This is a genomic window from Actinomyces respiraculi (assembly GCF_014595995.2).
GTDB lineage: Bacteria > Actinomycetota > Actinomycetes > Actinomycetales > Actinomycetaceae > Actinomyces > Actinomyces respiraculi.
In genome coordinates this window covers 286,844-344,514 of record NZ_CP063989.1, presented here as the reverse complement: position 1 = coordinate 344,514, position 57,671 = coordinate 286,844, and the positions used below count along the sequence as shown (strand labels likewise).

Below are 57,671 nucleotides of genomic sequence, written 5' to 3'. Positions count from 1 at the left end.
TGGCCTTTCCCGGGCAACCAGACGCGCTCCCACGGGTTGCCCAGCTCCGCCCACCGCCCTGCGACGTCATCCGCCAGGAACGCAGGGCAGGTCCCATCCTCGACGCCATGAACCTCGAGTACCTTCAGCCTGCCGTCGAAACCGCTCACGCCGTCGACGAGCACGCCGTCGTCTCCGGCCAGGTCGAACCGTGCGCAGAACCAGTCGATGCCCCTGATCGAGGGCGACCGCACGCTCGACGTGCCTGCGAAGGCCGCCCGGAACCCCGCCCAGCAGCAGCCCTCTGACTCGCCCGCTCACTCCACCGAGCGCGAGGGCGATGGCCGCGCCAAAACTCCACCCGGCCAGGATGACCGGACCACGAGCACGCGCAAGCGCCCCCTCCAGGTCCTCCTGCAACGTCGCTCGCCAGCCCCTCCACGCGCTGCGCGTGTCACGCGGGTCGGGCATCAGAGACCCGCGGTAGTTGACGCCAACCCAGTCCACACCGCGCGCGTTGCACCACTGCGGGAGCCCGAACAGACGCGGTTCCGGTACCTCGTATCCCTCCGGGCCGCCGTGAAGATGAACCACTGTCCCTCTCGGCTCGATACCGGTGCGCGATGTCACGTATCTTGCCGAGCCTGCCCGCTCTTGCCGAGCCTGCCCGCCCGAACACGCCCGGGCGGGCTCCGCACCTCATGTCTGCGCGCGGAACCGTGGCAACCGTCAGCGCCTCCTCGAAACCACGCACCGTATACGTGCCGCCGTCCGGAGACAGCGCCTTATACCCTTCAGGCGCGGCAATGCAGTGAACCTCCAGGCGGCCATCGGCGTTCTCGCTCACCTCACGCAGCCCGGCGTCGTCGCCGGTGAACACCGACAGCACGATGCGAGCAGAGCAGCCCCCGGCCTCAAGCACGGGTCCGTCCGTCTCCAGAAACGACTTCCGCACCCCGTCGAAGACGTGCAGGCCGTGCCTGACGGGAGTCCGATGGGGGTCACCGACCGCCACCGCGAGCACCCGTTCCCCGGCAGCAAACACATGTCGCGCCCGAACACGCCATGACCGTTGGCTAGCAAGGTCAGCAACAGTAATGAACTGGCCGCTCACACCGCGATCATCCTTGAACCCCAGCATGTCCCCCGAGCTGAACACGAGATCGCCCGCGGGCCGAGGCGCCAGCGCTGCCAGGGCGGGCACCGTGCGACCGCCGACCATTCTAGCGACCCTCTCAACACGATCGGCGTCGTCCCGCCAGATCTCCACACCTCCCCGCACGCCGAGGACCACGAGGTCCTCGGCGCTGAGGTCGCCGACCTCTATATCGCGAGGCTCCCGCCAGACCGGGCGGAAGCGGCCGCCCTCGAACCGGAACAGCCGCACCCGCAGCCGGCGGCTCTCGAACGTGCACGCATAAAGTGCCCCGTCAAGGTCCACCACGATCTCATCCGCCTCGGGAAGAGCTGTCGGCGCCAGGTACCCACCGCGTTCGCACAGCGTAACGCCGTACTCGTTGAGAAGAACCACCGAGTCCGAAGTCCGCAGAAGCGGTACCGCTCTGATCAGGCGCGCCTCGTCGTCAGCCGTTCGAGGGGTCACACGCAGCACCCCGCTGATCTCAGCCGTCAAGGTCCACGACCCCGGTGAAGCAGTCCATATTCGCTCTTGAGTGAAGCACGACCACGGCCCGCCTGCCCGTTGCCTCGAGTGCGCGCGCAAGCGCCAGTATCTCAGCGCGCTCCTGTAGCGGGCTGAGTGTCTTCAGGGTCTCGTCCAAGAGAATCAGCCGGACTCTTTCGTCCGCAAGTGCGGCACGTGCCAGTGCGAGCCCGCTGCGTCCCTCACCGTCCCTGGCGCTGTCCACGTCCGCGTCCGCGTCCGCGAAAGGGTCGGTGTCCGGTACGAGCGCGACCGTCCCCGGGGGCTGCCGCCGGTAGAGGGCGTCAAGCATGACTGACTTGCCGGCACCGGTCGCCCCGATGAGGGCGACTACTGATCCGGCGGGAGCCAGGGCGGCTTCGAGTCGGTCCATGTCAGCGGAGCGGACCGGCGGGTCGTCGGGCTGCTCAACGTGCTCGTCGAGCAGGCGGACGCGCTCGGCCGTCAGGCTGACGACACCAGTGGTCTGCAGCGTCTCGATGGTCGATTGAATACCTGATGACAGCGTCACGGCGAAGTAGATGACACCGGCGGCGCTGACCAGCGACGTCGACCCGCCCAGGACGGCCACCATGACGGTAGCGGACACGTTCAGCGCCAGCACGAGCGCCTGGATCAGGCCGGAGCGCAGCGCGTAGGCATTGGCGAGCCTGACCTCGCCACTGACGTACGCCCCCTCCGCGCTGGAGTATGCCAGGTCACCGGCCTCCTGCAGACCCGGGCCCACCGGAGCGGCGTGAAGACCGGCCTGAACGCCGACCGCACCGACGAAGGCGGCCCGCAAGTTCGCGGCGGCGGTTGAGGCCGGCAGGATCCACACGGACCCGCGGCGCATGACGAGGACCGCCAGCGGGACCGCTACCAGAACCACGATGATGAACGTGGGAGCACCCGCGACCGCGCCGCCGACGAGCATGACGGACTGGGTGGTGATGAGGAGCACCGAGCCGACCGCGCCGGGCACCGACATCTGCAGGTCGGAGAAGTCCTCGCCCAGCCGGGCCACGACGCCACCGCTCGTTGCCGGGCCGGCGAAACGATCGAGCTTGTAGGCGAGCCGGTCGTGCAGCTCGCCGAGCCGACGGATCGGTGCACGGTAGAGGACTGAGTAGAACCCCAGCGAGCCGATCAACGCAGCCCCCGCGCAAGCGGCCGAGACCCAGGCGATGCGCCCGGAGAGCGTCTCCGCCTCGGCAAGCGTCAGTGCGAAGGCGACATCGGCCCCGCTCAGAAGCACGGCGCCAACGGCGATCAACACGATGTACGGGCCGAACAACAGGTCGACAGTGCGTCGCCAGGTCGCCCGTTCGGGTCGCGGGTCCGGCAGGCCTCGTTGTTCGGATCCGGCCGGGAGGGCAGCGGCCGCCTCGTCCGCGGCCCCACCCGCCGTCTCGCTCTCGGCTCGCCCGGAGTCTGTGGCCGAAGGTCCTGCTGCCGTCTCTTCCCCCTTCGTGAACGCGGAGGGCACGTACTCCTGGGAGCCCGCCAGCAGCGTGCAGGTTGGCACGCGGGACACGACGACGTTGGCGACGACCTCCCGCGTGAGTGGATCGAGCGCCGAGAACGTGTCGTCCAGGATGATCCATGTGGGCTCGTCGGCGAGCACCAGGGAGACGGCCGCGCGGTGCCTCTCCCCCGCGGACAGCGTCTCCGCGTCTCTCCAGAGACGTTCCACCACCTCACCACCCAGACCCAGGGCGCCGGCTATCTCGGTGAAACGCTCGAGACGTTGCGGCGTCGCCGAGGCAAGCCATGCCGACAGGACGGCCTGGGGGAGCTGCGGGTTGTACGGGACGTAGGCGGAACCAGGGGCTGTGGCACCGTCACGCAGAGCGCGGGCGCGCTGACTGTCCGCCGGGAGGACCTCGATGGACCCGGTCGGCCACGCCGCGCCGTCGTCGGCACGCACCGGCTGCGTCTGCGTCTCCAGCTCGTCAAGGCGTCTGAGCATCGGGACCGCGAGCCGGATCACGCGGTAGTTCACGGTGTTGTTCTGCGCGGCCGAGTAGAGGTAGCGCGCTGCCAGGATGGTGCCTACGCCGAAGGCGGTGCCCGGCCAGAGGCGGGCGCCCACGACGACCAGCAGCGCGAGCGTCGTCGTCAATGCGCCGCGTTCGAGGAATCCGTTGAGCGTCTGCAGACGCACTCGTGCGCGCAGGAGGCACTCCTCCTCGCGGCGTACACCTACGATTGCCTTCAGGGCGCGGTTCCAGCTGGGAATGTGCGATGCACGGGGCAACGCGTCCGCGACACGCTGTATCCAGCGTCTGCGATCGCCCTCAAGTCCGATGTACTGCTCCCAGAGTGCGCCGACGAGGTGAATGAGGCGCACGCTGACAGCCACCATCCCGGCGATGATGACGGTGGCGGCAGCACCACCGGCCCCGTACAGCCGTAATGCCACGAACGCGAAGGCGACCATCTGAACCAGCGACACCGCGGAGTCGACGACGTAGGCGAACTGGCTGATCTGCGCCGGGTAGGTCAGGACGTTCTCGCGAGCGCGCGGCGAGGACGCACCTGAACGGAAGATGTCGCGGAATCGCCGGTACGTCAGCTGCCGCACCATCGCGACGAGAAGCGTCTCGTGACGCTCCTTCACGACGCCAGCGATGCCTTCGGCGAGAAATCCGGTGACGAGCAGCCGGAGCGCGGCCGTGCCTCCCGCCCCGTCTGTCGCCACCCGGTAGAGGCCCACGGTGATCAGCAGCGATCCGGCAATTCCCAGCAGGCCTGCGACGAGCACGACGGCGCTGGTTTCTGCCGGCGCCAGAACCAAGGCGAGCCAGCGGGTGCGCCGCGGAACAACCCGTACGATCCGCCGGTAGCGCTCGTGCAGGGCGTCAATGTCGATGCTGTGCCGTCCGTTCTGCATATCTAGCAGGCCTACCGTCAGCGCATCAGCGAACCGGGGCCCGTAAGAAAGATAACAGGCCCCCTGTCCGGGCACTCGCCTCCCGCGCCGGGCCACCACGATCGCCGGCAGTGCCTCATGCGCGGGCTATGAGGCTCTGGCGGCAAGGAGGCGGCGCCGCGCAGCGGGCGCAGTCGGCCCACCGTCTCATACGCGGAGCAACTCGAGGGCGGCCCTCACCAGCTCGATGGGCATCTGACCGGGGGCTGAGGCTCCTCCCGACGCGGTGGCAAAGGTGAGGGCGGAGCCGAAGACCCCGCCGAGCAGCCGCGTGGGCACGCCCCCCTCCCCCATGGACATCGTGATGACGGGGACCTCGAGCTCGGCGCGAGCCTGGGCGGTGGCCCGCAGGAGGGTGACGACATCGTCGTGCCCGACCTGCCCGTCGCGGGGCACGACGGCGATCTTGGCGACGTCCGCGCCTTCCTTCTCCATCCGCCTGAGGATCGCCACGATCTCCTCCTGGCTGGGCGTGGAGGTGAAGAAGTGTGCCGAGCCGACGACGGCGAGCCCGACCTCGTGAGCCACCTCGACCGCCTCTCCCAGGCAGCCGCGGGCGATCTCGACGTCGATGGCGCGCACCGCCTCGAAGCGGCCGGTGGCGCGGGCCTGTCCTAGGTAGCGGAGCGTCGTCAGCAGGGCGCGGCGGTAGGTGGCGTCGTCGACGTCGGCGCCGCCTCCCTCGGCGCTCGTGCGCACGGTGAGGAGCACGGGGGTGGTGTGTCCTTCGGCGGCGATGAGGCGGGCGGTGGCCAGTGCTGGTGAGGCCCAGGCCGCGGCTTGTCCGCCGGTCGTGACCGTGCTGTCGGGCTCGATGAGGTCGGCGCGCACCTCCACGAGGTCGGCGCCCAGGGCGGAGGCGACGAAGGCCTGGCGCATGGCCTCGGCCTCGCTGCTGGCGGTCGTGGCGACGGCGATGAGCGGGACCGGCCCACCGAGTACAGGCCCAGCGGCCCCGGCACCCCCGGCCTCGCCGTCTTCCTCCCCCAGCGGCACGGGTCCAGCCGACCCGTCCCGTCCGAGGGTGACGGGCCGGGGCGCGCGCGGACTACCGGGAACACTGATCCCGGCAGCCTCAACCTCGGGGCGCAGGGCGGCCAGTGTCTCCGCGAGCCCCGTGAGCACGGCGTCGGGCTGGGCGGGGGCGCCGCTCACGAGCGGTCCGCCAGGGACAGGGCGATGCCGTCGAGGATGTCGTGCAGGCTGGTGGTCGTCGTCGTCAGCGCGGCCCCGGCCTCGGCGGTGCGCTCGACCGCACGGGTGACCACCTCGGACCACACGAGGGCGCCGGCGGCGATGACGTCGCGGCGGCCCGGGCGCAGGTAGCCCCATGACTCGCGCTCGGACGCGGTGGAGTGCAGCACCGCCTCGCAGGAGGCGAGGGTGTCCTCGATGCTCAGGCGCGCGCCGTCAATGGCCTCAGCGTCGAACTCGCGCAGGCCGAGGGCGTGGGCGGTGACGGTCGTGATGGTGCCGGCGAGACCCACGAGCTCGTCGGCACGCTCGACGGGCACGCTGCGCCCGGCGAGGTCGAGCAGGGCGCGCACGTGCGCGCGGGCGGCGGCCTCGGTGGCGGGGGTGACGCCGTCGGCGAGGTAGCGCTCGGTGACACGCACGCTGCCGGTGTCCATCGAGACGGCAGCCTCGGGGGCGGCAGTGCCCAGGACGAGCTCGGTGGAGCCGCCGCCGAGGTCGACGACGAGCCGTGCGACCCCGGGGTCGGCGCCGGCCCCGGACAGCGCGCCGGTAAAGGACAGCCGGGCCTCTTCGTCACCGGAGACGACCTCCGGCTCGATGCCGAGGCGCTCGCGCACGCCGTCGATGAAGACGGCCCGGTTCTCGGCGTCGCGGGTGGCGGAGGTGGCGACGAATCGGACGCGGTCGGCGGCGAGCTCGCGCACGCGCGCGGCGTAGTCCTCGACGACGGCGAGGGTGCGTGCGAGGGCGGCGTCATCAAGGCGGCCGGTGCGGTCGACGTCCTGGCCGAGGCGGACGATCTCGTTCTCACGGGCCAGGGGTGCCAGGGTTGGGCCGCCCTGGCCGGGGACGAGGTCGGCGACGAGCAGGCGGATGGTGTTGGTCCCGCAGTCGATGGCGGCGACGCGTGTCATGGTGCTCCTCAGGACGGGCCGGGGCGGGGCGGGCCGGGGTCAGCAGCTGCAGCGGGCGGGGTCCCACAGGCCGCGCTCGCGCAGCACGTCAAGGGTCCGGTCCCCGATGGGGTTGGTGCCGGGGCCTGCGGCGAGGGTGTGGCCGAGCAGGGCGTGCAGGCACTTGACGCGGGTGGGCATGCCGCCGGCGGACACGCCGTCGATCTCCTCGGGGGTGCCCAGCTCGGCGCGGCGGGCGAGGTAGTCCTCGTGGGCGGCGGCGTAGGCGGCGGCGACGTCGGGGTCCTCGGCCAGGAGGGTGTTGTAGTCCTCCATGAGGTGCTCGGCCTCGAGGGTGGAGCAGCCCTTCACGGCGGCGGGGTGGGTGAGGTAGTAGCTCGTGGGGAAGGGGGAGCCGTCGGGCAGGCGGGGGGAGGTGCGCACGACGGTGGGACGCCCGCACACGCAGCGGGAGGCGATGGCGACGACGCCGCGCGGCACCCGGCCGAGCTGTTGGCGCAGGGCCTCGACGTCGGCGTCGGTGACGGCCTGGGGGTCGGTGATGGTGTGCGCGCCGGTGCTGTCCTGGATCATGGGGTCCTCTCGGTCACGGCTCGTCGGTGGCATCGGCGGACGGGGCGCTCGGCGTCGGCACGGTGGGCACGGCGGTGGACCAGCCCTGCTGGGCGGGTTCGGTGGGCGCGGCCTGCCCGGTCTGCCCGGCAACGCGCGCGGACTCGCGCACGATCTCGTACCACGGGGGCGTGGTGTCGGCAGAGGCGGTGGAGGTGGAGGCCGATGCGGTCTGCTCCTGCTCGACGTCGTCGGCGCCGACGACGATGTAGGTGGTCTCGCCCGGCATGACGTAGGAGAGGCGCTCGCGAGCCTGGGAGCGGACGTAGTCGTCGTCCTGCCACTTGGCGAGCTCGGCCTCCAGGGCGGTGGAGACGGCTTCGGCCTCGTCGATCTGGTGAAGGACCGCGTCGTACTGGGCGCGTTGGGACAGGTAGCCGCGCAGGGACGGGAAGGTCACAATGAAGGCGCCCAGGAGGACGAGGGCGATGATGAGGACGCGGGCGGGCACGGCCACGCCGTCGGCGCCTCCCACACGCAGGACGACGTGCTCGAGCCCGGGTGAGACGGCGGCCTCGGGGCGCGTGGTGCGCGCCCGGGGCGTGGCGCGGGGCGTGGCGGGCTTATCGCCGGAGCGGCCGGGGGCGGGGGCGGCCGCGCGTGAGGCCGGGCGTCCCGAGGGGCGCGCGCCGGGGCGGCTGCCCGGGCGGGCGGGGGTGGGGCGTCGTGGGCTCATGGGGGCATCCTGCCCCAGCCACCTGGGAACGCGCTCCACACCCCGCGCGCGTCGCGCCCGCCCACCTCCTCGTTTTGCTCTCGACAGTACGGCGTTGTGCCGCATGTTATGTCTCAGGACATTGGTGGCAGTTCTGTGTCAGGGCATCGGTGACGCTTGGGGGGTTGGGGGTGTGGTTGGACATGTATGTGGTGACGGGTTCGGGCTGGGTGTGTGTTCGGTCAGGGCCTTGGCCGTCTGAGCGGAGTCTCGACGCTTCTGGGGTGCCGGTGGCCGCGAGGAGGTGGGGCTCTGGACCCAGGCGTGTCCACGGCGCGGACATGACCAGCCTGGGCGCTCGACCCGCCGGGAGGAGTACGGCGTGATCGCGCGCCTCCGGGCCGGGGCGTCGACGGCGGCCTCGGTTGATGTCCGCCGCGTGGACACCAGCGCCGCGCGCCCGCCGAGGGGCCACGAGCACGCGCCAGGATGGGCGCGTCTGGTCGCGGCGCCCGGAGGACCCGACGAGGACCGGCGTCGATCTCGTTGCCCAGGTCTTGATCTCGTCCCTCGCACGTCGATCTCGTTCCGCACACGTCCATCTCGTTCCGTGAACGAACGAGATGGAAGGTGGAGGAACGAGGTGGACGGGCTCGGCGTGCGCCGTCCAGGCCCCTGCCCTGAAGACCATGACGTCGGGCCATGAGCCGGGGTGCCGCCGGGGAGCTGACGCCCGTGTGTGCAGTGTGGTCACCAGCGGCGCGTGCCACCGGAGGCCGGGCCCGTCCACACCCGTGGGACGACGAGCTGGCGGGAGCACCAGGGCCTCCAGGCCGACGACTGCCACGGGCCCGGCGGGCGGGCACCGGGACGAACCACCTCGGCACCATGCAGACGTGTCACCCCCACAAACACCCGAACTGTCACCGATACCCTGACACAGAACTGTCACCAATGTCCTGAGACATCACAACGGCACAACACCGTAGGTTCGAGCACAACCCGAGGAGCTCGAGGGGGGGGCGGGGGCGGCAGGCGCAGCGATGCCCGGGCACCGTCGAGGTCCGACGGCGTCCGGGCACCGGTGCGTTCAGCTCAGGTCTCAGGCCTTGAAGCGGGGGAAGGCGGAAGCGCCGGCGTAGACGGCGTCCTCACCCAGGGCCTCCTCGATGCGCAGGAGCTGGTTGTACTTGTTGATGCGCTCACCGCGGGCCGGGGCACCGGTCTTGATCTGGCCGGAGTTGGTGGCGACGGCGAGGTCGGCGATGGTGACGTCCTCGGTCTCACCGGAGCGGTGGGAGGTCATCGACTTGTAGCCGGCGCGGTGGGCCATCTCGACGGCCTCGAGGGTCTCGGTGAGGGAGCCGATCTGGTTGACCTTGACCAGCAGGGCGTTGGCGGCACCCAGCTCGATGCCCTTGGCCAGGCGCTCGGGGTTGGTGACGAAGAAGTCGTCGCCGACGAGCTGGACGCGGTCACCGATCTTGTCGGTCAGGGCCTTCCAGTCCTCCCACTCGTCCTCGCTCAGCGGGTCCTCAATGGAGACGATCGGGAAGTCGGTGATGAGCTTCTCGTAGTACTCGACCATGTAGGCGTTGTCTCGGGCCTCGCCCTCGAACTGGTAGGTCTTGGTCTTCTCGTCGAAGAACTCGGTGGAGGCGACGTCCATGGCGAGGGCGACGTCGGCGCCGGGCTTGTAGCCGGCCTTCTCGATGGCCTCGACGATGAGCTCAAGGGCCTCACGGTTGGAGTCGAGGTTGGGGGCGAAGCCTCCCTCGTCACCCAGGCCGGTGGACAGGCCGCGGCCCTTCACGACGGCCTTGAGGGCGTGGTAGACCTCGGCACCCATGCGCAGGGCCTCACGGAAGGTCTTGGCGCCGATAGGGGCAACCATGAACTCCTGGATGTCGACGTTGGAGTCAGCGTGGGAGCCACCGTTGAGGATGTTCATCATCGGGACGGGCAGGACATGGGCGTTCGGGCCGCCGACGTACTGGAAGAGGTCGAGGCCAGCGGACTCGGCGGAGGCCTGGGCGGCGGCGAGGGAGACGCCGAGGATGGCGTTGGCGCCGAGCTTGCCCTTGTTGGGGGTGCCGTCGAGCTCGATCATGAGGCGGTCGAGGCCGCGCTGGTCAGCGGCGTCGTAGCCGATGATCTCGGGGGCGATGATGTCGTTGACGTTGGCCACGGCCTTCTCAACGCCCTTGCCCAGGTAGCGGGACGTGTCACCGTCACGCAGCTCAACAGCCTCGAAGGCGCCGGTGGAGGCGCCGGAGGGGACGGCGGCGCGAGCGGAGGCACCGTCCTCCAGCAGGATCTCGACCTCAAGGGTCGGGTTACCGCGGGAGTCAAGGATCTCGCGGGCATGAACGTTCTCGATGAGGGCCACTGTGGGTGCTCCTTGCTGGATTGGATCAGGATGCAGGGCAAGACTACCGGCCTGCTGGCATGATCACGAGGGCCATGGTCCTTCGGGGCGTTCACCTGCGGCGTGACACGACCCTCACACCCGGGCGATAAGGCCGGGCTCAGCCAGACGCCCGGCCGTGGAGCGCCGCCGCCGGTCACGACGGCGCAGGCCAGTCAGACGTGAGGTAGGCGCCGATCGCCCGGTGACGGAACGAGTACGGCTTGCCACGCTGGACGATCCGGCGGTTGAGGTCGAGGCGCCGCGCGGTCGTTCCCGCCTCAGTTGCCTTGCTCAGCCCCATCGCCTGGGTGATCGCCGTGAGCGTGCGCTCCTGTGCCTCAAGCCCCGCCATCGCGTCGAGGAAGTGACGTTCGCGCTCCGGCAGGCGCTCGAGCAGACGCTGCACGTGCGCTTCAGCCTCCGGCGCGACGTCGCTCCATCCGCGCACGACGTCGTCGGCCGTGATGAGGTCAGAGGTACCTGCGTACCAGGCGCGTTCTCCGGCAAGCTGGAACAGGAAGGGCTCACCGCAGGCGCGCTCGACGATGAGGTCACGAGCCTCAGCGCTCATGTGGACACGTCGCGCGTCACCGTCGGCGGAGAGGATCGGCCACCCCTCGGTGACAAGAGGTTGAAGGGCTGCCCCGAGGTCGTCGTCGCCAATCGAGTCGAGGATCGTCGTACGGAACCGGCGAGCGAAGGTCGCACCAGACCGCGCGCCGGCCATGTCCGCGAACTCCGGCAACCCGGTGAGGTAGACGACGACGGGCAGCGCGCGCGAGGCCACCACTCCCCCGGGCAGAGTGATCTCCTCCTCGTGGCTCAGAGCGTCCCCGAGCGCGATGAGCGTGTGGGAGAGGACCTCTGGCCGGGTGATGTTCTGAACCTCGTCCAGGTGGATGAGCACGACGACCCCACGGCGCAGCGCCGCCCGCCCGATCTCCAGGAGGAGACTGGTGAGGTCCGTGTAGGGCTCCGCCCCTGGGGCCTGCCGCAAGGAGAGCGAGACACCTGAGACGGCGACGGCCTCGACCCTGGCGAGGAGCGCGCCCACACGGGCGTCGGCAGCCGTGGACAGACCTGCGGATGCCGCCAGAGCGAGCAGGGCAGAGGCGAGACGCTTGAGCGGGTCCGCGCCGAGCGGCATCCGCAGCTGATCGGTCACCCAGTCCCCCGAGGCCGCCGCATGAGCGGCGATACGTCTGACAAGGGCGGACTTGCCAGTGCCGGCCTCGCCGAGGATCGTGCGCCCGCGCTCGGGGAGGCCTGCGAGCCGGCGCGGACGCAGGACGTCCCGCCAGTCGCTGAGCTGCGCACTCCTCCCCGCCCAGATCTGAGGCACGGCGTCGGATCCGGGGCTGAAGGGGGAGTCAAGCGGCGTACGCATGGCGATAACTTTACCAACCTCGTCCGAGATTGATAACTTTACCAACTGTGTCGGGCCCCTCCGGCCCCCCAGCCTCACCGCCGCCGTCGGTACTTCGTGGCCTCGACGGCGTAGTCCTCGTCGCCCTCGACCACCGCGTGCAGCAGCACCTCGGCCCAGCGCAGCAGCGCCTCGCCTTCGATGGCGCCGCCACCCATGCGGGCCTGGCCGGGGGCGGGCACGACGATGGTGCGGGTGGCGGGCTTCATGGTGGTGCCCGGGTAGAGGCGGGTAAGCCTCATGCGGCCGGACTCGGGCAGGTCCACGGGGGCGAAGCGGATGGAGCGGCCCTGGGCGACGATCTCGCGTACGCCCAGGCGGGCGGCGAGGGCGCGCAGGCGCGCGAGGGCTGCCAGGCGCTGGGTGGGCTCGGGCACGGGTCCATAACGGTCGGTGAGCTCGTCGAGGACGTCGCGGATGCCGTCCTCGCTGCGGGCGGCGGCGAACTTGGTGTAGGCCTCCAGGCGCAGGCGCTCGTGGGGCACATAGTCCTCGGGGATGGTGGCGTCCACGGGCAGCTCGACGCGCAGGTCCTCGTCGATCTCCGCGCCGTCCTCGCCGGCCCGGGCGGCGGCATCGGAGGCGGTGGCCGGGTCGATGGCCAGGGCCTTCTTGTAGGCGGCCACGGCCTCGGAGACCATGCGCACGTACAGGTCGAAGCCGACCCCGGCGATGTGCCCGGACTGCTCACCGCCCAGGAGGTTGCCGGCACCGCGGATCTCAAGGTCCTTCATGGCGACCTGCATGCCGGCGCCGAGGTCGGTGTTGGTGGCGATGGTGCGCAGGCGCTCGAGGGCGGTCTCGGTCAGGGGCTTGTCCGCCGGGTAGAGGAAGTAGGCGTAAGCGCGCTCGCGTGCGCGCCCCACGCGCCCGCGCAGCTGGTGGAGCTGGGACAGGCCGAAGCGGTCGGCGCGGTCGACGATGAGGGTGTTGGCGTTGGACACGTCGAGGCCGGTCTCGACGATGGTGGTGCACACCAGGACGTCGATCTCCTTGTGCCAGAAGCGGTCGATGACCTCTTCGAGGCGGTTCTCGCTCATCTGCCCGTGGGCGGTGGCGACGCGGGCCTCGGGGACGGTGTCCTGGAGGCGGGCGGCGACGCGGTCGATGTCCTCGACGCGGTTGTGGACGTAGAAGACCTGGCCGTCGCGCAGGAGCTCGCGGCGGATGGCGGCGCTGACCTGCTTGGTCTCGTAGGCGCCGACGTAAGTGAGGATGGGGTGGCGGTCCTCGGGCGGGGTGGCGAGGGTGGACATCTCGCGCAGGCCGGTGACGGCCATCTCCAGGGTGCGGGGGATGGGGGTGGCGGACATGGACAGGACGTCGACGTCGGTACGCAGGGCCTTGAGAGTCTCCTTGTGCTCGACGCCGAAGCGCTGCTCCTCGTCGATGATGACGAGCCCGAGGTCCTTGAATCGGACCTGCCCCGTAATGAGACGGTGAGTTCCGACGACGACGTCGATGCTTCCAGCGGCCAGGCCCTCAAGGACCGTGTGGGACTCGGCGTCGGATTGGAAGCGGGAGAGCTGGGCGACGGTGACGGGGAAGCCGGCGTAGCGCTCGGTGAAGGTCTCGGCGTGCTGGGAGACGAGCAGGGTGGTGGGCACGAGGACGGCGACCTGCTTGCCGTCCTGGACGGCTTTGAAGGCGGCGCGCACGGCGATCTCGGTCTTGCCGTAGCCGACGTCGCCGCAGATGAGGCGGTCCATGGGCTGGGGCTTCTCCATGTCGGCCTTGACGTCGTCGATGGTGGCGAGCTGGTCGGGGGTCTCGGTGTAGGGGAATGCCTCTTCGAGCTCGGTCTGCCAGGGGGTGTCAGGACTGAAGGCGTGGCCGGTGGTGGCGGTGCGGGCGGCGTAGAGGCGCACGAGCTCCCCGGCGATCTCGCGCACGGCCTTGCGGGCGCGGGACTTGGTCTTCTGCCAGTCGGCGCCGCCCATCTTGTTGAGGGTGGGGCTGTCGCCGCCGACGTACTTGCTCACCTGGTCCAGGGCGTCGGTGGGCACGAGGAGGCGGTCGGCGGGCTGGCCCCGCTTGGAGGGGGCGTACTCGATGACGACGTACTCGCGGGTGGCGGCGCTCTTGCCGGAGCCGATGGGCCGGCGCATGAGCTCGACGAAGCGGCCGACGCCGTGCTGGGCGTGGACGACGAGGTCCCCGGGGTGCAGGGAGAGGGGGTCGACGCTCTTGCGGGGGCGGCGTGAGGGCAGGATCTTGCGCTCGCGGGGGCTGGTGGGGGCGCGGCCGGTGAGGTCGGACTCGGCGACGAGGGCCAGGCGCAGCGTGTCGGCGACGAAACCGTGCCCGGCGCTGGCCTGGGTGACGCGCACGACGCCGTCGGCGGTGATGTCGGCGGGTTCGTCGAGCTGGGTGACGATGCGTGACGGGACGCCGCCGTCGGAGAGCAGCTCGGCCATGCGGCGGGCGGGCCCGGGGCCGGGGGTGGTGACGATGACGCTCCAGCCGCCGGTGGCGAGGGCACCGAGGTCGGTGACGGCCTCGGTGAGCTTGCCGTTGTAGCCGCGGGGGTCGCGAAGCGGCAGCTCGGTGGTGTCGGGGCTGGCCTTCAGCGAGGTCAGTGACCACCAGCCGCGGTTGGTGGCGAGGGCAAGGGCGCGGGCCTCGGCCAGGTGGGCGAAGGCGGCGGCGGACAGGTCCACGGGGGCTTGCTCGCCGCTGGCGGCACTGGTCCAGGCGGCGGCGAGGAACTCCTGGGTGGTGGCGGTCAGGTCCTCGGCGCGTTTGCGCAGGCGCTCGGGTTCGAGGCCGACGACGAGGCGGTCTCCGACGAGGTCGAGCAGGGGGACCATGCGGGGCACGAGGACGGGGGCGAGGGACTCCATTCCCTCAACCGGGATGCCTGCGGCGATCTTCTCGAGCATGTCGGCGGCGCCGGGGATGGCGTCTTGGAGCTGGCGGGCGCGGTCGCGCACGGTGTCGGTCAGGAGGAGCTCGCGGCAGGGGTTGGCGGTGACGGTACCGAGCTCGTCGACGGTGCGCTGGTCGCTGACGGAGAAGGAGGAGACGGATTCGATCTCGTCGCCGAAGAAGTCGACGCGCACGGGGCGCGGCTGGGCGGGTGGGAAGACGTCGAGGATGCCGCCGCGCACGGCGAACTCACCACGGTTCTCGACCATGTCGACGCGGGTGTAGGCGGCGTCGGCCAGGCGTTGGGCGGTGGCGTCAAGGCCGACGTCGAGCCCGGGGGCGAGGGTGACGGGCTCGAGCTCGCCGAGTCCGTCGATGACGGGGGCGAGGAGGGCGCGCACGGGTGCGATGAGGACGCGGATCGGGCCGCGGGCGGGGTCGGTGTGTCCGTCCTCGGGGTGGGCGAGGCGGCGCAGGACAGCGAGGCGGGTGGCGACGGTGTCGGCGCGTGGGGAGAGGCGTTCGTGGGGAAGGGTCTCCCAGGCGGGGAAGACGGCGACGTCGTGCTCGGGCAGGTAGCAGGTGAGGGCGGCGGCGGTGTGTTCGGCCTCGCGAGTGGTGGCGGTCAGGACGAGGAGGGGGGTGCCGGTGGCCGGGGTGGTGGGGGTTCCGGGGGCGCCGACGGCGTGGGCGACGCCCTGCTCACCGAGGGAGAGGGCGGCGATGATGGCGGGGCGGGCTCCTGGGGCGACGACGGCGGTGCGGTCGGTGCGCGTGGAGGCTCCGGCGGCGGCCACGAGCTGGGCGGTGGTCGGGTCGGTGAGGAGTGGAGGCAGGACGGCGGTGAGTCGCATCAGCGGGGATTGTACGGGTGGGACGTCTGAGCGCCCTCACCCCGGGTGGGGTGAGGGCGCTCAGGTCGACGGGGTGCTCAGCCTCTGCTCAACAGGGACCGGGCCGCCTCATCTCAGGCGTCGTCGCGACGACGCTTGGCCAGGAACGCAAGGCCTCCGCCCGCGACGAGCACGGTCCCGATGACGCCCAGCAGGACGACGTTGGACGCACCAGTCTTGGCCAGCGGCGGCTTGCCCGGCGTCGTGACCGACGGCGACGGCGTCGGCACCGGCGAGTAGGTGTTCGTCGCGGTCAACGGCGCCACGGTGTCCTTGGCGATCGTGACCTTGCCACCGCCGGGGATCTCCGACTCGACGGTGTAACCGACACGATCAGCGGACTCAGCCCGCTCACTGACCGTGCACTCGGTGCCCGCCGGGATCATCGGCGAGGTCACAGCCGTGCCGTCACCCGGGACGTCAAGATGTCCCATGGTGCCATCGGTGCACGTGTAGTCGAAGACGAAGGTGTCCTGCTGGAAGGACTCCTGACCACCGACAACCGTCTTGGCCACGGAGAACGAGCCGCGGTCACGCGTGTAGGTGTTGGTCGCAGCAACACTGACCGTGGTGCCGTCGGTGACCGAGAACATCGCCTCATTGCCGCCAACAGGCGTGCCGTCAACGGAGAGCGCGGTGCTCACGCTGGTGCCAGCAACCGTCGCGTCGCGCTCGGTGACCACACAGTCGCCCACGGGCACGCCCTCAACCGCCACAGACTTACCACCCTTGACGGTCACCGAGTCGGTAACCGCCGCGGCGCCAGTGGCAGGCTTGCAGGTGTAGTCGAAGGTGAACTCGGTCTCGGCCGCCAGCTCGGCACCATCACCATCAACCGTCTTGGCAATCATGAAACTGCCCTTGAGAGCGGTGTAGGTGTTGGTCACGGTCACCGCCGGAGTAGCCCCCTGGGCGATCGTCACGGACGTGGCCGAGTAAGTGGTGGCCAGGGAGTAGCCCGGGCGACCAGCGGCGGCGGTGTCCTCCTTGAGGGTGCACGACGTGCCCACCGGAACGGTCGGCCCACTCACCGCGGTGCCGTCAGCAGGGACGGTGAGCTCGCCCTTCGTGGCCGCCGGGTCGTTGCACTCGTAGCCGACCGTGAAGGTGTCGGTGGCCGTCGCCGTGTAGTCACCGGCGACAACCTTGGCAACCGTGAAGGAGCCAGTGTTACGGGTGTAGGTGTTCGTCACGGTGACCGTGGGGGTGGTGTCCGCAGCGACCGTCACGGACGTGGCCGAGTAGGTCGTAACGCGGGAGTAGCCGTCGCGCTCGGCCTGATCGGTGTCCTCGGTGATCGTGCACGTCGTGCCGGCGGGCACCGTGGGCCCGTTCTCCGGAGTGCCGTCAGCACGGACGGTGACCTGACCGGTCGTCGTGTTGGCGTCGTCGCAGCGGTAGCCGACCGTGAAGGTCTCGTCGGACGCCGCCGTGTAGTCACCGTCGACCACCTTGACAACCTGGAAGGTGCCGGTCTTCGGGGGGACGTAGTTCGCGGTGTTGGTGATCTGAACCGAGGTCACACGCTGATCACCGATCTCGAAGGTCGGCTGGCTGATGACGGGCGTGCCCCACTCGACGGTGGGGGGAGCGATCGGCCGTGCGCCATCCGGGTCCTCCGACAGGGTCACCTTGGTGCCTGCGGGCAGCGTGACCTGGGAGTCGAAGTAGGTCGTCTTACCCGGCGCGATCATGATCGTGCCGTGACCGGTGAGACCGTCAGCGTCCATGGTGAAGCCGTCCGGCGGCTGCCACACGGGGTTGTAGGTGTTGTAGTGAGCCGGCAGCGTGAAGTCCACCTTCAGCGGGAACTGCACGCTGCTGTCAAGCAGAGCGGCACCAGAGCCGTCGACGAGCTTGCTCACCTTGAAGGTGCCGTAGCCCGGCTCCATGGTCACGGTGATCTCGACGGAGTCGACGTAGTAGGCGCTCACCGTGGTGCTGGAGTCGAGGCCCTCAGCAGAGACGGTGTTGCTGTACTTCACACCGGGCTTGGCAGGCTCGGTGAACTTCACGGGAAGGTCGAGGTTCATGTTGGTGGACGCCGGGAACGGACCCGTGATCTTGAAGGTCACGTCGTTCGGGGCGTTCTTGATGACCTCGACCTTCCAGTCAGGGTTCGAAGTGGCGCCATCCATGGTCCACAGCACCTGGAAGAGCTGGCTGTTCGCCGCGCTCCGGTTCAGGGCGAGGCGGACATCGCCCGCGCGAGACCAGTCGAACTCCTGGCCGGGAGTCAGCACCTCGTGGAGGACGAGAGTCGACACGGACCCGTCGGTCTTGATGGTCCCGGCAGGCTTGACGTTGTCACGCATGTAGTCCGTGCCGTAGTAGACCACCCACGTGTTGCTGGTCTGGCCGACCGCGATGGTATCCCGGGTCCACTTGCTCAGCTGGGCGGGGTTGTACTGCTCAGGGGTAATACCGCCGGTTCCCGGCAGGTCGATGGGACGCAGCTCACCGTTGAGGTTGAAGATCGCCGTCTCCTCGGAGGTGGACTGCACCGCCGTCATCAGGAGCGAGTAACTGCCCTTGAAGTTCTTGAAGCCTGCCTCGGAAAGCCTCTGAGCCTCATCGTTGAACGTACAGGTCATCGAACGTTCCTGCGTCACGCACTCACCGATGGTGCGCTCAACGCCGCCGTCGTCCCGCACCGTCATGGCATCGGTGCGCGGGTACTGGCGGAACTTGAACACGTCGGGCAGGCCCACAGTGAAGGACGTGCCCGCTGTGATGGCAGACAGGGCGGAGGCGTCCCAGGTGCCGGTCATCTTCGCCGTGTTCCACTGCGTGAGCTGGGTGTCGTTCTCGGCGACGCCGTCATAGTCGGTCATCACCAGTTTGGTGACCCCGACCTTGATCGCAGGGTCGTCAGCGGCCGCTGCCGGCACAGCGAGCCCCTGGATCACCAGGGCCAGGGCCGACAGGAGCGTCAGGAGAGAGAGAGAGAGTGGAACCGCTCTCGCTCTAGCGCCTCTGGCGGCGAGGCTGCCTCTGTTTGGCTGCATATTCTCGTCTTTCATCAGGTGAGGTTGGGAATAATGCGGGAAGAGGAATGGGGGTCCACGACCCCGCATACATCGACGTCGGCAGGCTACCACCGCCCTCAGCACAACGCGGGCCGAGGCCCAGCACCGCCACTGTGAGCCCAGCCGCAGACACGCCGCAGCGAGGGAGGCTTCACGCCTTGCAGATCCCCGACCCGACAACCCGCCCGCTCGCCACAGATAACTGAGCGCCAGGCGCGACGCCAGCCCCCGCTGGGCATTCTGGCTCCCATCCCCACGTGTCGCCCGGCCCAGCCGTGACCCGCGTCAGCATGTCCCTTTGGTGGCGGGGGTAGGTGCGCCAGGAACCTAGGCGGCCCAGCAGTGGCTGACATCACAGCGAGGCGGATGCGGGTTCACGACCGCCTCCTTGAGCTGTGGCCGACGCTCAATTGTGACCAGAGGATCGTACACGTGCGGGAGGGCGGTTTCCGGAGCTGCGCGAGGGCACCCCAATCGGACTGCACGCACGTATAGAAGGCGAGGTCGCACGCCGACGCGCGGTCGAGGAGGGAAGACGCGGCATCGCAATTGTACGGGTGGGACGTCTGAGCGCCCTCACCCCGGGTGGGGTGAGGGCGCTCAGGTCGACGGGGGTGCTCAGCCTCTGCTCAACAGGGACCGGGCCGCCTCATCTCAGGCGTCGTCGCGACGACGCTTGGCCAGGAACGCAAGGCCTCCGCCCGCGACGAGCACGGTCCCGATGACGCCCAGCAGGACGACGTTGGACGCACCAGTCTTGGCCAGCGGCGGCTTGCCCGGCGTCGTGACCGACGGCGACGGCGTCGGCACCGGCGAGTAGGCGTTGGTGAAGGATGCGGTCACCGTCTCGGCGCTGGTCAGGCCGATGGTGACGGTCTGCTCGCCCGAGGCGTCGAGGGTGTAGCCTCAATGCCGGCCTTCGCGGTGTCCTCGGTGACCGTGCAGGTGGTCCCCACGGGGAAGGACGTGTCGCTCTTGACAGCGACCCCGTCACCCTTGGCCGTGATCGTGCCCATCTGACCGTCGGAGCAGGTGTAGGTGAAGGTGTAGTCCTTGCCCGCAGCCCCGTCGGCACCCTCGGCCTTCTTCACGACCTGGAAGTAGTTGGACTGCGCTTGCGTCGTGTTGCGCAGCTCAACGGGGATGACATGGCCATCAGCGATCGTCAGGGTCACGGTCTCGCCCGTGCTCGCCCCCGCCGTGAAGCTGGGGGTGTCCCACGCGTAGCCGGCCGGCGCGCCCGTGGAGGAGTCAAGCACCTCGCTGACCGTCACCACGGTCCCCACGGGGAGGGGAGCGTCAGGGTTGGGATCCGCACCGGGGAGGGGCTTCGCCACTCCCCTGACCACCTCGAAGGTGACCGTGCCGGACTTGTTGTCGCCGCTGAGGGCCCCGGGAGGCGTCCAGCCCGGGTACTTGTCCGCGGTCAACGGCAGCGTGTAGTCCGCCTTCACGGTAAAGCTCGCGTCCGCCGGAACCTGGTCCTGGCCGGTGCCCTGGACGTACTTGGTGACGTTGAAGGTGCCGAAGCCGACTGCCAGCGTCAGGTCGATGGTGAAGGACTCCTTGAAGTACTGCTCGCTGGTCCTCACAAGATCCGTCCCGCAGACCGAGGCGGTGTTCTTGTAGACGGTGCCGGGAATCGCCTTGCCCTCCGGCGTGGTGAGGTCGGCCTTGGCGCGGTACTGCAACTGGTAGTTCGTGTCCGGCGCGAAGGGACCACGCAGGGTGATGGTGGCCATCGTGCCCTCCGCCGTCGTGCCGTCGATGACGACGCGGGCAACAGAGAACCCGGGAAACGTCGTGCTCGCGCTGGAGGACCCCAGGGCGATGGTCTGGTGCCTGAGGTCCGAGTGCTTCGAGTCGCGCATGATCAGCCTGAACTGGTCAAGCGCCGGGAAGGTCTGCCCGGGGCCAAGCACGTCCTTGATGACGATCTCCCGGACGTCCGTTCCGTTGAAGTAGTCGGCATTATAGAAACTGGCGAGGAAGCGGTCCGTGGACCCGCTGGCCGGCAGGCCAGTGGAGAACAGAATGTTCCACATCGGCCCGGTGTCGCTCTCGGTCATGCCCCACGCCCACTTGTCGAAGGGGATCGGCGAGTACGGTGCGGCCGGGGCCGGCGGGAGAATCGGCTCGCCATTGGGCAGGAGGACATCGACCTCCTTCTCAGCGTTGATGGAGACCGTGATCTCTGAGGCCGTGGTCACCTTGACGGCCGAGACCTGCACACTGCCGGTGCCGTGGACGTCCTTGTAACCGCCCTTGATGCGCTCGGGCAGCTCGCCGTTGAAGGTGCAGGTCAGCAGCTGCGCCTCGATCGTGCACTCGCCGACCTTGGTCTCAGCCACGCCGTCGCCGTCGAAGTCGTGGAGGAAGTCCTTGGTCGTCGGGACCTTGAACGCCACCTCCTGAGGGAGCTTGATGGAGAACTGGTCGCCGTCCTTGAGGTTCGCGTTGCTGGCGTCCCAGGTGAAGCGCAGCAGAGCGAGGTCGCTCACGACGAGCGGGCTACCGGGCTGCTCCGTTCCCTAGTAGTTGATCTTGGTCAGCGTGAGGTTGTCGACCGTGATGGCGTTGTTGACAGCGGCCGCTGCCGGCACGGCAAGGCTCTGGACTGCTAGAGCCAGCGCAGCCAGGACCGTCACAACAGCGGCGACCACCCCCGTTCGGATGTCTCGAGAGGTCAAGCCGTTCATCTGCATGCTGTGTCTTTCGCGCTCGGGTACAGGGAATCTACAACTCCGTATGGCACTCATAGACACATGGCAGCCGAAGCACCCTAGCACGATCTCGAGATGACGTATCGTCCTTTGTCAGCGTCAACTACGCTAGGCCCTTCAGGGCCCGGCGCGCCTCACACGCCTGCGGACTCGAAGAGCGAGGTCACGGAGCCGTCGTCGAAGACAGCCCGGATCGCCTGCGCCAGCAGCGGGGCGATCGGCAGGATCGTCAGTTGGCCGAAGCGCTTGCTGGGAGGAATCGGCAGCGTGTCCGTCACCACCACCTCGCGAGCACCGCAGGAGGACAGCCGCTCCACCGCCGGGCCGGACAGCACACCGTGCGTCGCCGCCACGATGACGTCCTTGGCCCCCTGGTCCAGGAGCACCTGGACTGCCTTGGCGATCGTGCCGCCGGTGTCGATCATGTCATCCACCAGCACGCAGGAGCGGCCCGCGACGTCACCGACCACGCGGTTGGCGACGGACTCGTTGGGGCGCGTGACGTCACGGGTCTTGTGCACGAAGGCCAGCGGGGTGTCACCCAGGGCGTGCGCCCAGCGCTCGGCCACACGGATACGCCCGGCGTCTGGGGACACGACCGTCGTCATGGAGGGGTCCACCCGGCTCTTGATGTACTCCACGAGGACCGGCTGGGCCCACAGGTGGTCCCAGGGCCCGTCGAAGAAGCCCTGCTCCTGGCTCGTGTGCAGGTCCACGCTCATGATGCGGTCCGCACCGGCCGTCTGGTACAGGTCCGCGACCAGGCGCGCGGAGATGGGCTCACGTCCCAGGTGCTTCTTGTCCTGGCGGGCGTAGGGGAAGAAGGGGGCGACCACGCTGATGCGCTTGGCGGAGGCGCGCTTGAGAGCGTCCACCATGATGAGCTGCTCCATGAGCCAGTCGTTGACCCGGTCGCCGTGGGACTGCATGACGAACACGTCGCAGCCGCGCACGGACTCGTTGAAGCGCACGTAGGTCTCACCGTTGGCGAAGTCGTAGGCGGTGGAGGACAGGACCTCCGTGCCGAGCTCACTGGCGACGGCTGCCGCGAGCTCGGGGTGCGCGCGCCCCGAGACGATGACCAGTCGCTTCTCACCGCTCGTGATGATGCCCGTCATGAACTGTGTCCCCTCTTGAGGCCCTAGTGCCCCGGTTTGGTTGGCTGTGGGTGGGTGGTCTTAGTGGCAGCCCCGGGACCTACCGGCCCTCGTGGGGGTTCCCATCGAGCTGGGGCAAGCGCACGACGACGGCTGTGGGGTCGTGGGAACCACTGGTCCTCTTCTCACTGAGATTGCGGGCCGACCGGGCCGTGACCCAGCTGTGCGGTGCGAAGCAGCGTCATCCTACGTCCTGGGCGGGCCTGCTGCGGACATACCCGCGCCGTTCCGCCCCCAGGGTTCGAACCCGGGCCTCAAGGCTCCAAAGGCCTGCGTGCTGCCACTACACCAGGGCGGACCGCGCGCCCGCGGGCAGCGCGATGACATCCTCTCACAGCCGCGAGCGCCCCGACCGCCCAGGCGGCATGATGGGCCGCATGGCAGCCAAGGTGAGCAAGCGGACCCGGATGAGCGCGGGCGAGAGACGTGAGCAACTCATCGACGTCGCCCGCGCCCTCTTCGCGGAGAAGGGCTTCGAGGCCACAGCGATCGAGGAGATCGCGGCCCGGGCAAAGGTCTCCAAGCCGGTGGTCTACGAGCACTTCGGCGGCAAGGAGGGTCTGTACGCGGTCATCGTGGACCGTGAGCTCAGTGCCATCTCCACGACGGTGACCCAGGCGCTGAGCTCCTCGCCGTCGCCCTCCCTGGTGGTGGAGCGGGCGGCACTGGCCCTGCTGACCTATATCGAGGACTCCCCCGACGGCTTCCAGATCCTGTCCTCCTCCGGGGACCGCACGGCGGGCACGTACTCGACCCTGCTGGCCGACGTCGCCATCCAGGTCTCGGGAATCCTCGCCTCCCAGTTCCAGGAGCATGGCCTGGACCCGCGCACGGCGCCGCTGTACGCACAGATGCTCGTGGGGATCGTGTCCTCACCGGCATGGTGGTGGCTGGAGAACCGGACGATGAGCAAGGAGGAGGTGGCCGCCCACATGGTCAACCTCGCCTGGAACGGCCTGCGGGCCTTGGAGGCGCACCCCCAGCTGCGCGAGACCACCCACCCCGCCCCATAACCCCGCCCAGCTCCTCCCATCCTCGGTTTGTTCTCGAGAGTCACGGTGTTGTGCCGTTGTGGTGTCTCAGGACGTCGGTGGTCGGCGCCGGCCGTGGTTGGTGCCCGCCGCACGCACACCAGCGCGGTGCAGGCGGGCGACGCGGTCAGAGCGCCCTGGAGGAGAATCCCGGTGATCACACCAGCACGGTGCAGGTGGGCGCCCGCGGGGCCCGGGGCTTGCACGCTCACGCTTTTCGACACTCGTCGACAACGGCGCCATTGCTAGGGTTTGTCGACCGGTGTTCTCCAATGCGCCGGCTCCCATGTGCACGAAGGCCGCCCACGCACATGGGAGCGTGGGCCACCACCGCAAACCCCAGTGCAACCGTTAACACCTGTCACATGAGCGTGCGAGCCCCCCCTGCCGCCACCCCGCGGGGCACGCCCCAAGCCCCGCCAGCAGCCGGCCGACAACGGATGCCGGCACCAGGCTCAAGCCGTCACGGGCGCGGCAGGGTGCCGGAGCACACCGCCACGACCAGCCAGAAACCCCACCCCCACAAACACCCGAAGTGTCACCGATGTCCTGAGACATAACAAGTGGTGTTTGGCCGCACTCTCGAGCGCAAACCGAGGAGTTCGAGGTCGGCCGGGGCGGCTACTGCTCTAGCAGCTCCGCGGCCTCGAGCCACTCGAGCTCGAGCGCGTCGTGCTCGGCCTGCGCGGCCGACAGCTCGCGACCGAGCTCGGCGAGCTCACCCACGCGCGCGGGGTCCGCGGAGACCGTCTCCATGCGGGCGTGCAGCCGCTCGACCGCCTGAGCGGCCTTGTCCATGCGCCGCTCGACGCGGGCCAGGTTCTTCGTGGCCTCGCGCCGCTCGGCACCGCTGAGGGCACCCGCTTCCGCTCCCGCCGGCGCACTCGCCTCCGCACCAGCCCGCACGGACGAGGCAACGGGGGCTCCGGCCTGCGCCGCCAGGGCCTCGCGGCGCATCTGGAGGTACTGCTCGACCCCGCCGGGCAGGTCGCGCAGGCTCCCGTCCCCCATGAGGGCGACCTGGTGGTCGGTGATCCGCTCGAGGAGGTAGCGGTCGTGGGAGACAACGACGAGTGTGCCCGGGAAGGAGTCGAGGATGTCCTCGACGGCCGCAAGCGTGTCCGTGTCGAGGTCGTTGGTGGGCTCGTCCAGCAGGAGCACGTTCGGCTCGGTCATGAGCAGGCGCAGGAGCTGCAGGCGGCGGCGCTCACCGCCGGAGACCTCCCCCACCCTGGTCCAGGCGCGCTGGCGGGTGAAGCCCAGGCGCTCGACCAGCTGGGCGGCGGTGAGCTCCTTGCCACCGACCGTGACGCGCTCACCCACGGCGGCCACCGCCTCAACCACACGCAGGTCCGCCAGGGCGTCGAGCTCATGCGTGGACTGCGACAGCGTCGCCACCTGAACGGTGGTGCCGCGCACGACCCGTCCCTCGGTGGGTGCCTGGACGCCCTCGAGCAGGCGCAGGAGGGTGGTCTTGCCCGCGCCGTTGACGCCGACGACGCCGACGCGCTCGCCGGGCGCGAGCCGCCAGGTGACCTTGCGCAGGACCTCCCGCTCGCCGACCGCCCGACCATCAGGGCCCTGCGGGCGGGGGTAGCGGACGGTGACGTCCTCGAGGTCAATGACCTTCTTGCCCAGACGGGCGGTGGCCATCGCCATGAGCTCGACCGTGTCACGCGGCGGCGGCACGTCCGCGATCAGCGCCTCGGCGGCGTCGATGCGGAAGCGGGGCTTGGAGGTGCGGGCAGGGGCTCCGCGGCGCAGCCAGGCCAGCTCCTTGCGCAGCAGGTTCTCCCGCTTCTCGGCGGCGACGGCGGCCTGGCGGGCACGCTCGGCCCGGGCCAGGACGTAGGCGGCGTACCCGCCGTCGTAGGTCTCGACGCCGCCGGGCACCTGGGGGCGGCCGCCACCGGGGTCGACGCCCGGGACGACCTCCCACACATTGGTGCAGATGGCGTCGAGGAACCAGCGGTCGTGGGTGACGGTGACGAGCGCGCCCGTGGAGGCGCGTCGGCCGGAGAACCGGGCACTCAGGTGCCGGGCGAGCCAGTCCACCCCCTCGACGTCGAGGTGGTTGGTGGGCTCGTCCAGGACGACGACGTCGGCGTCGGCGGTCAGGACCGCGGCGAGGGCGACGCGACGGCGCTGACCACCGGAGAGGGTGGCGACGTCGGCCCCCAGGTCGAGGTCCCCCAGCAGGCCCGCGTGGACGTCGCGCACGGCCGGGTCGGAGGCCCACTCGTGCTCGGGGGCGTGGCCGTGGACCGCCTGGCGCACCGTGGTGCCCGGGGGGAGGTCGTCGGCCTGGGTGAGCATGGCGACACGGGTGCCCCCGGCGCGGGTGACACGCCCACCATCGACCTCGCGGGTACCGGCCAGGGCGGCCAGCAGCGTGGACTTTCCCGCCCCGTTGGGACCGAGGACGCCGACCCTCGTGCCGTCCTCGATACCGAGGGTGACGTCGTCCAGGAGCAGGCGTGAGCCGACGACGATACGGATGGACTCCAGTCCGATGAGGTGCGCCATCAGCCCACCACCCGGGCGCCGGCCACGGGGGCGTCGGCGCGCAGGACGTGGGCAACAAGCCCGCTGGCGCTCAGGGCGCGGGTGACGCGCGCGGCAGCGACCGTGTCCGCCACGAGGGCGGCAACGACCGGGCCGGTGCCGGTGACGAGGGCGCGCAGCGCCCCGGCCTGCTCGGCGGCCGCGATGACGTCGGTGAGCTCGGGCCTCAGTGACAGGACGGCCTCCTCGAGGTCGTTGTGCAGGGCGGGGGCCAGGGCGGGGGCGTCACCCGCGCGCAGGGCGGCGGTGAGCGCGTCCGGGACCTCCTGGCCGGGGTCCGGACGGGACCCGCCAGGGTCGGTTCCGACGGCGTCGGCGGGGACAGCAGCAAGCCCATCAGGGAGGGTCACGTGCCCGGCCTGGTCCGGTGCCTCGTGGCCGACGGCGTCAAGCGCGTCATGGCGGGCCAGCACCTCAGCCGGGTCCAGGCCCTCAGCGGGCACGGCAAGCACCCACTGGTAGGCGCCCCGGGACATGACGGGACTCAGCTCGCGTCCACGTCCGACGGCGCAGGCGCCCGTGAGGGGGAAGACGGCGTCCCCGCCGAGCCCGGCCGCAATGGCGCGCAGCTCCGGCTGGCTCAGCCCGGTCCCCCACAGGTGGTTGCAGGCGACGAGGGTCGCGGCCTCCTCGGCAGCACCGGCCCCGAGCCCGCTGTGCACGGGCACGCGCCGACGCAGCAGGAGGTCAACGCCCTCGGTGATGCCAGCGGCCTGAGCCAAGGCCCGGGCGGCCCGGGCGGCGGGCCCCTCCAGATCCAGCTGTCCCCCGGCCGGGTCCTCGGGGGTGAGGGTGACCGTGCCGTGGTCGTCGCAGGACTGGCGACGGGCCGTGACGGTCGTGATGAGCCGGACCGCCTGGTAGACGCTGGTGGCCGGGGCCTCGTCGTCGGCATCAGTGGCCGCCCGGCTGTGGAAGAGGGTGACGCGGCACGGGGCCTCAACGCGCACGCTCGTGGCGGAGCCGGAGCGGGTGCGCGGCTGCTCGTCCGGGCTGGGAACGGCCCTGAGGTGGTTCACTGCACCTCCTGGCGGGGTCTGTTCCCGCTGCTGGCGGCCGACAGCCGCTCGGCAACGGCCGCGAAGTCGGCCACGTCCAGGGTCTCCCCGCGCCGGGCCGGATCGATGCCCGCGGCCCGCAGGGCCAGCTCGGCGGCCTGTGCGCTCCCGGCCAGCGGGGCCAGGGCCTTGCGCAGCGTCTTGCGTCGCTGGGCGAAGGCCGCGTTAATGACGGCGAAGACCTCCTCGCGGCTGGCACCCGTGGCCGGAGGCTCGCGGCGGGTGAGCTCGACGAGGGCCGAGTCCACGTTGGGCACCGGCCAGAAGACCGTGCGACCGATGGTGATGGTGCGCCGGGCCGCCGCGTACCAGGCGGCCTTGACGCTCGGCACCCCGTAGGTGCGTGAGCCGGGCGGGGCGGCGAGCCGGTCCGCGACCTCCGCCTGGACCATAACCGTGATGCTCTCCAGGGAGGGCAGGCACCCCAGGAGCGTCAAAAGCACGGGAACGGCAACGTTGTACGGCAGATTGGCCACAAGACGGGTGGGCGGGGCCTCGCCGTCTAACGGCCCCAGCGCCTGCGGGCCGTCGATGGTCAGGGCGTCGGCGGTGACAACGCGCAGGCGCTCGGCCGCAGCGGGCGCACGGTCGGCGACGGTGACGGGCAGCGCGCGTGCCAGCAGCGGGTCGATCTCGACGGCGACCACGCGCGCACCGGCCTCAAGGAGCGCCAGAGTGAGGGAGCCCAGGCCCGGCCCGACCTCGAGGACCGTCTCCCCCTCACGCACACCTGCCGAGCGCACGATGCGCCGCACAGTGCCGGCGTCGTGGACGAAGTTCTGCCCCAGGGCCTTGGTGGGACGCACCCCCAGGGCTTCGGCGAGGCCGCGCACGTCCTGAAGCCCGAGCAGGCCGGAGGGCTGGGCGTCAGCGTCCGGTTGCGCACTCAGGGGACGGCTCTCAGCGGGGTGCGGCATGGGCCCAGCGTAACGGGAGCCTCCGGCACGATCACGCCCGCGAGGACCCGGCCGGGGTGCGCGCCCCGCACACCCCCGCGCAGCCGGCACCGCACACCCTCACGGGGAGGGCGGCCGCAACTCGGGCTCAGCGCAGCCCGAGCGAGGCGGCGCAGGCGGGCCACTGGCCCCAGCCCGAACGCGCCTGCAGGGCCTGAGCCAGGGCCAGCTGGGTCTCGTAGCTGTTCTCGTGCGGGTAGCCCGTGCCGCCCAGGGACTGCCAGGTGGGAAGGGAGAACTGGAAGGCGCCGTAGAGGCCGTTGCCCGTGTTGATCCCGGCGTTGCCGCCGGACTCGCACAGGGCAAGGCTCCACCACACCGAGCCGTCGTTGACCGCGGTGGTGGTCGCCGTCGTCTCGGCGGAGCCACTGGCGGACCTGGACGTGCCGACGAGAACCACCTCGTCCGTGCGCGGGGTGACGACGACGCTGAGGACCGCCTCGCGCGAGACCTCCACACCGCCCTCGGTCACCACCCGGTACGTGGTGCGCACGACGCCATCCACACCGGCCGTCTGTACCTCGGTGACGCCCTCGGCCAAGGAACCGGACTCCTGCTCCACCGTGCCGTGAGGGTCGGTGACATCCTGCGTGACCGTCTCGATGACAACCTGCGCCGTCGAGACGTCGAGCGCCGCAGCGGTGGCGACGTCCTCCCCCGTATCAGTGGGGGCACCGAGGCGGGCCTGTGCCTCGGTCAGCAGCACCGCGTCCGTCCCCCGGACAGCCGCGTAGGCACCACCGCACACGGCGAGCGCAAGGGCAGTGGACACGGCCCCCGCACGCAGCAGGGCGCCCGACCTCGCCACGCGGTGCTGCGCGGCGCTGTGCGCGCTGTCCCCACCGGGCAGGTGGCCCGGCGTGCTGGGAGTGTCGTTCGGGTTCTGGTGCCGCGTCACGCGAGCGATCCTTCCGTCGGCTGCGCTCAACGTAACGGAGCTCCGACGGGGCAGGCAATGGGACGTGTCACGTCCGGGGGTGGCTCAGTACCAGCCGACCGAGTTGGAGTGGGCCCAAGCGTTGCACGGGGAGCCGTAACGACCCTCGATGTACTGCAGGCCCCAGGTGATCTGCGTGACCGGGTTCGTCGCCCAGTCGGCCGCCACCGTGCCCATCTTCGAGCCCGGCAGGGCCTGCGGGATCCCGTAGGCGCCCGAGGAGGGGTTCTGAGCCTGGTAGTTCCAGCCCGACTCGCGCTGCCACAGGCTCACCAGGCACTGGAACTGGGAGTCGTCCCACCCGCGGGAGGCCAGTATGTCCCGGGCCGCCGCCTGCGCGGAGGCTGCCGATCCGTCCACGGCGACCGCAGCGGTCCCCGAGCCCGCGGACGCGGCCTGCGGGTCCGGCCCCGTGCCCACCAGGACGACCTCCTCAACCGGGGCAGTGACGACGACGCTGAGGGCCTCCTCGCGCGACACCTCCACACCGTCCTCGGTCACCACCTGGTAGGTGACGCGGGTCAGGCCGTCCACGCCCTCGGTCTCGACCTTGCGCTGCCCGGAGGCCAGCGCGTCAGTCTCCCTCTCGACCGTCGTGTGCGCCTGCACCTGGTCCTCGGTGACGGTCGTGACGACGACGGCGCCACCGGCAACGCTCAAGGCCGAGGTCTCGCCGTCCACGTCCCTGGCGCCACTGGCCTGCATCCGGGCCTGAGCCTCACTCAGGGGCCGCACGTCGGAGGCGCTGACCTGGACGGCGGCGTAGGCGCCGCCGGAGACCGCCAGGGCGAGCGCAGCCGCGGCACTGGAGGCGCGCAGCACGGCCGGGGAGGTGCGAGGGCGGAAGGAGGAGCCACGGTGAGAGGAGGAGCTGCGGTGAGCGGGGGTGTTCGTGGCACCGCGCGTCAGGCTGCGGCGCGCCAGGGCTCCGACGTTGGCCAACGTTGTGTTGGCGGAGCCGGCGTCCGAGTGTCGTCCCACGTCCGATGTCCTCACTGTTGACAGGCTGGCGTTGACGTTAGCCGACCCCGCCATGGCGTCGCAATGCGACTGGTCACACCGCCGTCGGCCTCCCGGACTCGCCCACCCGGGCCGACGCCGTCGGACAAGTCCGTCCCCGCAGCCAAGATACCGAACCCACTCACCCGGGCCGACGCCGTCGGACAGGCACTCACCAGGTGCCGTAGACCTCCCGGGTGTTGTGCTCCAGGCGCTCGCACATGGCGGCCTCGTCCACACCCCGCAGGGCGGCGAGGAAACGCACGGTCTCCCCCATGAGGTAGCCGCCATTGGGTCTGCCCCGCCATGGTGTGGGTGGCAGGTAGGGCGCGTCCGTCTCCACCAGCAGCAGCTCCAGCGGCACGGCGCCCAAGGCTGCCCGGAGCTCATCGTTGGCGGGATAGGTGACCGGCCCCGCGACGGAGGCATACCAGCCCTGCTCCGCACACACGGCTGCCAGCTCGGGGCCACCGGAGAAGCAGTGCAGGACGGTGCGCTCTGGGGCGCCGTCGGCCAGCAGGACCTCGACGCACTCGGCGTGGGCGTCACGGTCATGAATCTGCAGGGGCAGGCCCGTCTCCTTCGCCAGCGCGATGTGTGCCCGGAAGGCCTCACGCTGGACGGCGCGCCCTCGCTCACCCGTGCGGAAGAAGTCAAGACCGGTCTCCCCGACGGCGACCACCGCGTCAGGGTTGGTACGCACCAGGCCCTCGAGGCGGGACATGGCCTCGTCCAGCGGCTCGGCGTGGTGCTCGCACACATGCGGCTCCAGCCCGTCCGGGCCGATCTCACGCACACCGGCGTGCAGCACCACCTCGTTGGGGTGGACGGCCAGGGCGACGCGCACCCCCTCCAGGGTGCGGGCCAGGGCGATGCTGCCCTCCCAGGCCGGGGTCTCGCAGGCCGAGGTGATCGTGCGCGCGACGCCGACGGCGATGGCCCGCTCCACCAACTCGGCCGCCGTCAGGGGTGCGTCGGAGCCGGGCCCGTTCTCCTCAAGGCCCGGTACCGGCAGGTGCGTGTGGTTGTCAGTGACCGCCAGCGCGAGCGGGGCGACGGCGTCGGCGCTCGGCCACGAGCGGTCGCGGTGCTTACGACTCACTCAGGCCCCGGTGACGTCGTCGGGACGTGCCTGCGAGTAGCGGGCCAGCTCCTCCTCGACGATCGCCTCGTCGAGCTTGACGAAGACCGGGGAGGGTTTGCCCACCGGTGTGCCGACGGCGACCTCGTGACGGCCCCAGGTGGGGGCCTGCGCGTAGTCGCCGGTGATGATCGGGTAGCCGGTGCGGCCGACGAAGTCGTTGGGCAGGACCTCGGGGTCGAGCTCGTCCACCTCCTCGATGCGCGGCATCGGGGCGATCTGGCCGGCACCACCGAGGATGCGGTCGACGTCGTTGGCGGCGTGGGGCAGGAAGGGCGAGAGCATGAGGTTGAGGTCCGCGACCACCTGCGCGAGCGTGTGCAGGATCGTGGCCAGGCGGGGCAGCTGCTCCTCGGCCTTGAGCTTGAAGGGCTCGGTGTCCGCCACGTACTTGTTGGCCTCGCCCACCAGGCGCATGGCCTCGGTCAGGGCGGCCTTCTGGCGGTGGTGGCGGATGAGGTCGCCGACCGTGGCGAAGCCCGCCGCGACCGAGTCCAGCAGGGCGCGGTCGATCTCCTCCAACTGCGCCGGGGCGGGGATCTCACCGAAGCGCTTGTGGATCATCGAGGCCGTGCGGTTGACGAGGTTGCCCCAGCCGGCGACGAGCTCGCCGTTGGTGCGGCGCACGAACTCCGCCCACGTGAAGTCGGCGTCGGCCGTCTCCGGGCCCGCGGCACTGATGAAGTAGCGCAGGGCGTCCGCCTGGTAGCGGGAGAGGAAGTCGCGCACGTAGATGACGATGCCGTGGCTGGAGGAGAACTTGCGGCCCTCCATCGTGAGGAACTCGCTCGAGACGACCTCCGTGGGCAGGTTGAGGACCCCCAGGTCCCCAGGCTCGCCCCCACGCTCGCCCTGGCCGTTGTAGCCCAGGAGCTCGGCCGGCCAGATCTGGGAGTGGAAGACGATGTTGTCCTTACCCATGAAGTAGTAGGACAGGGCCTCCGGGTTGTTCCACCACTGGCGCCACGCCTCGGGGTCCCCGGTGCGCCGGGCCCACTCGATGGAGGCCGACAGGTAGCCGATGACGGCGTCGAACCACACGTACAGGCGCTTGGAGGGCTGGTCCTCCCAGCCGGGCACCGGGATGCCCCAGTCGATGTCGCGTGTCATGGCGCGCGGGCGGATCTCCTCCAGGATGTTCTTGGAGAAGCGGATGACATTGGGCCGCCAGGTGCCGGAGGTCTCGCGCTCGTCCAGCCAGGCGCCCAGGGCCTCGGCGAGGGCCGGCAGGTCGAGGAACCAGTGGTTGGACTCAATGAACTCGGGGATTTCGCCGTTGATGCGCGAGCGCGGGTCGATGAGGTCGGTGGGGTCGAGCTGGTTGCCGCAGGTGTCGCACTGGTCCCCGCGAGCGCCGGGCGCCGAACAGATGGGACAGGTGCCCTCGATGTAGCGGTCCGGCAGGGTCCGGCCGGTCGAGGGGCTGATGGCGGAGCGGGTGACCTGCTCGACCATGTAGCCGTTGTCGCGCACCGTGCGGAACATGTTCTGCACCACGGCGTAGTGGTTGGAGGCGGTGGTGCGGGTGAAGAGGTCATAGGACAGGCCCAGGGCCACCAGGTCCTCAACGATGAGCCGGTTGTTGCGGTCCGCGAGCTCGCGGGCGCTGGTGCCCTCGGCGTCGGCTGCCACGAGGATGGGGGTGCCGTGCTCGTCCGTGCCGGAGACCATGAGGACGTCGTGGCCCGCCATGCGCATGTAGCGCGAGAAGACGTCGGAGGGAACGCCGAAGCCTGCGACGTGACCGATGTGGCGCGGGCCGTTGGCATAGGGCCAGGCGACCGCGGAGAGGATGTGGCTCATGGGGGCAGCCTATCCGCTCCGCCCGCCCTGGCCCGACCTGGGCGGGGGCGTCTAGTGTCGTGTGTCGTTAGTTCTTGAACGGTTGGTTGGGTGGGATCATGGGGTGTGGCTAATCGTCCTGCTCCTGGTCTGTTGTTGCGTGAGGGTGATCGTGGCGAGCTGGAGGCACTGGTGCGTTCGCGCAGCGCGCGGGCGGGGCTGGTGCGGCGGGCGCGGATCGTGCTTCTTGCTGCGGATGGGCTGTCCAATACTGAGATCGCACGGAGGGTGGGCGCCTCGCGTACCACCGTGATCGCGTGGCGCGGCCGCTACCAGCGCCTGGGCATGGAAGGCCTGGAGGACGCTGATCGTCCGGGTCGGCCCCGCAAGGTCGATCACACCGCGATCGTGACCGCTACGCTGACCCCGCCGCCGAGGTCGTTGGGGGTCACGCACTGGTCCACCCGGCTGCTGGCTGCCCGGCTGGGCGTGTCGGCGGCGACGGTGGCCAGGGCCTGGAGGGCTTACGGGATCAAGCCCTGGCGGGAGCAGTCGTTCCGCTTCTCCACCGACCCCGAGCCGGTCGGCAAGGTCACCGACATCTGCGGCCTGTACTTGGGCACCAACCCCGACGTGCCCGATAACGCGATCGTGCTTTGCGTGGACGAGAAGTCCCAGATCCAGGCACTGGACCGCACCATGCCGGTCCTGCCCATGCAGCCCGGGCTGATCGAGCGCCGCAGCAGCGACTACGTCCGGCACGGCACCACCACCCTGTTCGCGGCGCTGGAGATCGCCACCGGCAAGGTCACCGCCGCCACCAGGCCCCGCCACCGCCACGAGGAGTTCCTCGCCTTCCTGCGACAGGTGGACAGGGCCTACAAGGACGCCATCGACCCGGACACCGGGGAACGCGTCCAGCTGCACCTGGTCATGGACAACTACGCCACCCACAAGCACAAGGACGTGCGCGCCTGGCTGGAGCACCACCCCCACATACACGTCCACCACACCCCCACCCACGCCTCCTGGATGAACCTCGTGGAGGTCTGGTTCTCCCTGATCGAGCGCCAGGCCATACGCCGCGGCGTCTTCAAGTCCGTGCAGGACCTGAACAACAAGCTCCGCGCCTACATCACCGGCTGGAACAAACGCGCCCACCCATTCACCTGGACCAAAACCGCCGAACAGATTCTCACCAAAGCCAACCGTCCAGAAATTAACAACCCAGGACACTAGTTGGCCCAGATGGGCACACAATCGGTACCCGTCCTGGCCCGACCTGGGCGGGGGGGTCCCTATGTGGTGTGTCAAGTGGCGGCGGCTAGCTGGTGGGTGGGGTTGCCCGCAAGTCGTGGACATGTTGTTTAGCGGCTTAGTGGTTAAGCTGCTGTTTCTTGTTGTCGTTTTTGGGTGGCGATCGGTCTTTAGCGTCGACCAGAACGACGCTGCCATCGCATTATCGAAACACACCCCAGCACGGCCGACCGACTGGGCAGTACCGAGCTCCTGGCAGACTTCCCAGAGTCGCTCAGCGGATAGGCTGCGTGCCACGACCAGCATGAAAGTGGCTCTTCCCAATTGAGGGTGTGGGTGGGGTCTGAGTCCTCCGGTCTCTAGTTGTGCTTTCTTTGGGGTTGTGAACGGGTTGGGTGGAGGCCTGCTGGGCGGGATGCGGGGTTGACGCTCACGTGCGGTCTGAGGAGGCCTTCATGGCGCATGCTGGCGCACCTTTGACGCCTGGGGGGCGTCGTCGTCTTGCCCGCCTGGGGGGCGTCGTCGTCTTGCCCGCCTGGGGGGCGTCGTCGTCTTGCCCGCCTGGGGGTGGAGGGCTGGTCCATGGGTCGGGCGGCTGAGTGCTTGCGGGTCTGGCCGGCGACGGTCGGCCGGTGGCTGGGGCCGCTACCGGGCCCCGGTGCGCTGTGTGGAGCGCCATTGATCAGTTCCGGACCACGTTCGGTCGTTTGGACCACGTTCGGTCGTTTGGACCACCCCAGACGCGTCCGTAGGTGGTCCGAACGACGGCAGGTGGTCCAAGATGGCAGCAAGTGGTCCACACTAACTGTGCTTCCTCGGGACAAGACCCCTGCCTACCACCAGCACGCCCCCGCGTGAGCGAGAGGGGGGGCGCTGGCGGGCCTGGCCCACCACTTGCGACCGCGCGGCGCAGCACCGCACCCACCGGCCACGGCCAGGCCCCGAGCCAAGCCGACGCCGCGGCCCCGCGTCGGCCCCAAAAAGGGACGGCCCCCTTACGCAGGTGCTGGCCCAGGCCCTGAACCCACTGTCACAAGGGCCAAGCCCATCCGCAACCGCGCCCACCTCGACACCCACAGCCCTGGCAGAACCTGGACGATCTGGACGACGCCCGTGACCGCCACCACCCAGCAGGCCCCCCTGGGCGGGCACCACCCGCCCCCACCCCACCACCGCCACGCTGCGCCCCCGCCCGGGCACGACAGCACCCTCCAACCAGACACCAACACCCCCCACACCCACCACCCCCAACCAGCAACCACCGACACCAGACAAACCAGCCCCCACCAAACCCGGAGCCTGACACAACTAGAGACCAGAGGACTCAAACCCCACCCACACCCCCAAATGGGATGAGCCATGAAAGACCAGACCGTCCGGTACCTCACCGCGCAGCGTGTGCGCCATGCGCACAACCCGTTCAACCACGTGGGTATCGTGCACGCTACCCATTGCCCGGCCAATGACACGACGCGAACGTCCGTCGCGAGTACAACCAGCCTTCACGGGTGCGCAGACAGGTAATGTCAGAGGGCCAGACTATATTGAGTTCACCCTGGTCAAACAACCGCTTCACCAGGTCTGGGGGCGCAGACCTGTGTTCGGCGGACACAGCCTCCTGCTGCATTGGCTCGAACTTTTCCGCCCTCGTTGCTTCGCGGCGAAGAAGGAGGCGCCTTTGGCAAGAACTCGTTATCCATCCGAGATTCAGCCAATTCACGTCTCAACCGGGCGTTTTCGGCACGCAGCTCCGCCCGGCTCAGGCCATCATCTAAGCCTGCACGTTCACGCTCTGCTTCGACCCACCAACAAAGTAACCCAGCGCTGACATCAATTTCGGCTGCAACACGGGCAATCGGGCACTCAGACTCTATGACAAGCCTGGCAGCCTCCCGCCGGAATTCCGGGGTATAACGCTTTCTCTGCTGTTGACTCACAATGAACACCCTCTCCTACGGACACACGATCCACACTAATCGGGTGTCCGCCGCTCGAGGGCAATCTCACTCTGGGCACGCAAACGCCGCGCCGGCACACACCACTAACACCACGACACGCCGGCATGAAGCACCACGTTCGCACCGACAGCCCCAGCCTTCGCTCCTTGCCCTCGCACAGCAACCGACAGGAATCATCGGGGTAGTATCTGCACCTATATTCTTAGGGCTCATTCTTTCGCGATTTTAAATACCATAATTTAACACTCCCGGACGTGAGACCTAAAAATGGACTGAAGAGGAGAATCAAGCAAGAGTTTGAGCCGCACCCAAGAAGACTAGCAATAATAGATATGATTGCAGCGAGAATTAGCGAAGATAGCACATGGGCCATATATATCTTCACCGGCGGCACGTGGGGCCCGCCGCCTCTTTTTACTTCTTCTTGCATGGTTTATCGAAGTCGGGAAGCATGCCGGCCGTAACGAAAGAATCGGCGACGATCTCCGCATATGAGGTTTCGGTTTCCGTGCCGCCTAAGCCAAATGATGAATTAGCGTCAAACACTTCCGAGACAGAATGAGTGGCGTCATCTTCTGGCACACCAGGAGAAACTGGTGCTGCATTGGCGACAGACCCCCAGGAGTAGTAGCGCTGCCGCCATCAAAATGGCTGTTAGTTGTCGAGCCTTGAGCGTAGCCATAACTACCGCACATCCTTCCATAGATTGGGGGGGGTATAGGACAGGAAGTGTGTCTGTGTTCTGGGTTTTGTGTTGTGCTGGTGTGGGAAAGTCGGGATGAATTGGTGGCCGGACATGATTGGGGATGCCTACGACCCACAGGCCACAGCGTATGATGCGTGTGGCCCAGACTAAGCGCAACGGGTCCACCGGCACGGGCATCCCCGATGAAGGTGCAAGGAGTGCGGGGCCTCAGCTACCCGGAAGCACCCAGGCACCAGCACAGGTTCCCACGCACTTTCCCACGCGCTGGCCGAGTTCATCGCCTGGGCTACCAGCACACACACCCAGGCCGAGGCTGCTAGCGGTCGTGACAGGGCGTTTCGCCGCCGGATCGCCTGGTGCTGGCACGTCCCCGTCCCCAAGCCGCCTGTTAGCGATGAGGTGTTCTCCCATGTGCTCATCGACAAGGCACCGATCGTGGCGGGATGGTCCACCACTACCAGCACCCGGCCGTGCTCACCGAGCCGACCATGGGTGACAACACCCCCGGATCATCACGACAGGGGCAAGACATCATGCCCACAGCGGCTGGCCCGGTCCCGGACCACCCGGAACCACCAACAAGGTAACGAGACCCCTGGGCGGGAGAGCCGACGACGTCGAGACGGTGCTCCTGTCTGTCTTGCACCGTATCCTGAGTCTCGTCATAGGCACCGCGCCCGCCCCGGCGGCGCAACGTGCCGCCACGCACCTGTGCGGGTCGATCCCGCCACGACCGCAGAGGAACGTCATGTCCCAGGTTCCCCCCCACTCAGGATCGCCTTACAGCCCCGCTCCTTACGGCCAGGATGGCCAGGGCGCAAACCCGTACTCGACCCCGAGCGCTTCCTCGGCCCCCGGGGCCTACCCTCCCGCTGGCCAGGGCGGCTATGGCCAGCCCTACGCGCAGCAGCCCCAGACGCAGCAGCCCCCGGCCTACAACGCCTACCCGTCGGTGCCCGCCTACGGCGCCCCCGCCGGATATGGCGCCGGCCCGGCGGCCACCGTGCGCTCGACCACCGGCCCGAAGATCCTCCTGACGATCGGCCTCGTCATGCTCGTCGGCGCCATCGTCGCTTTCGCGGTGTCACTCGCCTCGATCCTCAACGTCTCCGGATCCCTGTCGGAGATCCCGCGCAACGGCACCTCCACCGCGACCCTCGAGGTGGGCAACGTCTACGGCATCTATTCCGGTGGCCTCGTCTCCTGCGACGTGGCGGACCCGAGTGGTAAGCCCGTCAACCTCACCTCCGTCTCCTCGAATGACTCGAGCAACGTCGACGGCAACCCGCTCATCGGCGTCTTCACGCCCCAGACGAGCGGCGAGTACACCATCACCTGCACCAGCAGTTCCTCCAAGCCCGTGTACCTGGGCCTGTCTCTCAACGGTGACGGTCTGATCGCCAGCGGCCTGGGCATCGTCGGCTCGATCGTGCTGGGTCTGCCCGCCCTGCTCCTCACCATCGGCGGGATCATCTGGCTGGGCGTGCGCCGCTCGCAGAACAAGCAGGCTCAGGCCGCCGCCGGAGGCTACCCGGGGGCTCACTTCTGACCTTGTGCCTGCTGAGCAGCACGCGAGTTCACGTGTGAGGGGAGGGGGTCGATACCTGAGGTATCGACCCCCCTCCCCTCCCTATCGCACTCGTCAAGGAGATGCCCCGTCAGGAGGAGGGCGCCTCGCGCAGGGCCAGGGCCGTACGGTAGACCTCGTTGGCGCGCAGCCCCGCCGCCTGCGCCACCTGGGCCGCCGCGGCCTTGAGGCGCATGCCGTCGTCGGCCAGCACCAGGGCCTCACGCGCGACCTCCTGCGGATCCGCCGCCAGCACCTGGGCACCGGCGACGACCAGCACGATCTCCCCCAGGACCTCGCCCTCAGTGGAGGCGACGAGCTCGCCCAGCGTCGCGCGCCGCACCTCCTCGTAGGTCTTCGTCAACTCGCGGCACAGGGCAGCCCGACGCTCGCTGCCCAGCACCTGGGCCATCGTCGTCAGGGTCTGGTGCACGCGGCGCGGGGACTCGAAGAACACCATCGTGCGCCGCTCCTGCGCCAACGCCTCCAGCGCACGACGCTGCTCACCCGGCTTGCGGGGCAGGAAGCCCTCGAAGCAGAAACGGTCACTCGCAAGGCCGGACAGGGCCAGCGCCGTGAGCACAGCGGAGGGCCCGGGCGCGACGGTCACCGGCACACCGGCCTCGGCGGCGGCGACGACAAGCCGGTAGCCGGGGTCGGAGACCGAGGGCATCCCGGCGTCAGAGACCATGAGGACGCTGTGGCCCGCACGCGCGGCCTCGATGAGCTCGGCGGCACGCTCACGCTCATTGTGCTCATGGAAGGAGAGGATCCTGCCGCCCACGTGCACGCCCAGCCGCTGGGCAAGGTTGAGCAGCCGCCGGGTGTCCTCCGCCGCGACGAGCTCGGCGTGGGCCAGGGCGGCCCTCAACCGGGCCGATGCGTCACCCGCGTGGCCGATGGGGGTAGCCGCCAGGGTGATAACGCCGGGACGGGGCTCGTCGTCGGGGCGCATGGGCTCGGGTGCGGCACGGGTCATGGGGCCAGTATGAACGGTCCCCGTAGACTCGCCGCCGTGAGTCCTGACCCGAGCACTGTCTCCCCCGACGACGCAGACGCCACCAACCCGGACACGCCACCGGCCGCCGTCGGCACCCCCGACGACGCCGCCGCCACCCCCGGCGAAGAGGCGGCGCAGACCACCCCCGGGATCGACGTCGACACCCCCCGCACCGAGGAGAAGCTGCGAGAGAGCCTCGGGCTCGACCCCGTCGGCTGGAGCCTGGCGCCCGCGGTGCGGCTGCGCGGCTGGGTGGCAACCGGCGTCGTCGCCCTGGTGGCCGCCCTCACGCGCCTCATCGGGCTCGCTCACCCCTCGGGGCTCATCTTCGACGAGATCTACTACGTCAAGGATGCCTACGCGCTGTGGCACAACGGCTACGAATCGGTGTGGGCCGAGGGCTCCGACCGGCTCTTCGTGCAGGGTGACGTTTCCGGGCTCACAACCGAACCGTCGTTCATCGTCCACCCTCAGCTCGGCAAGTGGCTCATCGGGCTCGGCATGCAGTTCTTCGGGGCGGACTCCCCCGTCGGGTGGCGCTTCATGCCCGCTCTCGCCGGCATCCTCACGGTCGTCCTCCTCGCGCGCCTGACCATGCGACTGACGCGCTCCCCGCTGCTGGCTGGTCTCGCGGGGCTGCTGCTCGCCATCGATGGGGTCGGGATCACCGAGTCGCGCATCGCCCTGCTCGACGTCTTCATCGGGCTGTTCGGGCTGGCGTCGGTCTACCTGCTGGTGCGGGACCGCGAGCGGTTCCGCGCCCGCCTGGCTCGCGACCTCGCCGGGACCGTGCCCGGGGTGTGGGCGCCGGTGCCGATCCTGCGGCCGTGGCTGCTCGCGGCAGGCCTGAGTGCTGGGCTCACCTGCTCCATCAAGTGGTCGGGCGCCTACCTGCTCGCCGCGATGGGGATCATGGTCGTCGTCTGGGACCTCACCGCACTGTGGCGGGTCCAGGCCCGTTCGTGGCTGGCCGACGGCGTCCTGCACCGCGGCTTGCTCGATTTCCTCCACCTCGTCCCGACGGCGTTCGTCGTGTACGTGGCCAACTGGTGGTCATGGTTCGCCCACAGCGGGGCGTATAAGCACGGATGGGCCGCCGAGCAGCGGGCCGCCGGCACCCCCATTCGCGCGTGGCTGCCCGACTCGCTCAACGACCTGCTCGAGTACCACCAGTCCATGTACGCCTTCCACGTGGGCCTGGACTCCGAGCACCCCTACATGGCCAAGCCGACCGGCTGGCTCGTCCAGTGGAGGCCGACCTCCTTCTTCTGGCCCTCCGAGGAGGAGATGGGCTTCCCGACCTGCGGCAGCAGCCGGTGCATCCAGGCCATCACCTCCATCGGGAACATCCCCGTGTGGTGGGCTGCCGTCGTCGCCCTCATCTTCGGTGTCATCGTGCTCGCCTGGGTGCGCAGGGACTGGCGGGTGTGGGTCGCGCTCGTGGGTTACCTGGGCCTGTACCTGCCGTGGTTCCTCTACTGGGACCGCACGATCTTCACCTTCTACACGGTCGCCTTCGTGCCCTACGTGGTGCTCATACTCGTGCTCGCCCTGGGCTCCGTGACCGGCCTGCTGCAGCCTGTGCCCGGGTCGGCGGCGGCCCGGCAGGAGGCGGAGCTGCTCGCAGCCGACGAGATCGGGCCGGGGCTGCCGGCCCCTCGTAGCGTGGCGGCGCAGTTCCTCGGCTTCCAGATGAGCCCGATGCGGCAGGGTCTGCCTGAGGCGTGGAGCGGCGTGCCGGTGTGGCGCACGCGGGGTGAGGGGTACGCGCTCATGGGTCTACTCGTGCTAGCCGCTGTGGTTTTTGCGGCGCTGTGGTGGCCGATCTGGACGGGTCAGACGGTGTCCTACGAGTTCTGGCGCTGGCACATGCTCTTCGACAACTGGATCTGAGCCTCGGCGAGCGGGCAGGTCCGGGCGGGGCCAGGAGCGGAGCGCCTGTCACGGATCCCTAGTCAGAGAATTATGAGCTTTTGTGGATCCGCAGAATTCTGCGGTTTCTGGGTGCCCGGGTGGGGCGAGATGGGCTCTGACTAGGGATCCGTGACACCCCCGGCCCCGTAGAGCTGGGTGCGCGCGGACACCTGGCACGTGTGGGGCGCTGGTGGGCTCGAGGGGGCAGTGCCCGGCGCCAGGGGTGTCCACGCGGCGGACATGACCGGCCCCAACGCTTAACCGGCTCATCCCATTTGGGGGTGTGGGTGGGGTCTGGGTCCTCTGGTCTTTAGTTGTGTCAGGCTCCGGGTTTGGTGGGGGCTGGTTTGTCTGGTGCCGGTGGTTGCTGGTTGGGGGTGGTGGGTGGTCTGGGTGTGGGGGGTGTTGGTGGCTGGTTGGAGGGTGCTGTCGTGCCCGGGCGGGGGCGCAGCGTGGCGGTGGTGGGGTGGGGGCGGGTGGTGCCCGCCCAGGGGGGCCTGCTGGGTGGTGGCGGTCACGGGCGTCGTCCAGATCGTCCAGGTTCTGCCAAGGGGCTGTGGGTGTCGAGGTGGGCGCGGTTGCGGATGGGCTTGGCCCTTGTGACAGTGGGTTCAGGGCCTGGGCCAGCACCTGCGTAAGGGGGCCGTCCCTTTTGGGGCCGACGCAGGGCCACGGCGTCGGCTTGGCTCGGGGCCTGGCCGTGGCCGGTGGGTGCGGTGCTGCGCCGCGCGGTCGCAAGTGGTGGGCCAGGCCCGCCAGCGCCCCCCCCTCTCTCGCTCACGCGGGGGCGTGCTGGTGGTAGGCAGGGGTCTTGTCCCGAGGAAGCACAGTTAGTGTGGACCACTTGCTGCCATCTTGGACCACCTGCCGTCGTTCGGACCACCTACGGACGCGTCTGGGGTGGTCCAAACGACCGAACGTGGTCCAAACGACCGAACGTGGTCCGGAACTGATCAATGGCGCTCCACACAGCGCACCGGGGCCCGGCAGCGGCCCCAGCCACCGGCCGACCGTCGCCGGCCAGACCCGCAAGCACTCAGCCGCCCGACCCATGGACCAGCCCTCCACCACCAGGCGGGCAAGACGACGACGCCCCCCAGGCGGGCAAGACGACGACGCCCCCCAGGCGTCAAAGGTGCGCCAGCATGCGCCATGAAGGCCTCCCCAGACCGCACGTGAGCGTCAACCCCGCATCCCGCCCAGCAGACCTCCACCCAACCCGTTCACAACCCCAAAGAAAGCACAACTAGAGACCGGAGGACTCAGACCCCACCCACACCCTCAATTGGGAAGAGCCGCTTAACCCGCCGGGAGGAAACGGCGTGATCACGGGAGTCTGGACGGGGGTGTCGACGGCGGTCACGGTTCATGTCCGCCGCGTGGACAGCCGACGGTACGCCCGGCCTGGCCGGGGGCGGTGGGCGGGTGGTTGGAGCACACCACCCCCGAAAAGCCACCCAGAAGCCTCACCCCCGCAAACCCCCAAACTGTCACCGATGTCCGGAGACATCACAGCGGCAGATGGTCGTGTTTTTGGGGGCTGGGGTGGGCCGGGGGCTGGGGTGGGCCGGGGGCTGGGGTTGGGTGTTGGGTGGTGTGTGCCTGGGGTTTCTGGGGCTTGTGTGGTTGGGTGTGTCGCGCGGGCCGCCCTGCCACCGCGTCCCCCTGGGTGTGTGGGGGACGGTGGCAGGGCGGCGTGTGTGGTGTGTGTCCGGCGGTGTCCTGCTCTCCCGCACCCTGGCGGGTGCAGTACCATCGGCGCTGGGGGTCTTAGCTTCCGGGTTCGGTATGGGGCCGGGCGTGGCTCCCCCGCTGTGACCACCGGGACGTCTATGGGGTTGTGTGTGTGCCGCACCCTGGCGCGCCGGCCTGGTGCCGGGCTGCCCCTCCTGGCTGGTGCGCGCACAGTGACTTGTGCGTGTGCGTGTGTGGGGGGGGTGGGTGTGGTGTTGTGGCGGCCTGCCCACACGTGCCCACAGTGTTTGTGGGTGTGTGTGGGTGTGTGGTGGGGTGGGTTGGTCCTGAGACCGTACAGTGGACGCGGGCTCTGGTGCCCTGGTTGCGGTCCCCCCTCTCGAAGTGTGTTGGGGGGTGTGTGTTGTTTGTGTCGGCCTGTTAGTACCGGTCGGCTTGCAGGTCCTTGCGGGCCTTCCACGTCCGGCCTATCGACCCAGTGGTCTGCTGGGGGCCTTCCAACCACCCCCGGGGGGGGTGGTTGTGGATACCTTGTCTTGAGGGTGGTTTCCCGCTTAGATGCTTTCAGCGGTTACCCGTGCCGAACGTGGCCAACCAGCCGTGCCCCGGGCGGGACAACTGGCACACCAGAGGTTCGTCCGTCCCGGTCCTCTCGTACTGGGGACAGGTCCTCTCAAGTATCCTGCGCGCGCAGAGGATAGGGACCGAACTGTCTCACGACGTTCTGAACCCAGCTCGCGTACCGCTTTAATGGGCGAACAGCCCAACCCTTGGGACCTGCTCCAGCCCCAGGATGCGACGAGCCGACATCGAGGTGCCAAACCATGCCGTCGATATGGACTCTTGGGCAGGATCAGCCTGTTATCCCCGGGGTACCTTTTATCCGTTGAGCGACGACCCACCCACTCGGGATCGCCGGATCACTAGTTCCTGCTTTCGCACCTGCCCGACCTGTCGGTCTCGCAGTCAAGCCCCCTTGTGCACTTGCACTCGACACCTGGTTGCCGACCAGGCTGAGGGGACCTTTGAGCGCCTCCGTTACTCTTTAGGAGGCAACCGCCCCAGTTAAACTACCCACCAGGCACTGTCCCTGGCCCGGCTCACGGGCCGAGGTTCAGGCGCACGCCACGGCCAGAGTGGTATCTCAACGACGACTCCACGACCGCTGGCGCGGCCGTCTCGCGGTCTCCCACCTATCCTGCACAAGCCGTGGCGGGCGCCAATACCAAGCTGTAGTAAAGGTCCCGGGGTCTTTCCGTCCTTCTGCGCGTAACGAGCATCTTTACTCGTAGTGCAATTTCGCCGAGCTCATGGTGGAGACAGCGGGGAAGTCGTTACGCCATTCGTGCAGGTCGGAACTTACCCGACAAGGAATTTCGCTACCTTAGGATGGTTATAGTTACCACCGCCGTTTACTGGGGCTTGAACTCGCCGCTTCACCCCTGGGGGTTGACGGCTCCTCTTGACCTTCCAGCACCGGGCAGGCGTCAGTCCGTATACATCGCCTTGCGGCTTCGCACGGACCTGTGTTTTTGATAAACAGTCGCTCCCCCCTGGTCTCTGCGGCCCTCACCCCCAGCCCGCTGCGGGGCCTCAGGGCTCGGGCCCCCCTTCTCCCGAAGTTACGGGGGCATTTTGCCGAGTTCCTTCACCATGATTCTCTCGTGCGCCTAGGCATGCTCTGCCCGACCACCTGTGTCGGTTTAGGGTACGGGCGGCTGGCACCATCGCGTCGAGGCTTTTCTCGGCACCCCAGGATCACCCTGCTTCCCAGCACAACCGTGCCGGTCACCATCACGCCTCACCCTCGTCATCAAAGACAGCCGCCCGGATTTGCCTGGGCGGCGGGCCGCGCGCTTGGACGGGCCAAGCCATCAGGCCCGCGGAGGCTACCACTGTGCGTCACCCCTGTTAACACGCTTGCCTACCTGCACGGAGGGTCCCCAGACCCCGGCCCACCACCACCACCAGCCGGCCGAGGCCGGACCCGGTGGCAGCAATAACGTGGGACCCGGGGCGTGGGTCAGCACCCGCGCGTCAGCATGGGCGGTGCTTCGCCGGTACGGGAATATCAACCCGTCGTCCATCGACTACGCCTGTCGGCCTCGCCTTAGGTCCCGACTCACCCAGGGCGGACTAGCCTGGCCCTGGAACCCTTGGTCATTCGGCGCTAGGGCTTCCCACCCTAGTATCGCTACTCATGCCTGCATTCTCACTCCCGCACCGTCCACCCCTGGGTCACCCCGGGGCTTCACCCGGTGCAGGACGCTCCCCTACCACCCACCACCCCTGACAACCACCCCCAAGGAGGGGGGCCGGTCGTGGGGACCGTGTGGCAGGCCCGCGGCTTCGGCGGTGCGCTTGAGCCCCGCTACATTGTCGGCGCACGACCACTTGACCAGTGAGCTATTACGCACTCTTTCAAGGATGGCTGCTTCTAAGCCAACCTCCTGGTTGTCCACGCGGCCGCACATCCTTTCCCACTTAGCACACGCTTAGGGGCCTTAGCCGACGGTCTGGGCTGTTTCCCTCTCGACCACGGAGCTTATCCCCCGCGGTCTCACTGCCCCGCTCCCACCCGACCGGCATTCGGAGTTTGGCTGACGTCAGTAACCCTGTGGGGCCCATCAGCCACCCAGTAGCTCTACCTCCGGCGGGAAGCACGGGACGCTGCACCTAAATGCATTTCGGGGAGAACCAGCTATCACGGAGTTTGATTGGCCTTTCACCCCTACCCACAGCTCATCCCCCCAGTTTTCAACCTAGGTGGGTCCGGTCCTCCACACGCTCTTACACGCGCCTCAACCTGGCCATGGGTAGATCACCCCGCTTCGGGTCTAGACCGCGCCACTACAAACGCCCTGTTCGGACTCGCTCTCGCTACGGCTCCCCCAGGCGGGTTAACCTCGCGACACGGCACTAACTCGCAGGCTCATTCTTCAATAGGCACGCCATCACCCCCCACCCCCCGGCAAAGGGAGGCCAGCAAGGGCTCTGACGGCTTGCAAGCGCCCGGTTTCAGGTACTGTTTCACTCCCCTCCCGGGGTACTTTTCACCATTCCCTCACGGTACTCATCCGCTATCGGTCACCAGGAGGTATTCAGGCAGCCAAGTGGTCTTGGCAGATTCACACAGGATTCCACGGGCCCCGTGCTACTCGGGAGCACGCGCACACAGCCGGCACGGTTTCACCTACGGGGCTCTCACCCACTACGGCCCCCCATCCCAGAGGGTTCGGCTACCACACCAGTTTCTCACTGCGCCCAGCACCGGCAGGCACTGGAGACACGCGTCCCACAACCCCGCGGCGGCAACCCCTGCCGGGTGATCACACCACCACGGTTTAACCATCCTCCGCTTTCGCTCGCCACTACTCACGGAATATCTTCTCCTACGGGTACTAAGATGTTTCACTTCCCCGCGTCACCCCCCACACCCTATGAAATTCAGGCGCAGGTGACACGACATAACTCGTGCCGGGTCCCCCCATTCGGACACCCTCGGATCACAGCCCGTCAGCCGGCTCCCCGAGGCTTATCGCAGGCCACCACGTCCTTCATCGGCCCCTGATGCCAAGGCATCCACCGAACGCTCAAAAAAACAAACAAAACACACGCACCCACCACACAAGGCAGCGGGCACGCGTCCACAAAGAACAAAGATGCTCGCGTCCACTATACAGTTCACAACCAACCCACCCACAACCCCCCAAACCACCAACCAGCCCCCCAAGCAACAACAAGGGAGGACCCGGCCAGCAGCCACAGGAGGGCCCGGGCCACCAGGGCGCACTGCCCCAGACCCCGACAGCGTGCCACCCCCACCACAACCCCCCACACCGGGGGGCCGCACGCGGGGCGGCCACCACACCCACCCCGGCCCCCCCCAAGCAAAAAGGGAGGGCGACAGGGCCCGGGCACAGCAGCCGGTCCTCCATGCACACAGCGCTTCCAGCACCCACCAGACCAGCACCCCGCACCACCGGTCGGCAGCACGAGCACCAGCCAGCAGGCCACAGCTCCTTAGAAAGGAGGTGATCCAGCCGCACCTTCCGGTACGGCTACCTTGTTACGACTTCGTCCCAATCACCAGCCCCACCTTCGACCGCTCCCCGTAGGGCCACGGGCTTCGGGTGTCGCCGACTTTCATGACGTGACGGGCGGTGTGTACAAGGCCCGAGAACGTATTCACCGCAGCGTTGCTGATCTGCGATTACTAGCGACTCCAGCTTCACGGTGTCGAGTTGCAGACACCGATCCGAACTGAGACCGGCTTTAAGGGATTCGCCCCGCCTCACGGCATCGCAACCCTCTGTACCGGCCATTGTAGCATGCGTGAAGCCCAAGACATCAGGGGCATGATGATTTGACGTCATCCCCACCTTCCTCCGAGTTCACCCCGGCAGTCTCCCGCGAGTCCCCACCACGACGTGCTGGCAACACGGGACAAGGGTTGCGCTCGTTGCGGGACTTAACCCAACATCTCACGACACGAGCTGACGACAACCATGCACCACCTGTGAGGACGCCCAAAAAAAGGGAGGGCACGTCTCCGCGCCGGCCGCCCACATGTCAAGCCTTGGTAAGGTTCTTCGCGTCGCATCGAATTAATCCGCATGCTCCGCCGCTTGTGCGGGCCCCCGTCAATTCCTTTGAGTTTTAGCCTTGCGGCCGTACTCCCCAGGCGGGGCACTTAATGCGTTAGCTACGGCGCGGAGACCCCGGAAAGAGCCCCCACACCTAGTGCCCAACGTTTACGGCGTGGACTACCAGGGTATCTAATCCTGTTCGCTCCCCACGCTCTCGCTCCTCAGCGTCAGTAACGGCCCAGAGACCCGCCTTCGCCACCGGTGTTCCTCCTGATATCTGCGCATTCCACCGCTACACCAGGAATTCCAGCCTCCCCTGCCGCACTCAAGCCGGCCCGTACCCACCGCAAGCCCCCAGTTAAGCCAGAGGATTTCACGACAGACGCGACCAGCCGCCTACAAGCCCTTTACGCCCAATAATTCCGGACAACGCTCGCGCCCTACGTATTACCGCGGCTGCTGGCACGTAGTTAGCCGGCGCTTCTTAACCCAGCTACCGTCACCACCCCCAAGAAGAAGGCGGCTGCTTCACTGGCGAAAGAGGTTCACAACCCGAAGGCCTCCATCCCTCACGCGGCGTCGCTGCATCAGGCTTGCGCCCATTGTGCAATATTCCCCACTGCTGCCTCCCGCAGGAGTCTGGGCCGTGTCTCAGTCCCAGTGTGGCCGTCCACCCTCTCAGGCCGGCTACCCGTCAAAGCCTTGGTAGGCCATCACCCCACCAACAAGCTGATAGGCCGCGAGCCCATCCCCCACCAAAACCAGCCAAAAGACCAGAATCTTTCCCAACCCACCCATGCGAGCAGGCCAGAATACCCCGTATTAGCCCCACTTTCATGAGGTTATCCAGAAGAAGAGGGCAGGTTACTCACGTGTTACTCACCCGTTCGCCACTCACCACCCACAAACACAAAGCCCGCAGGCAGCCCGTTCGACTTGCATGTGTTAAGCACGCCGCCAGCGTTCGTCCTGAGCCAGGATCAAACTCTCCAAACAAAACAAACACCCAAACACGCACACACGCAACAAGCACGCGCACACGCACCCAGGCAAAAACAAGAGAAAAACTCTCACCAGGCCCACACCCACACCCACCCCCACAAACACAGAGGCAGGCACAGGCAAAACCAAAAACAAAACAAAGCACACCCACCAAACCCACAACAAAGCAGGCCCAGCAGACACACCCACTATGGCATAAAAAACATGACACACTATCGAGTTCTCAAACAACACACCCACAAGAGCCACGAAGAACCATCCGGCACCCCGCCAACCCCTCAAGGCGACCCGACCAAGTAAACCAGCAGACCCCGAACCAGTCAACACCAGGATCGGTGATCCCAGTCTCAACAGCCCCAGAGAACTCCCGGACCTAGTCGATCCACCTCCCGGAGGCCTCAGCCCCGAGCGGCAGCGGGTAGAACACTAACCCCACCCAGCCCCCACACGTCAAACCCCTTCGCCGTGACGCTGCGCACTCCAGGCTCGGAGGCGGACGCGCCCAGACGCGGCGAAACGCGCCCAAACGCAGAAAACCCGGACCTCGCGGTCCGGGCCTTGGTGGAGCTAGGGGGATTCGAACCCCCGACCTTCTCATTGCGAACGAGACGCGCTACCAACTGCGCCATAGCCCCAAGTGCTGGATGATCGTAGCACCGCCGGTGGGAGCGCCTGCAAGCCACAGCCCCGTGAAGCGGACCACGGCCAGGGCGTACCCCACTCCGGGCTCAGGCCCCAGCAGCCCGACGACGCTCCAGCACGGCGTCGAGGTCGATGGGGGCGGCAGCCTCCACCTCCTCTTCAAGCGGCACGTACGCGTGCGCCGCAACAGGACGCATCGGCACCGGCGCGGAGGGCTGGGCCGACTCCGCCAGCCCGTCGATCGCGCGACGCGGGGCGCTCGCCACCAGCGTGTAGGTCGGCGCGGGAACCTTGACCGGCGTCCACCCCTGGGGCGGGGTCACCGTCGTCGGCTCCTGGACGGTCCTTGTCGACGACGCCACTGCCTCTGTCGATGTCTCCGCGACGGCAGCCGATGCCTCCGCGGACACGGCGCCGCCGGCCGCTGCGGCCGGCTCCTCCGTCAGCAACGACTCAGCCAGCAGCGACTGAGCCCTCTTGGCCACGACCTCGGCCGACGGCATTTCCGCCCGCGCTCCCCGGGCGGCCGCTTCAGCCGTAGCCACCTGCTCAGGCGCATGGTCGGAGGGAAGCGTACCCGTCAGTCGGGTGAGGTCAGCCTCCAGCCGAGCAATGCGGCGCCGCCCGCGTCGGTCCGCCTCCGCCGAGGTCACAGCGGCCTGACGGCCCACCACCATCGACGTCGCAAGCAACACGGTCGGCACCAGCACCGTCCACCACGGCAGCGCCGTCACCACGGATGCGACGGCGGTGCCCGCCAACACGGCGAGGAGCGCCAGCGCCACGACCGCACGGCGGAAGGCGGCAACCCGGCGGTGCTCACGCCCCTCCTGGTGAGCTCGACGTGCGCGCACCAGGTCACGCTCGGTACGCAGCGCACGCACGTTCCTCACTGCCGGCCTGTTCATGGCCCTGACCTCCGGTCGGTACTTGAAGATCTCCGCATGCACCTCACTCGCGCAGGCCTCGTCGGCGCAGGGTGCGGACGCCCCCGTGGCCAGGACCCTCAGGTTGCCCGAGTAGCGGTCCTGAGCCCGAGACAGGCCCATCACCTCGCGACGCCCCACCAGCAGCGGCAGGAGGTACACGGCGAGAACCACGACGAGGACGACCAGCGCCCAGATCTCGATTCCCACCCGTCAACCGTAAGCGGCTCACAGGCGCGTGGACCGCAGCGACGCGGCGTGTTGACCCTCCTGGCCGGGCAGCCACAGCCCCGGCGGTCCCGACGGCGGTCGCCCCGTTCCGGCGTCGGCCAGCCCCGGCCGTCCCGACGACGTGCCCCAGCTGACCCGGCGTCGGCCAACCCCGGCGGTCCCGACGGCGGTCGCCCCGTTCCGGCGTCGGCCAACCCCGGCCGTCCCGACGTCATGCCCCAGCTGACCCGGCGTCAGCCAACCCCGGCCTCAGCGGGCCTTGGCGGCCAGCCGGGCCACCAGGGCGCCGTCGGCCTCCATCTGCTCCGCCGTACGCACGTGCACCACGTGGTCCGCCCACTCGCCGTCGATATGCATGAGCCCGCGGCGCAGGCCCTCGCGCTCCAGCCCCAGCCGACGGCATACCGCCAGGCTGCGCGCATTGTCCGGCCGGACCGCCACCTCCACCCGGTGCAGACCCACCTGCGGCCTCAGCAGGTGGTCAATGACCATCGCCAGCGCCAGGGTCATGACGCCCCGCCCCTCCCAGGCGCCGCCGATCCAGTAGCCGACCATCGCCTGGCGCAGCGAACCCCACTGGATCGGAGACACCGTGATCTGGCCGGCGAAGACGCCGTCGACCTCCAAGGCAAAGGGCATGACCTCTCCGCGACGCGCCTGCGCCCACGAGCGCCGCACGTAACGGCTGAACGATGGTGCCTGCTCGCCCGAGCCCGGCGGCAGGCTCGCCTCCCAGCGCGACAGGCGGGCATCGTCGGCCTGGCGCAGGCTCGACCACGGCTCCTCGTCACTCACCGACAGCGGCCGCAGCACCACCGTCTGCGGGCCGCGCGCCAGCCCGCGCACCGTCACCGCAGACTCGCGCAGCACCACGGGCCACGGGTACCGGCGCCCGGGCCGTCCCAGCCGACCCGTCAGCCGGGCCAGGGCCCCGCCCACGTCAGGCGTCCAGCAGCAGGCAGTGCAGGCGGTCCCCCGCCACCACCGTCGTCGTCTCCTCGGGCACGACGACGACGGCGTTCGCCCGCGCCAGGCCCAGCAGCCGGTAGGTCCCCGGCTCGCAGGTCGGCTCCGCCTGGTAGCCCTTCGAGGGGGAGCCCGTCAGGTGCACCGGGACGAACTCCCGCTTGCCCGACGGCGAGTGCCAGCCCGTGCTCACCTGGGCCGGCAGGGAGGTGCGGTGCAGCGATGCCCAGCCGGCGATCTGCCGCAGCACCGGGCGCACGAAGGTCTCGAAAGCGATCTGCGCCCCCACCGGGTCACCGGGCAGGCAGAAGATCGGGGTGCCCTCCACCGTGCCAACGCCGAGCTGGCGGCCGGGCGACATGGCGACCGCGTCAAAGCGCACCGAGCCCAGCGGTGCCAGCACATCCTTGACCGTGTCCCCCTGGCCGACGGACAGCCCGCCCGTCGTGATGAGGACGTCGGCGCGCACAAGCTGGTCCTCGATCGTCTCCGACAGCGCCCGCAGCTCGTCGGGCACGGCGGCGACGCGGAAGGCCTGGCCCCCGGCGTCCGTCACCGCCGAGGCCAGGGCGTGGCCATTGGCGTCGTAGACGTCGCCACTCTCACGGGGGCTGCCCGGCTCGACCAGCTCATCGCCGATGGACACGATGACCACGCGCGGGGCCGGGCGGACCTTGACCCGCTGGCGTCCCACGCCGGCCAGCAGGGCCACCTGGCGGGCGGAGACGCGGGTCCCCTGCGGCAGGACGGTGGTGCCGGCCGTGACGTCCTCGCCACGTCGGCGGACGTTCTGCCCCACGGTGGTGCAGGTGCGCACCTGCACCTGCGAGGTGCCGCGGTCCGTGTCCGTCCAGGCGACGACGGCATCCGCCCCCGTCGGCATCGGGGCCCCCGAGTCGATGAGCACCGCGGAGCCGGGCACCAGGCGGGTCGGCCGAACATCACCGGCACGCACGGCATCCATGACATCGAGGCGGACCGGGTGGTCCGGTGAGGCGTCCTCAAGGTCGACGGTGCGCACTGCGTAGCCATCGAGGCCCGCCAGGTCGAGGGCGGGCAGGTCGATGTCGGCGACGACGTCCTCCGCGAGGACACACCCGACAGCGTCGGGCAGGACCACATCAAGGGGAGCGGCCGCCTGGGCGATGTCGAGGCAGGCGGACAGGTGCTCGGCGACGGTTCTCATGGTGCCTCCTGGTGCGGCGGGCCTGCCGGAACGGTGCGGGGCAACGGGGCGCCCCGGGTCGTCAGGCTACTCGGGCGAGGCACGCATGGACCCCACCGGCGCACCTGAGAGAATGGGGTTATGACTACACCGACCCACCCACTGCCCGTCACCGACGAGTTAGAGGTCAGCGACGCGAAGGAGCAGCTGCGTCAGGTCCTGCGCCGGCACCGGCATCAACACCACCGTCACCCCACCACCGGTCACGACGCCGCCTGCGAGGCCGTCACCGACCACGCCCTGCAGGCCGTCCAAGGCCTGAGCGGCGTCGCCGCCTACGTCTCGGTCTCCCACGAGCCCTGCACGCGCCTGCTCCTGGAGCGTCTGCGCGAGGCGGGCGTGAACGTCCTGCTGCCCGTGCTCGGGCCTCAGCTCTCACGCTCGTGGAGCTACTACCGGGGCGAGGAGGATCTCGCTGAGCACGCTCCCGGCCGTCCGCCGGGACCTGGCGGCGAGGTCCTGCCCGCTGAGGAGGTCGGCCGGGTGCAGGCCCTGATCGTCCCGGCCTTGGCGGTGGACCGGCGTGGTCGCCGCCTGGGGCAGGGCGGGGGCTGGTACGACCGGATGCTGCCGTTGCGTGCCGACGGCACCCAGATCTTCGCCATGGTCCACCCGGACGAGCTCGTGGCGGGTCCACTACCCGTCGAGGAGCACGACGTTGCCGTCGACGCGGTCATCACCTCGGAGTCCTGGTTCCTGCTCGAGGGCTCAGCATTCTCCTCCGGGGCCTGAGCCCCAGCCCGGCACCCGGGCCCCGGGGCTCCACAGCCGCCCTCCGCGACAGGCCGTGGCCCGCGAATCCACAGCCCGCGTGCCCCCAGGGTGAGGACGCGGGCCCGAGGAGCGATGGTGGGCGCATGCCGCACCGTCGCTCGCCCTCCGCCCCGTCCCGCGCCCCCGGCCCGGGACGGCGTCGTCCACCACGGCCGTCCCTCCTGCTGTGGCGCTCGCGCCACCTCGTCGTGGGCCTGTGCCTGGGCGCGGTCCTCGCCCTCGCGCTGAGCATCATGCGCCCGGCCGGCCCTCAGACGACCAGCGTCCTGGTGCTGGCCCGCCCGGTCAGCGCCGGGGCGATCCTCAACGAGTCCGACGTCGAGTGGCGCGAGGTCCCGCAGGCCGCACTGCCACGCGCTGGACTGGCGGACGAGAGCGTCATCGGCTGCCGGGCGGCCGTTGCCCTGGAGGAGGGGACCGTCCTGGCGACGACGATGACATCCGCCGCGCTCGCCGTCGGCCTGTCCCCCGCCGAGCGGCTCGTCCAGGTCCCAGTCGACATCGGCGCGGAGCTGGCCCAGGTGGGCAGCGTCGTCGACGTCGTGGCCGCGGACCCCTCGGGGTCGGGTGAGTCCGTCGTCGTGGCGGCGGGGGCGAGGGTGGTGCTCGCGCACACAGAGGAGCGGACGAATCACTGGGATTCCGGGACTCAGACCACTCTCGTCAGCCTCGCCGTTCCCGCGTCGGCGGCAACCGTTGTCGTCGGAGCAGCGACACAAGGTACCCTCGGTATCGTGCTGAGTCCTTGACACGGCATGTTCGCCGCTACTCGGCAGCACGTTTCCAACCCGTTCCGCGTTGTCATCGGCCCGTCTGTGCCAGTCAGCGCATGTGCCACACCGGCACCCCACAGAAAGGACCCTCTTGATTAACGGATTCAAGGAGTTCATCGCCAAGGGCAATGCCCTCGAGCTGGCCGTCGCCGTCATCATCGGCGCCGCCTTCAGCCCGATCGTCACCGCGATCACCGACGTCATCATGGCGATCATCGCCGGCGTCGTCGGCCAACCCAACTTCGACGACGTGCTCTCCTTCGCCATCAATGGCTCCGTCGTGAGGCCCGGTACGATCATCACCGCGATCGTCAACTTCCTGCTCGTGGCCGTCGCCGTGTACTTCGCCATCGTCGTGCCGCTCAACAAGATCAAGGAGCGCCGCAAGACCGAGGAGGAGGCTCCGGCCGACCCCACCGAGGCCGAGCTCCTCGTCCAGATCCGCGACCTGCTCGCCGCTGGCTCCAAGTGAGCCACTGAGCGGGCCACTGAGCCGACCTCTGTCGGCCACTGCCGGCCGAGTCTCGTCACGACGCCCGTCGTTCCCCTGGGGAAGGACGGGCGTCGTCGTGCGGCGGGTTCAGCCCCAGTGCGGCGGTACTTCGGCGAGCAGCCGGGCGTCATTGGCCTGCTCACCGGCGCCGTCGGGACGCGCACGCGCCTGTGTCAGCGCGTCCAGGCCCCGGCGCCGCTCCACCTCAGCCTCAGCCTCCGGCAGCTCCCCGCGAGCCACCCGCTCGCGATCCGTTGCGGACAACGCGACAACCCGGCGGTGCCGACGGCGCTCACGCCCCACGGTGCTCACGCCCGTGAGCGGCGCACCGCGTTCGCGAGCACCGCGTCGATACCGGAGCCGCGCCGCAGCAGGCCGAGCGTCGCGCGCAGCTCCTCGATCTCCTCGGCCTCCTCGCGCGCAATGCCGTCGGAACGGATCCAGGCCACCAGGTCATCGAGCTGGTCGTCGGAGTAGGCCTGCAGGGGCAGACCCTGGGCGATTGGCGGGCGCAGGCCGCGCACGGGCTCGCGGTCCTCGGCATCGGGCTGTGCCTCGACGGCGTCAGCGGGCAGGTCGTCCGCCTCCTCGACACGCGCCGGGACCGCGGCAACCGCCGGGGTCGTCACCTCCGCGCGGGCGCTGAGCACCGCCAGCACCTGCTCCTCGATCGCGGCAGCCTCGGCCTCGGCGTCGACGAACAAGGACATGGAGAAGGCCATGTGCACCCGCCACCCGCGTCGGCGCAGGCGCTCGACCCAGTGCCGGTCACGACGGCGCAGGCTGCGCTCAGCCACGTACTCGGCGTCGTCGGTAAGCACGGCCACGAAGAGCTCGCCCGGGTAGTCCGGGTGCCCGATGGCCAGCGGGATGCGCACGCCGCCCTCCAGGCCGTAGCGCGGCACGACCGTCAGGCCCTTGCGCCACAGCTGCTCCGCCAGGTCCACCAGGAGACGGCCCGGGGACTGCTCCTGGGCGTGCGCCTCCTCGACACCCTCCCCCGAGGCCCGCACCAGGACCTCGCGCAGCAGGCGGGCGCCCGGCGAGTGCAGGCGGTCCGGGTCAATGTCCTCGGGGCCCAGGCTCGAGACCACCTGGGTGGTGCCGCGTGAGGCGCACAGGGCCTCCACCAGGCCCACCATCCCACCGGCGTCCGAGACCGCACCGAAAGAGTGGATCGTGCGCCCGTGCGGGGTCTTGGCGTAACCCACCGAGACGATCACGTGGTCGCGGCGCAGGGAACGGGCCTCACTGAGGTCGACGACGACGAAGGGCTCTGCGATGCCCCCCGCGAAGAAGCCCTCCAGCGCCGGCGAGCCGGCGGCGGCCGACGTCGTCGCCCGGCGCAGCTCCTCGGCGTGGCGGGCGTTGAGGGCCACGACCCCCAGGGACTCCTCCGGGCGCGTGAGGGCGTGCTCGATGACGAGGTCGACCACCCGCTCGACCTCCGCCGGCACCGACTCCACCGCCGTCTGCCCCGGGGCCGGCATGCCCCGCCCGTCCACGAGGTCGAGGCTCAGGCCCAGGGCGCCCGGCGGTGCGGGCACGGCCTCGACCACGTCCTCATAGCCGTTGCGGGCAAGGAAGGCCGCGATCTCAGCGTCCAGGGTGTTGCGCGTCGTCGGCAGCGTCACGCGGGGCAGCAGCGGGCCGAGCTCGGAGGCCAGCCCGCTCGTGGCCCGGCGCGGGTCACCCACGACAAGCACCTGCTCGGCGCGCACGAAGGCTGGCAGCACCTGCGAGACCGGGATCGGGGCACTCGCGTCCAGGACGGCAAGGTCGACAACCGCCTGCGGGTCGAAGACCTGCGGCACCAGGGTCGGCGGGACGATCCACACGGGCTTGGCGACCATCGCCACCGGATGGCGCGCCAGAATCTCCCGCAGCGGCACACCGTCCTCGCGCGACAGGGCCACGTACAGGGAGCGGGCCTGATCCTTGTCCTCCTCGACGGCAGTGTGCACGCGCTCAGCCCAGGCCTGGCCGACCGGCCCCGGCAGGGTGTCCACCTGCATGGTGTCCAGGTCGCGCAGCGCCTCCGCCCACTCGGCCAGCACACCGGTGTCCAGGCCCACCAGGCGCGAATCCTCGCGCAGGAGGCGGCTGAGCACGGAGGCCCACCAGCAGTAGGTGAGCTCGGCGTCCAGCTCCTCGTCCGGCACCCCGCGCTCGGCCAGGTCCGCCACCAGGGGCGCGAGTCCGAGCTCATCCAGCTCGCGGACCACCCGATTGACCTCGGGAAGCTTCTGGGCCGTGACGTCGTCGTCGACCAGAGCCCGCGCCCGGGCCAGGAGGTCATCGAGCCCGATATCGATGAGGACAGGAGAGTCCTCAGCGGTCCCGAACAGGGGCTGCAGCTGCTCGAGAACCTCCCGGGCCCGGGTGGCGGAGTCCTCCATGACGTCCAGGTGCTGCGGGAGCCGCGGCCAGCCGCCGTCGGGGTGGTGGTGGCGCCACTTCTCGCGAGCATGCTGGACCTTGACGAGCTCGGCGTGCAGATCCTCCACCGCGCGGCCGGGGCGCACGAGGTCCTTCGCCTGCTTGGTGAAGCGACGCCGGTCCGAAGCGCTCATATGCAAGGAACGCGTCTCGCGCCACTGCTTGGTGGCGGTGGCGATGACCATGTCCGCGGCGGAGCGCTCGAAGACCTCCGGCACGAAGACGTCGAGGCTGTCGCGGATGGAGTCGAGCACCTCCAGCTGCTCCACCCACTCGGCCAGGGTGGTGGCGCGGGTCATGCCCGTGGTGGAGGCGGCGTCGGCGATGTCCTGGAGCACCGCGGGCAGGAGGTCGTCGGTCAGGCGGGTGAGCCGGGCGAGGGCGTCCGTGGCCTCGTCGATGTCCGTGACCGTCAGGCTGCTCCAGGCCGACGACGTGCGCCGCCCACTCAGGATGCCCAGGCTGTGGGCGCGGTGCAGCAGGGTGCGGGCACGCTCCCGCCCCGCCTCGTCCAGACGCGGCAGACCGTGCCCGGCGACGCGGGCAGTCGTGCGGGTGCGGGCACGGCCGCTGGTGAGCTCGGCGAGTTGCTGAAGAGCCTCGTA

At 69.3% G+C, this 57,671-nt stretch carries 36 protein-coding genes, 2 tRNA genes and 3 rRNA genes (1 of these 41 cut by a window edge); 7 read left to right on the top strand and 34 right to left on the bottom strand.

Features of this window, described 5'->3' with window-relative positions:
- Positions 1-66: 66 nt before the first annotated feature.
- The 16 genes from ID810_RS12740 to ID810_RS01330 all read right to left on the bottom strand — a co-directional run bounded on the left by ID810_RS12740 (position 67) and on the right by ID810_RS01330 (position 22,738).
- Positions 67-522 (bottom strand): alpha/beta fold hydrolase, encoded by a 456-nt coding sequence (locus ID810_RS12740; protein WP_413227888.1) that lies wholly within the window; start codon positions 520-522, stop codon positions 67-69.
- Positions 434-1,612, bottom strand: coding sequence for a hypothetical protein (locus ID810_RS12300; protein ID WP_235931594.1), 1,179 nt, complete (start codon positions 1,610-1,612; stop codon positions 434-436). Before ID810_RS12300 ends, ID810_RS12740 begins: the two co-directional genes overlap by 89 nt.
- Entirely contained in the window at positions 1,602-4,517 is a 2,916-nt protein-coding gene (locus ID810_RS01395; protein WP_166856627.1) for a hypothetical protein, read from the bottom strand. The genes ID810_RS12300 and ID810_RS01395 overlap by 11 nt, the downstream gene beginning before the upstream one ends.
- A 186-nt stretch (positions 4,518-4,703) precedes the next feature.
- Positions 4,704-5,711: a type I 3-dehydroquinate dehydratase gene (aroD, locus tag ID810_RS01390; RefSeq protein ID WP_166856551.1), complete on the bottom strand. Its 1,008-nt coding sequence runs from the start codon at positions 5,709-5,711 to the stop codon at positions 4,704-4,706.
- Positions 5,708-6,667, bottom strand: a complete 960-nt coding sequence (locus tag ID810_RS01385) for a Ppx/GppA phosphatase family protein (RefSeq protein WP_166856549.1) — start codon at positions 6,665-6,667, stop codon at positions 5,708-5,710. Before ID810_RS01385 ends, aroD begins: the two co-directional genes overlap by 4 nt.
- A gap of 39 nt (positions 6,668-6,706) precedes the next feature.
- On the bottom strand, positions 6,707-7,240 hold the full coding sequence (locus ID810_RS01380; protein WP_243856604.1) for a DUF501 domain-containing protein: 534 nt from the start codon (positions 7,238-7,240) through the stop codon (positions 6,707-6,709).
- 13 nt (positions 7,241-7,253) lie between these two features.
- Complete coding sequence (locus tag ID810_RS01375) at positions 7,254-7,955, bottom strand: FtsB family cell division protein (RefSeq protein WP_166856545.1); 702 nt, start codon at positions 7,953-7,955, stop codon at positions 7,254-7,256.
- Positions 7,956-9,036: 1,081 nt separating this feature from the next.
- The gene (gene eno, locus ID810_RS01370; protein ID WP_166856543.1) at positions 9,037-10,323 is read right to left on the bottom strand and encodes a phosphopyruvate hydratase; all 1,287 of its coding nucleotides are present in this window, start codon (positions 10,321-10,323) and stop codon (positions 9,037-9,039) included.
- 175 nt (positions 10,324-10,498) lie between these two features.
- A complete protein-coding gene (locus tag ID810_RS01365) occupies positions 10,499-11,731 on the bottom strand; it encodes an AAA family ATPase (RefSeq protein WP_166856541.1) in 1,233 nt (410 codons plus the stop codon).
- Between the two features lie 74 nt (positions 11,732-11,805).
- The gene (gene mfd / locus ID810_RS01360) at positions 11,806-15,492 is read right to left on the bottom strand and encodes a transcription-repair coupling factor (protein ID WP_166856539.1); all 3,687 of its coding nucleotides are present in this window, start codon (positions 15,490-15,492) and stop codon (positions 11,806-11,808) included.
- A gap of 113 nt (positions 15,493-15,605) precedes the next feature.
- Positions 15,606-18,365 (bottom strand): DUF5979 domain-containing protein, encoded by a 2,760-nt coding sequence (locus tag ID810_RS01355; RefSeq protein WP_166856537.1) that lies wholly within the window; start codon positions 18,363-18,365, stop codon positions 15,606-15,608.
- Positions 18,366-19,214: 849 nt separating this feature from the next.
- Positions 19,215-19,403, bottom strand: coding sequence for an LPXTG cell wall anchor domain-containing protein (locus ID810_RS01350; protein ID WP_166856535.1), 189 nt, complete (start codon positions 19,401-19,403; stop codon positions 19,215-19,217).
- A 14-nt stretch (positions 19,404-19,417) separates the two neighbouring features.
- A complete protein-coding gene (locus ID810_RS01345; RefSeq protein ID WP_166856533.1) occupies positions 19,418-21,061 on the bottom strand; it encodes a DUF7926 domain-containing protein in 1,644 nt (547 codons plus the stop codon).
- 30 nt (positions 21,062-21,091) lie between these two features.
- On the bottom strand, positions 21,092-21,265 hold the full coding sequence (locus ID810_RS01340; RefSeq protein ID WP_195858793.1) for a hypothetical protein: 174 nt from the start codon (positions 21,263-21,265) through the stop codon (positions 21,092-21,094).
- Between the two features lie 152 nt (positions 21,266-21,417).
- Positions 21,418-22,401, bottom strand: coding sequence for a ribose-phosphate diphosphokinase (locus tag ID810_RS01335; RefSeq protein WP_166856529.1), 984 nt, complete (start codon positions 22,399-22,401; stop codon positions 21,418-21,420).
- A 265-nt stretch (positions 22,402-22,666) separates the two neighbouring features.
- Positions 22,667-22,738: transfer RNA gene (locus ID810_RS01330), tRNA-Gln, on the bottom strand.
- A 79-nt stretch (positions 22,739-22,817) separates the two neighbouring features.
- Between ID810_RS01330 and ID810_RS01325 the strand changes: the two genes are divergently transcribed.
- Positions 22,818-23,453 carry a TetR/AcrR family transcriptional regulator gene (locus ID810_RS01325; protein WP_166856527.1) on the top strand — a complete coding sequence of 212 codons (636 nt, stop codon included), beginning with the start codon at positions 22,818-22,820 and terminating at the stop codon, positions 23,451-23,453.
- 639 nt (positions 23,454-24,092) lie between these two features.
- Here the strand turns inward: ID810_RS01325 and ID810_RS01320 are convergent.
- The 7 genes from ID810_RS01320 to metG all read right to left on the bottom strand — a co-directional run bounded on the left by ID810_RS01320 (position 24,093) and on the right by metG (position 32,930).
- On the bottom strand, positions 24,093-25,997 hold the full coding sequence (locus ID810_RS01320) for an ABC-F family ATP-binding cassette domain-containing protein (RefSeq protein WP_166856525.1): 1,905 nt from the start codon (positions 25,995-25,997) through the stop codon (positions 24,093-24,095).
- A complete protein-coding gene (locus tag ID810_RS01315; protein WP_166856523.1) occupies positions 25,997-27,055 on the bottom strand; it encodes a GHMP family kinase ATP-binding protein in 1,059 nt (352 codons plus the stop codon). The genes ID810_RS01320 and ID810_RS01315 overlap by 1 nt, the downstream gene beginning before the upstream one ends.
- Complete coding sequence (gene rsmA / locus ID810_RS01310) at positions 27,052-28,011, bottom strand: 16S rRNA (adenine(1518)-N(6)/adenine(1519)-N(6))-dimethyltransferase RsmA (RefSeq protein ID WP_166856521.1); 960 nt, start codon at positions 28,009-28,011, stop codon at positions 27,052-27,054. Before rsmA ends, ID810_RS01315 begins: the two co-directional genes overlap by 4 nt.
- A 127-nt stretch (positions 28,012-28,138) precedes the next feature.
- Complete coding sequence (locus ID810_RS01305) at positions 28,139-28,948, bottom strand: resuscitation-promoting factor (RefSeq protein ID WP_243856602.1); 810 nt, start codon at positions 28,946-28,948, stop codon at positions 28,139-28,141.
- Between the two features lie 84 nt (positions 28,949-29,032).
- On the bottom strand, positions 29,033-29,968 hold the full coding sequence (locus ID810_RS01300; protein WP_188232550.1) for an aggregation-promoting factor C-terminal-like domain-containing protein: 936 nt from the start codon (positions 29,966-29,968) through the stop codon (positions 29,033-29,035).
- Between the two features lie 190 nt (positions 29,969-30,158).
- Positions 30,159-31,088 (bottom strand): TatD family hydrolase, encoded by a 930-nt coding sequence (locus tag ID810_RS01295; protein ID WP_166856517.1) that lies wholly within the window; start codon positions 31,086-31,088, stop codon positions 30,159-30,161.
- Entirely contained in the window at positions 31,089-32,930 is a 1,842-nt protein-coding gene (metG, locus tag ID810_RS01290) for a methionine--tRNA ligase (RefSeq protein WP_166856515.1), read from the bottom strand. It lies immediately after the preceding gene.
- 105 nt (positions 32,931-33,035) lie between these two features.
- Here metG and ID810_RS01285 point away from each other — a divergent pair, with 105 nt between their 5' ends.
- Positions 33,036-34,148 carry an IS630 family transposase gene (locus ID810_RS01285; protein ID WP_195858792.1) on the top strand — a complete coding sequence of 371 codons (1,113 nt, stop codon included), beginning with the start codon at positions 33,036-33,038 and terminating at the stop codon, positions 34,146-34,148.
- Positions 34,149-35,725: 1,577 nt separating this feature from the next.
- Here the strand turns inward: ID810_RS01285 and ID810_RS12735 are convergent.
- On the bottom strand, positions 35,726-36,103 hold the full coding sequence (locus ID810_RS12735; RefSeq protein WP_196781512.1) for a transposase: 378 nt from the start codon (positions 36,101-36,103) through the stop codon (positions 35,726-35,728).
- A gap of 1,475 nt (positions 36,104-37,578) precedes the next feature.
- Between ID810_RS12735 and ID810_RS01275 the strand changes: the two genes are divergently transcribed.
- On the top strand, positions 37,579-38,379 hold the full coding sequence (locus ID810_RS01275) for a hypothetical protein (protein WP_166858833.1): 801 nt from the start codon (positions 37,579-37,581) through the stop codon (positions 38,377-38,379).
- A 109-nt stretch (positions 38,380-38,488) separates the two neighbouring features.
- On the opposite strand, the gene rsmI is transcribed toward ID810_RS01275, so the two are convergent.
- Positions 38,489-39,376 carry a 16S rRNA (cytidine(1402)-2'-O)-methyltransferase gene (rsmI, locus tag ID810_RS01270; protein WP_166858834.1) on the bottom strand — a complete coding sequence of 296 codons (888 nt, stop codon included), beginning with the start codon at positions 39,374-39,376 and terminating at the stop codon, positions 38,489-38,491.
- A gap of 36 nt (positions 39,377-39,412) precedes the next feature.
- Here rsmI and ID810_RS01265 point away from each other — a divergent pair, with 36 nt between their 5' ends.
- Positions 39,413-41,290 carry a dolichyl-phosphate-mannose--protein mannosyltransferase gene (locus tag ID810_RS01265; RefSeq protein WP_425321775.1) on the top strand — a complete coding sequence of 626 codons (1,878 nt, stop codon included), beginning with the start codon at positions 39,413-39,415 and terminating at the stop codon, positions 41,288-41,290.
- A gap of 1,730 nt (positions 41,291-43,020) precedes the next feature.
- Here the strand turns inward: ID810_RS01265 and rrf are convergent.
- From rrf to ID810_RS01230, 7 genes are all read right to left on the bottom strand, one after another.
- A 5S ribosomal RNA gene (gene rrf, locus ID810_RS01260) occupies positions 43,021-43,137 on the bottom strand.
- A 270-nt stretch (positions 43,138-43,407) separates the two neighbouring features.
- Positions 43,408-46,615: ribosomal RNA gene (locus ID810_RS01255) — 23S ribosomal RNA — on the bottom strand.
- Positions 46,616-47,033: 418 nt separating this feature from the next.
- A 16S ribosomal RNA gene (locus tag ID810_RS01250) occupies positions 47,034-48,591 on the bottom strand.
- Together the 16S, 23S and 5S rRNA genes form the textbook arrangement of a ribosomal RNA operon.
- Positions 48,592-49,156: 565 nt before the next feature.
- A tRNA-Ala gene (locus ID810_RS01245) sits at positions 49,157-49,232 on the bottom strand.
- Positions 49,233-49,325: 93 nt separating this feature from the next.
- Positions 49,326-50,375: a hypothetical protein gene (locus tag ID810_RS01240; RefSeq protein ID WP_166857163.1), complete on the bottom strand. Its 1,050-nt coding sequence runs from the start codon at positions 50,373-50,375 to the stop codon at positions 49,326-49,328.
- Between the two features lie 270 nt (positions 50,376-50,645).
- Positions 50,646-51,269, bottom strand: coding sequence for a GNAT family N-acetyltransferase (locus tag ID810_RS01235; RefSeq protein WP_235931544.1), 624 nt, complete (start codon positions 51,267-51,269; stop codon positions 50,646-50,648).
- A 67-nt stretch (positions 51,270-51,336) separates the two neighbouring features.
- Positions 51,337-52,548, bottom strand: coding sequence for a molybdopterin molybdotransferase MoeA (locus tag ID810_RS01230; RefSeq protein WP_166857161.1), 1,212 nt, complete (start codon positions 52,546-52,548; stop codon positions 51,337-51,339).
- Between the two features lie 120 nt (positions 52,549-52,668).
- Here ID810_RS01230 and ID810_RS01225 point away from each other — a divergent pair, with 120 nt between their 5' ends.
- The 3 genes from ID810_RS01225 to mscL all read left to right on the top strand — a co-directional run bounded on the left by ID810_RS01225 (position 52,669) and on the right by mscL (position 54,606).
- Positions 52,669-53,319 (top strand): 5-formyltetrahydrofolate cyclo-ligase, encoded by a 651-nt coding sequence (locus tag ID810_RS01225; RefSeq protein WP_166857159.1) that lies wholly within the window; start codon positions 52,669-52,671, stop codon positions 53,317-53,319.
- Between the two features lie 125 nt (positions 53,320-53,444).
- Positions 53,445-54,110 (top strand): SAF domain-containing protein, encoded by a 666-nt coding sequence (locus tag ID810_RS01220; RefSeq protein WP_166857157.1) that lies wholly within the window; start codon positions 53,445-53,447, stop codon positions 54,108-54,110.
- Positions 54,111-54,225: 115 nt separating this feature from the next.
- Positions 54,226-54,606, top strand: coding sequence for a large conductance mechanosensitive channel protein MscL (gene mscL, locus ID810_RS01215; RefSeq protein ID WP_166857155.1), 381 nt, complete (start codon positions 54,226-54,228; stop codon positions 54,604-54,606).
- Positions 54,607-54,714: 108 nt separating this feature from the next.
- Here the strand turns inward: mscL and ID810_RS01210 are convergent, their stop codons facing one another.
- Both ID810_RS01210 and ID810_RS01205 read right to left on the bottom strand, forming a co-directional pair.
- Positions 54,715-54,891, bottom strand: a complete 177-nt coding sequence (locus ID810_RS01210) for a transcriptional regulator (protein WP_235931545.1) — start codon at positions 54,889-54,891, stop codon at positions 54,715-54,717.
- A 44-nt stretch (positions 54,892-54,935) separates the two neighbouring features.
- Positions 54,936-57,671: the 3' portion of a DNA helicase gene (locus tag ID810_RS01205; RefSeq protein ID WP_166857153.1), read on the bottom strand. It continues 1,446 nt past the right edge of the window; the window shows 2,736 of its 4,182 coding nt (coding positions 1,447-4,182); the start codon falls outside the window, past its right edge; it ends in the stop codon at positions 54,936-54,938.

What these genes read in the sequence shown, in the direction of transcription:
- ID810_RS01335 (WP_166856529.1), bottom strand. Translation starts at nt 22,401, where the DNA reads ATGACGGGCATCATCACGAGCGGTGAGAAGCGACTGGTCATCGTCTCG.
- ID810_RS01395 (WP_166856627.1), bottom strand. Translation starts at nt 4,517, where the DNA reads ATGCAGAACGGACGGCACAGCATCGACATTGACGCCCTGCACGAGCGC.
- ID810_RS01230 (WP_166857161.1), bottom strand. Translation starts at nt 52,548, where the DNA reads ATGAGAACCGTCGCCGAGCACCTGTCCGCCTGCCTCGACATCGCCCAG.
- ID810_RS01340 (WP_195858793.1), bottom strand. Translation starts at nt 21,265, where the DNA reads ATGCAGATGAACGGCTTGACCTCTCGAGACATCCGAACGGGGGTGGTC.
- ID810_RS01355 (WP_166856537.1), bottom strand. Translation starts at nt 18,365, where the DNA reads ATGACCGACTATGACGGCGTCGCCGAGAACGACACCCAGCTCACGCAG.
- ID810_RS01375 (WP_166856545.1), bottom strand. Translation starts at nt 7,955, where the DNA reads ATGAGCCCACGACGCCCCACCCCCGCCCGCCCGGGCAGCCGCCCCGGC.
- ID810_RS01220 (WP_166857157.1), top strand. Translation starts at nt 53,445, where the DNA reads ATGCCGCACCGTCGCTCGCCCTCCGCCCCGTCCCGCGCCCCCGGCCCG.
- ID810_RS01225 (WP_166857159.1), top strand. Translation starts at nt 52,669, where the DNA reads ATGACTACACCGACCCACCCACTGCCCGTCACCGACGAGTTAGAGGTC.
- metG (WP_166856515.1), bottom strand. Translation starts at nt 32,930, where the DNA reads ATGAGCCACATCCTCTCCGCGGTCGCCTGGCCCTATGCCAACGGCCCG.
- ID810_RS01325 (WP_166856527.1), top strand. Translation starts at nt 22,818, where the DNA reads ATGGCAGCCAAGGTGAGCAAGCGGACCCGGATGAGCGCGGGCGAGAGA.
- rsmA (WP_166856521.1), bottom strand. Translation starts at nt 28,011, where the DNA reads ATGCCGCACCCCGCTGAGAGCCGTCCCCTGAGTGCGCAACCGGACGCT.
- mfd (WP_166856539.1), bottom strand. Translation starts at nt 15,492, where the DNA reads ATGCGACTCACCGCCGTCCTGCCTCCACTCCTCACCGACCCGACCACC.
- ID810_RS01320 (WP_166856525.1), bottom strand. Translation starts at nt 25,997, where the DNA reads ATGGCGCACCTCATCGGACTGGAGTCCATCCGTATCGTCGTCGGCTCA.
- rsmI (WP_166858834.1), bottom strand. Translation starts at nt 39,376, where the DNA reads ATGACCCGTGCCGCACCCGAGCCCATGCGCCCCGACGACGAGCCCCGT.
- ID810_RS01385 (WP_166856549.1), bottom strand. Translation starts at nt 6,667, where the DNA reads ATGACACGCGTCGCCGCCATCGACTGCGGGACCAACACCATCCGCCTG.
- ID810_RS01380 (WP_243856604.1), bottom strand. Translation starts at nt 7,240, where the DNA reads ATGATCCAGGACAGCACCGGCGCGCACACCATCACCGACCCCCAGGCC.
- ID810_RS01365 (WP_166856541.1), bottom strand. Translation starts at nt 11,731, where the DNA reads ATGCGTACGCCGCTTGACTCCCCCTTCAGCCCCGGATCCGACGCCGTG.
- ID810_RS01275 (WP_166858833.1), top strand. Translation starts at nt 37,579, where the DNA reads ATGTCCCAGGTTCCCCCCCACTCAGGATCGCCTTACAGCCCCGCTCCT.